This window comes from Salinibacterium sp. GXW1014 (genome assembly GCF_044769865.1).
In the GTDB taxonomy this organism is placed as follows: Bacteria; Actinomycetota; Actinomycetes; order Actinomycetales; family Microbacteriaceae; genus Homoserinimonas.
Map to the genome: position 1 here is coordinate 617262 of NZ_JBIZWA010000001.1, position 55404 is coordinate 672665.

The following is a 55404-nucleotide window of genomic DNA, read 5'->3' on the forward strand; positions in this document are numbered from 1 at the left end:
GACCTCGAGCGCGAAGGTCTTGGTCAGGCCGTTGATGCCGGCCTTCGCGACACCGTACGGCAGGCCAGCGATCCGAGCACCCTGCCTGCCGGCCGTGGAGGAGATGTTCACCACCCGCCCCCAGCCCGCCTCGATCATGCTGGGCAGCACGGCCTTGGTCGTGAGGAACGGACCCCGCAGGTTCACGCCCATCACGAGGTCCCACTCCTCAACCGGGGTCTCCACCGGAGGCGTCCTGAATCCGCCGTGCTTCGGCGACACGGCGGCGTTGTTGACGAGCGCGCTGATCGACCCGAACTTGTCGAGCACTGCCGCGACGCCCGCCGCGACCTGCTCCTCGGATGACACGTCGACGGTCATGCCCGACACCCCGGATGCCTCGGCGAGCCAGTTCGCGTCGTCCGAGGCGAACACGTCGTCGAGGTCCCACACGACCACGCTGTAGCCGTCAGCCGCAAGATGCCTGCTGATGGCGGCACCCATCCCGCGGGCTCCCCCCGTCACGATCGCTGCGCGGCCCATCAGAACCCCTGGTAGTTGCCGCGGCGCTTCTCGGCACGGGCCGCGAGGGCCTCCTGGTGGTCCTGCGTCCTCATGGAGATCCGTTCCCAGGAGAGCGAGGCATCCAGCACCTGCGCGTTCACCGCCTGCACGTATCGGTTGATCGACGCCTTGGTGGCGCGCACGGCGTAGGGCGGCTGGAGGGCCACCTCGCGAGCGAAGTCGAGGGTCTCACTCTCGAGTGATCCCGCTTCGATCACACGGTTCACAAGGCCGAGGTCCGCCGCCTCCTGGCCCGACAGCATCCGCCCCGTCATGAGGAACTCCTTCGCTCGGAGCGGCCCGACGAGGAGCGGCCAGACGACCGCACCACCGTCACCGGCGACGAGTCCGACATTCACGTGCCGGTCGCCGATGGTTGCCGCATCCGACATGAAGACGACGTCGCAGAACAGGGCGATCGTCGCTCCCAAACCCGCAGCGGGTCCGTTGACCATCGCGATGAGGGGCTTCTCCACCGAGAGCATGCCGCCGATGAGGTGACGTCCCCGCGAGTAGACGCGGAGCTTCTCGTCTGCCTTGGAGTGCCGACCTGCCATCGTCTTCGTGTCGCCGCCCGAGCAGAAGCCGCGCCCGGCACCGGTGAGCACCACCACGTTGGTGTCGTCGTCGGCGTCGATCGAGGCGAACAGCTGCTGCAGTTCGTGGTGCATCTCCGGGCTCACGGCGTTGAGCCGCTCGGGACGGTTGAGGGTCACTACGGCGATCCCGTCGCCCTCATACCTGATGTCGAGGGTCGATCCTGATTCCAGCATTTCGTCTCTCTCCTACTCGTGGTTCTACTCGTGGAACGCGTCGTGCGCGAAGATCGTGTGTTGCCAGGCAGGGTCGTCCCGCACGATGACGGCGAGTCGCCTGGCGTGGAACTCCCGAGAGCCGTGCAGGTTCTCGAGCAACTTGCCCCTCTTCATCCAGAAGTGCAGCGGATGCTCCCAGGTGAAGCCGATGCCTCCGTGCACCTGCAGTGCGACGTCGCCGACCAGCCTCGCCGCGTCGCTCGCGGATGCCTTCGCGACGCTCGCGGCCGCCGTGGCCTCAGCGCCGCCCGCTCCCGCGACCGTTGCCGCGAACCAGGCGCAGGGACGGGAGCTCTCGGTCGCGACCCATGCATCGGCGATGAGGTGCTTGACCGCCTGGAACGACCCGATCGAGCGCCCGAACTGCTCGCGTGTCTTCGCATGGTCGACCGTGAGGTCGAGCATCCGCCGGCTCACACCGTTGAGGTAGGCCGCGGCCGCCCAGACGACCTGGGTGCTCGCGTACTCGACGGCGCCCTCATGCAGGCGCGTGTCTGCCGGCCAGTTCGAGACTCGGATGCGCCCCAGTCGGCTCGCAGGATCGGGGGACCCGACATGCTCCACCTGGTAGTCGCCGCGCCGGAGCACGTGGAGTGCGCCGTCATGCTCTATGACGACCACGTCGGCGTCCTGCGCAAACATCGCGCGGTCGCCGCCAGCCATGACCGCGGTGGCGGCCACGAGTTCACCCGAGACGAGGCCCGGCAGGAGCTCGGCGCGCTGCTGCGCAGATCCGAAGCGCTCAATCACCGGGATGGCCACAGCCAGCGTGTCGACGAGCGGCAGGGAGGCGCCCGAGTACCCGATCTCCTCGATCGCGGGAACGATCTCCTCCGGTGCGAGGCCGAGTCCGCCCGCATCCTCCGAGGCGAGGGCCCCGGTCAGGCCGAGACCCGCGACTCCCTTCCAGAGCTCGGCGTCGAGGCTGGGCTCGGCCCACGTCGCCCTGACCCGCTCCAGGTCGCATTCGCCGGCGAAGAAGTCCCTGAGGCCGGCGGCGAGCTCCTTTGCCGTCTCATCCGCCCCATATGAGAACGTCATCGCTTCTCCTTCGGCAGGCCGAGCACGCGCTCGGCGATGATGTTTCGCTGGATCTGGTTGGAGCCCGCAAAGATCCTTGTGGCCCTCGAATGCCAGTAGTCCGCCTCCCAGCGCGAGTAGTCACGGGAGTCGCCCGCGTCGGCGGCGGAGGCGAGGGCGAAGAGCCGCATCCCCGACTCGTAGATCGCCGCCTCCATCTCCGACCAGAAGAGCTTGTTGAGGCTGGCCTCCGGCCCGAACCGGCCGTTGGCGCTCTCGGCGATCGTCCTGCCGACGTGGTGGCGATACTTGCTGACCTGCACGACGTGCATCCCGAGGTCGTCCAGCGCGGCCGAGTCCTGGCCGAGGCCGGAGACCTCCGTCATCCGCTCGAGCGTCTCGATGAGCGGGAGGTACTTGACGTAGGTCCTTCGCCCGACGCCTCGTTCGAGCGCCAGGGCGCTCATCGCGACATTCCACCCGTCGTCGATCTCGCCGACGACATTCGCAGTCGGAACGCGCACGTCGTCGAAGAACACCTCGCAGAACGTTCCGCGCCCGTTGATCTGCTTGATGGGGCGCACCTCGATTCCGGGGCTCCTCATGTCGATGAGCACGGCGGAGATTCCCCTGTGCTTCGGCGCAGCGGTGTTGGTACGCACGAGTGCGAAGCACCAGTCGGCGTGGTTGGCACCCGATGTCCAGATCTTCTGGCCGTTGATGACGAACTCGTCGCCATCGACCTTGGCACTCGTGCGCAGCGCCGCCAGGTCGCTCCCCGCGTCAGGTTCGCTGAACCCCTGGCACCAGACCTCCTCGCAGCGAAGGATCGGCCCCAACCAGCGCTCCTGCTGCTCGGGCGTGCCGTGCTGCATGAGCGTCGGCCCGACCAGCATCAGTCCCTGCACGTTGAGGCGCGGAGGCGCCGAGACCCGCTCGTACTCCTCCTGGAAGACCATGCGGTGCACGGCGCCCATGCCCCGGCCACCGAACTCGACGGGCCAGTGGATGGCGGCGTACCCGCCGTCGTAGAGCCGCCGTTCCCACTCACGCCGACGCTGCACCGCATCCGGGGCGGCAAGCGCCCCCGCCCCCACGAGGTCCGATGGCACGTTCTGCTCCAGCCAGGCCCGCACCTCGTGGCGCCATGCCTGGGCATCGAGCTCGACGCTGTTCACTGCATCCATCAGTTGCCCACCTCTCTCCTCACGAACACGACCGCGTCGACCGCCACGGCACCTCGTCCCCTGTCCCCGACGATGACCGGGTTGAGGTCCAGCCCATCGATGAGGTCGCCGATCTCGGCGCTCATGGTGATGACTCCGCGAATGGTCCGCACGAGGGCGTCCACATCCGCCGGGGGCGCTCCCCTGAATCCGCTGAGCAGCGCGTTGATCCGCAGTCGACCAAGCGTGCGAGCGATCTCCTCGTCATCGAGCACGGGGAGCCTGACGACGACGTCATCGAGCAGTTCCGCCTGCGTGCCGCCAGCCCCGATGACGAGCGTGAGCCCGAAGTCAGCGTCACGCTTGAGGCCGACGAGCACCTCGTGGCCCTGCGCGACCATCTGCTGCACCGTGAAGTCGATGTCGAGTCCCTGCTCGTCTCGGATACGCCGGGCCATCTTCTCGGCCGCGTCACGAACCACCTGCTCCGATTCGAGACCCACCTGCACCCCGCCGACCTCCGACTTGTGGTGGAGGTCGGCGTGGAGTGCCTTGAGCACGACGGGGAAGCCGATCTGTGCCGCGGCGGCACCCGCCCCTTCGGAGTCGTGCGCCACTCGTTCCTGCACCACGTCCACGCCGTAGAGGGCAAGCAGCTGCTTGCTCACCGCCTCGTCGAGCGCTGCGGTTGCGCCACTCCGCGCGATCAACTCCCGCGCCTGGGCGGCACGCGTCGTGTCGTGCGCGAAGTGCGACCCCGCGCGGCCACCGCGGTGACGCGGACTGCGGGCGGCGATGGCGCGCAGCGCATCCAGCGGCTCGTCGAAACACGGCACGCCGCGTCGGCTCAGCTCGGACAGCGGCCTGCCGCTGCCGCCCACCCAGACGACGACGAGCGGTTTCGGCGAAGCGGTGGCCTTCTCCGCGATGAGGTCGACGAGAGCCGCCTCGTTGTTCTCGAGATTGCCGACCATCAGCACCGGCACATCCGTGTCGGGATGCGCCAGGAGCGTGTCGAGCACGGGTGCGAGCACCTCGGGGCGCCCGCCCGCCCCCGTCATGTCGATGGGGTTGCCGAGTGCCGAGTACCCCGGCAACGCCGTCGCGAGCTGCTGCTGCCACTCGGTGCTCCACTCGGCGAGGGTGAGGCCGAATCGCTCGGCATAGTCGGCGGCAAGGATCCCCGCGCCCCCCGAGGTCGTCGCGATGCTGAGGCGAGGGCCCGGGGTGACATGCTCCACGGCCGCGAGTTCGACGTAGTCCGCGAGGTCACGAATCGTGTCGAGCCGGTGCACGCCGTACTGCTCGAAGACCGCGTCATAGACCTTGTCGCTTCCGGCCAGCACCCCCGTGTGCGACGCGATCGCCTTCTGGCCGGTGTCGGAACGGCCGGCCTTCATCATGGCAATCGGCTTGCCAGCATCCTGTGCCCGCTCGAGCGCCTCGATGAAGCCCCGGCCGTCACGCATGCCCTCGATGTATCCGACGATCGAGGTGACCTCTGAGTCGTCGATCGAGGCGTTGAGCATGTCAGTGAGAGTGATGTCCATCTCGTTGCCCGTGCTCAGCATCGTGCCGAGCCCGACTCCCTTGCCCTGGCAGGTGCTGAAGATGAAGGCGCCCATGGCCCCGCTCTGCGAGAGGAGGGCCACGCCGCTGTTGCGGAACTGGAAGCGGTCCTGGTCGAGGCCCGTGTTGATGGTCGCCCCGAGGTTGACCCTCGTCGAGACAAGACCCACGCAGTTCGGTCCCAGCACGCGCGTCTTGCTGCCCGCGACACACGCCTCGAGCTCCGCCTGCATGGCGCGCCCCTCCTCACCCGTCTCCGCGAAGCCGGCAGAGACGATGATGACGGAGGGGATCTCCTGCTCGACGCAGTCGCGCAGCGCGGCATGCACGTGCTTGCCCGAGGTCACGATCATGGCGAGGTCGACCGGCTCCGGCACATCCTTGACCGATGGGTATGAGGCGAAGCCTTGCACCTCATCGCGGGCGGGGTTGACGGCGTAGCCCCGCCCGTGGAACCCGTAGTGCCGCAGGTACCTGAGCGTGCGGCCGGACGCCTTGCCCGGGTCGGTCGACGCCCCGATCACGGCGACAGTCTCGGGCGCCATGAACCCCCGGTAAGCCTCGGCACTCAGCATTGTTCGTTCCCCTCGATCTCGTGAGCCGCTGATCAATAGACTGCGCGGCCGCCGCTGAGGTCGAAGACTGCTCCCGTCGAGAAGGTGCACCGGGCGGATGTCAGGAACCCGATGAGTTCTGCCGCCTCCTCCACCCGGCCCGCGCGGCCGAGCGGGATCCGCGAGATGAGGTACTCGTGGTAGTCCTGGTCGACCTGCTGGTTGATGGGCGTGATGAACACCGTCGGCGCGATCGAGTTGATGAGCACGCCGGTGCGCGCCAATTCCTTGCCGAGGGACTTCGTCATGCCGATCACGGCCGACTTCGCAGACGAGTAGGCGGAGGAGTTCGCGTTGCCCTCCATGCCGGCCATGCTCGCGATGTTGACGACGCGGCCGTAGCCCTTCTCGATGAGGTGCGGGATCACGGCGCGGCAGACGAGGAACGTGCCGTCGACGTTCACCCGGTAGATCTTCTTCCAGTACTCGTACGAGGTCTCCCACAGGGGAGCCTGGGGGCCTGTGACGCCGGCACTGTTGACGAGGATGGTGATCTCCCTCGCGGCCTCCACGATGCTAGCGACCGACCTCGCGACCTCGTCCTCACTCGACACGTCGCAACGGACGGTTCCCACGGTGGCGCCGTCGACTTCTGCGTCGACCACGACACCTGCCGCTGAGTCATAGGAGTTGTCGATGCTGAAGACCCTCGCTCCTCGCTCCAGATAGTGGCGCACTGTGGCGGCTCCGATGCCGCTCGCACCTCCGGTGACGACGGCGACCTGCCCTTCGAACTCTCTGCTGTCCATTGATCAATTTCCTTTCGGGGTCTTGGGGATGCTCGTGTGCTCGCTCAGTTGCGAGGAGTGGAGTTCTCGCGAAGCGTCGTCCACAGCCGCTCCTCGAGGTCGCGGAACTCGACGGACTTGCGCAGCTCGGGGTCACGGGGGCGGCCGAACGGCACCTCGACGGAGTCGACAATGCGCCCCGGTCGCGCCGACATGACGAGGATTCGATCCCCGAGGAGGATCGCCTCCTCGAGGCTGTGGGTCACGAAGACGACGGTGCGGCTGGAGTCGCCAACCACCTCGAGGAGCTCCTCCTGCAGCCGCCGGCGCAGCTGGGCATCGAGGGCCGCGAAGGGCTCGTCCATGAGCAGGATCTCGGGCTCGGCGACCAGGGCCCGCGCGATCGCGACCCGCTGGAGCATGCCGCCCGAAAGCTCGGTGGGATAGGCACCCTGGAAGCGACCGAGGTCGAGCCGCTCGAGCCACGTCATGATGCGATCCCGCCGCTCGGCCTTCGACACGCGGCTGCGGGCGAGCCCGAGTCCCACGTTGTCGAAGACGTTCATCCACGGGTAGACGCTGTAGTCCTGGAAGACCATGGCGGAGAGCGGGTTCTCCGTCGATGCTCTCGTGATCTCGACGGCTCCCTCACTCGGGCGCTGGAGCCCGTTGATCATCCGCAGTAGCGTGGACTTTCCGCATCCTGAGGGGCCGACGATCGTGAGGAACTCGCCCTCGTAGATCTGCGCATCGACCTTCTCCAATGCGGGGACCTCGGTGCGGCCCCTGTAGACCTTGCTGACGTCGCTGATCACGGCCTTGACCGCCCTGGTCGTCTGTTCTGTCACGTTCGTACTCCCCACTTCGCTTGGCTTCGGGATCATCGGATGGCAATCGCGTTGGCCGGCGACCCAACGCCACCGGGGATGTTCAAGGGACTGGAGACGACCAGGCAGTCATGCCGGCCGTCGGCGACGCAGTCGGCCGCGAGGTCGTCGAGCCACCACATCTCTCCCAGCGGCATGCCGAGCCGGGCGAGCACCCTCTGGTGGATAGAGCCCGGCCCGCTGGGAAGCGCTTCGACGCCTGGAGCATCGGATGCCACGGCGATGAAGCCGTTGTCCCAGAGGTACTCGGCCATCTCGGCGGAGCCCTCGATGCCTGGCGCCATCCGCGTGGACTGCACCTCTCGCCTCTGCTCCACGTCAAGACCCCGGTACCACGCCACCCAGCCGGTGCGCAGCAGCAGGATGTCGCCGCGGCGATACTCGACGCCGCTCGCCTCGCGAGCCGCCTCCAGCGCGCCGACCCCGACGGAGGTCTTGGACGAGAAGGCGTCGGCTCCGCCGGCGGCCCAGAGGGCCTCGCTGATGTCGAGGACAACGCCGCGACCGACGATGCCCCGTTCCGCCCAGTGGTGCACGCCGTGGCGGTCACGGCCGAGCCCGTTGTAGAAGCCCAGCTCGGGGTCAGGCACGTGCAGGAAGCCGTCCCACTGCGATGACGACTGCGGGTAGAAGTTGTCGAGCACGTCGTCGAGGTTGCCCCGCGGTGTCGTGAAGACGCGGTGGCGGGGCATCTGCCGCTGGAACAGCGGCGGGTCGGGTTCGGTGAGGCTGAGGTTCAGCGAGAAGACGCGGCCGGTCGAGGCCGCCGCAATAGCCTCAAGCACTGTCGCCGACGTTTGCCGGTTGAGCGTGCCGAAAACGTCGTCGGCGCCGAAGAGGCCGTGCGCACTTCCCTCGGGGAGGTCTCGCCAGAGCGGCTCGCGGCTCGTCATGCCGACGCACCCCCGAATTCATGGGTCTCGAAGGGACTGCGCCAGAGGATCTGCGCGTAGTCGTGAAGCCGCCATGGCATGTTGACGTTCTGCCTGCCGAAGCTGTTGACGTAGTAGTTGCGCTCCTTGGGCGCTTCGCCCGCCCAGATGAGGCGTTCCAGCTCCTCGTCCATGCAGCGGTTGTAGTTCTCGAATGCGTCTTCGCTCACCGAGCTCCAGCGATTTCCCGACTCGACCGTCGTCACGATCTGCCGACAGACGTGGTCGATCCAGAGCTCGAGCGCCGCGACCAGGCTCCCGCCGCGCGGCTGTCCGTTCGGGCCATACATGATGTAGAGGTTCGGGAATCCCGGCACCTCCAGCCCTGCGTATGCTCGCGGGCCATCCTCGGCCCATGCCTCCTCCAGCGTGCGGCCGGACGGCGAGTAGTACTGGGCCGGCAGCGTGTACTGCTCGGCATCGAAGCCCGTCGCGAGGATCAGGGCGTCGCAGTCGACGACCGTGCCGTCCCCACCTTCGATCGCCCGTTCGTGGAGGGCGGCGACCCCGGTTGTCACGAGGTCGACGTTGTCCTGGAGCACCGCGTCGTACCAGCCGTTGTCAACGACGAGGCGGCGCGCGAGCGGGGCGTAGTCGGGCGTGCACGCCGATACCAGCTCGGGATGCGCGCCAAGCTTGGAGGCGATGTACTCCGTGAGGTTCTCGCGCAGGCCGTCATTGCGCCGGCTGACCTTGCCGCCGGCGGCCCGCCAGGCGTGGTCGTACTCCTGCGCGTCCCCGAGGGTGCCGCGCACGAGCCGCGCGTTGTAGCAGGACCACTTCCAGTACAGGGGCACGTTGTCGTGCAGCCACTGCAGCTCCTCCGACACCGGCTCCTTGTAGCGCTCGAGTGGCGAGATCCACTGCGGGGTGCGCTGGAAGACGGTGACATGCTCGGCGTGCCTCGCGAGCCAGGGCAGGATCTGCACGCCCGTCGAGCCGTTGCCGACGATGGCCACGCGCTTGCCTGCCGGGTCGAATGACGAGTCCCACTGTGCACTGTGGATGATGGGGCCCTCGAACAGGTCGGCGCCCGCGAAGTCAGGACGCTTGGGCGTGGAGAAGAGCCCGGAGGCGCTCACGACGAAGTTCGCTTCCTCCCGCCACTCCGTGCCGTCGGTTCCCCGGAGAAGCAGTTCCCACACGCCGCGCTCCGCGTTGAAGCGCCCCTCGACCACCTCGGTGTTGAGGCGCACGTGCTCGGTCACGCCGCTGACCTCGGCGACGTGCTCAAGGTATTCGCGCACCTGCTCCTGCGGCGCGTAGTGCTCAGCCCACGGGTAGCGCTCCATGAAACTGAACTGGTAGACGAAGCTTGTCGTGTCGACGCGGGACTCCGGGAACTGGTTCCGCTCCCAGGTGCCGCCGATCCGCGCCTGCTTGTCGACCACCGAATACGGTATGCCGAGCGCCTGCAGGCGGGCGGCAGTGCCGATGCCGCTGAATCCCGTACCGACGACGAGCACTCGCCAGCCTGAGAGGTCGGGCGATCCCGTCCAAGCCGCACGGGATGAGGGCACGCCGGCCGCCTCCTCGAGGCCCAGTTCGCGCATGCCGAGCCGGAGCTCCGCACTGGTGGGCCTTCTGCCGATGAGGAAGCCGACGGCCTCAGCGATCCGCTGCTGGTCAACACCCAGGGACGTGAGGTCGCCCGGGTGTTGACCAGCGGCCCCTGCACTGAGGAACTCGACAGCGAGCTCACGCACCGCACTCGCGTCGGCATCGCTGAGCATCTGCTCGATGAAGGCACCACCCCTGCGCTCGAGCTCGATGGTCCGCATTTGCGCGAGCACGGGGTTGCCCGTCATCACGTAGAGGACCGCTCGGAGCACGTTCGCGTTGGCATGTTGCACGTTCTCGCGCATCTCGCTGACGTTCACCACTGTTCCTTCCAGCAGGGTCATGTGAATCAGAGCCCGAGCAGCTCGTTGGCGAAGGTCATGAACCGGTCGTCGATGACCTGCGACTCCTCCAGGGGCTCCTCGTACTGGAGGAGGTCGTCCCAGTTGCGCCACGTGCGGTCGAACGTCGCGGCGTAGCCCTCGGGCAGCGCGAGCGGCAGCGCGTAGGTGGGGGTCGTCATCTTTTCGAGGGCGTCCTGCGGCTGGTCCAGGAGCTCAGCGAAGTAGGCCTCGTTGCCGCGCAGCCACTCGCCCTGAAGCTCGTTCTGGTAGAGCTCGGCGAGAGCGGCGACGAAGGCGAAGCCGACTTCGGGGTTGTCACGCAGGATGGACTTTCCGAATGCCACGGAGCCGTTCGGGAAGCCGATCTCCATCTGCCGCGCGGCAAACGTCGCATGGCCGGCCTCCTCGACCACCGCGGTGATGGGCTCCTGGATGAGGCCGCAGAAGAGTGCACCGTTCTCCAGAGCCGCCACCTGGTCGGAGGTGCTCATCTGCACGACCTCGACCTCATCGACCGGGACGCCAGCCTTCTCGAGGTTCTCGGCGATCTGAATCATCGAGACCCCTCGGTTTGACTGCGAGGAGCCGATCTTCTTGCCCTTCAGCATCTCCCAGCTGAATTCCTTGCCGCCCATCTCATCGACGCGGCAGTAGAGGCCATCCACGGCATCCTCAGCTTGGATCTGGGTTGGCGCGACGACCGCGAGGTCGATTCCGCTGTTGATGGAGTTGAACATTCCGACGTCAGGAGCGCTGTAGTTGCCGTCGAGCTGACCCGTCGCCATCAGGGGGTACGAGTCCACGCCCGGCATGTTCTCGATCTTCACGGTGAGGTTGCGACGCTTGAAGGAGTCGTAGCCTGCTTCCGCCATGTAGAGCGGGATCGTGAATGCAGTGGGCGCCGCGGTGGCGATCGTGATCGTCGCAGGTTCTGCGAGCACGGCCTCCTCATTCATCACTCCGTCGGCGATGAGCTGTTCGGCGGTGCCGGTGGCCGCGTCATCGTCGTCACTGTTCGCGCCGGGTTGGCCGGCGCAGCCAGTGAGGGCGAGGGCGCCTATCGCGATGACGGCAAAGGCCTTTCTTGCGTTCATTGCAGTTCCTTTCACTCTTCTTTGAGGGGATACAGGCAAGGGTCATCACCAGCGCGGCGTGAACGCAACGCAGATGGTTGTGAGGTCTTAGTTGCGGCGGCTCGTGGACTTGGGGCTCCACGGCACGGCGAGCTTCGCACCGATCTTGACCGCTTTGGTGAGGAGGTACCCGAGCAGTGCGACGCACACGATCCCGGCATACATGCGCTCCGTGGCGAAGATCTGCCACGACTTCCAGATCATGCTGCCGATACCGTCACCGCTCGTGACGAATTCGACACCAACGATGAGGAGCACGGCGTTGCCCACCGCGATGCGGAGGCCAACGAAGTAGTCGGGCAGCACGGCGGGAAAGATCACGAGTCGCAGCCGCTGCCACCGGGAGAGCTCGAGTGACTCAGCGGTCTCGAGGTAGCCGTGCGCGACGCCAAGCGTGGCCTCGAGCATCGTGATCCAGGCGATGAAGAAGGAGCCGATGGCAACCACGATGATGCGCGGCTGCTCGCCGAGGCCGAGCATGAGTAGCAGGAGCGGGAGGATGGCGAGCTTGGGGATCGTATAGAGACCCGAGAGCAGCGGGTCGAGGGCCGCGCGCAACGGCCGCACGAGACCCATGCTGATGCCGACGACGGTGCCGATGATGTTTCCGGCGATCAGCCCGAGGAGCAGGGTGCGGATCGTCGTCGAGAGGCTGCTGATGAGCATGCCGTTCTGGATGAGCTCCACCCCGGTCGTGGCGATCGCCGAGGGCGCAGGAAAGAACCGAGTGTCGATGACGGCGAACGTTGCGGCGAGCTCCCAGATGATGAGGAGGACGACGGGCGTGCCGATCGCCAGCATCAGGTTCTGCCGGGAGAGGCGTCGGTTGTATCTCTCCGGATCACGGTCGGTTGCGCGCGGTTCGACCACGACGGTGCTTGAGTTCTTCGTTGCGTGACGCGAGGTTCTCATGTGCGCTTGTTCCCCATACTCGTCTCCATTGACGGCCCGACCGATCAGTCGGTCGCTTACGAGCATGGCGGAGAAGGTGATGGGTGTCAAGCATCATTCCGAGGGACTGACTAAGAGGTGTGTTCCGGTCGACGATATGGTCGCGTCTAGAGCCGAACGAACCCACACTGTTCTCGAAAGTCGGTCCTCGTGAACCGCAGGGAAGCGACCAACATCCGTATCGAAATCCCCAAACCGCACACGCAACCAGCACGCCCTCTCTGTGCCTCCTAGCCAAGCGACATGGTCGCGGATGCCGCGGCCGTTAGCCTGACCCCATGACGACGCCGTTCCCGAAGCTCCTCGCACCCCTCGACCTCGGGTTCACGACCCTCAAGAACCGCGTCATCATGGGGTCGATGCACACGGGCCTCGAAGACAAGGCTTCGGATGCGACGAAGCTTGCGGCCTTCTTCGCCGAGCGCGCACGGGGCGGCGTGGGGCTGATTGTGACGGGCGGCTACGCCCCGAGCATCCGTGGCTGGCTGTCGCCGTTCGGGTCGAAGCTCAGCAGTCGGCGGGAACTGCCGCGTCACCGCACGGTCACCAACGCCGTGCACGCGGAGGGCGGCAAGATCGCGCTGCAGATCTTGCACGCGGGCCGCTACGGCTACCACCCGCTCAGCGTCTCGGCGTCGGCGATCAAGTCGCCCATCACGCCCTTCACCCCGCGCGCCCTGAGCGCGAGGGGCGTCGAGCGCACGATCGACTCCTACGCCCGCAGCGCACGGCTGGCGCGGGAGGCCGGTTACGACGGTGTCGAGATCATGGGCGGCGAGGGGTACCTCATCAACCAGTTCCTGGTGGAGCGCACCAACCACAGGACGGATGCCTGGGGCGGCTCCCCCGAGAAGCGTCGCCGTTTCGCTGTCGAGGTCACGCGCCGCATGCGTGCCGCGGTCGGCGACGACTTCATCATCCTGTTCCGCCTCTCGATGGCGGACTACGTGGAGCAGGGCCAGACCTGGGACGAGATCGTGACGCTCGCGCGCGAGATCGAGGCGGCCGGCGCCACCATCATCAACACCGATATCGGCTGGCACGAGGCCCGGGTGCCGACGATCGTCACGAGTGTGCCGCGCGCGGCATTCGTCGACATCACGGAGCGCCTGGCGCGTGAGGTCAGCATCCCCGTCGCGGCGGCGAACCGCATCAACATGCCGGAGGTCGCGGAGGGCATCCTGAACCGGGGCGCGACGGCCCTCGTGTCGCTCGCCCGCCCGATGCTGGCGGACCCCGACTGGGTGCGCAAGGCGGCGGCGGATGCGAGCGATGAGATCAACACCTGCATCGCCTGCAACCAGGCGTGCCTCGACCACACCTTCGAGCGCAAGCAGGCGAGTTGCCTCGTGAACCCGCGCGCGGGCCGCGAGACTGAACTCGTGCTGATGCCCACCAAGCGCGCCAAGCGCGTCGCGGTCGTCGGTGCCGGCCCGGCCGGGCTCTCAGCGGCCGTCGCGGCGGCCCGCCGCGGCCACCACGTCACGCTCTTCGAGGTGAATGACCACATCGGCGGCCAGTTCGATATCGCCCGCCGCATCCCCGGCAAGGAGGAGTTCTCCGAGACGATCCGCTACTTCACGCGCCAGCTCGAGCTGTTGAAGGTCGACGTGCGGCTTGGCACGAGGGCCACGGCATCCGACCTGGCGGGCTTCGACGACGTCGTCATCGCGACGGGCGTGACGCCGCGCATCCCGTCGATCCCGGGCATCGACCACCCGAGCGTCATGACCTACGCGGATGCCGTGCTCGGTCGTCGCGAGATCGGCGGGCGGGTGGCCGTGATCGGCGCGGGCGGCATCGGGGTCGATGTGAGCGAGTTCCTCACGGAGCACACGTTGCGCGACGTGAACCCGAGCGCGGAGGAGCTCGCAGAGTGGAAGCGCGAGTGGGGCGTCACCGACGACGGCACGGTGCCGGGCTTCGTCGTGAAGCCGCAGCCGTCACCGCCCGCTCGCGAGGTGACTCTCCTGCAGCGCAAGCCGGGCAAGATCGGCATGGGCCTCGGCAAGACGACGGGGTGGGTGCACCGCGCGGCGCTGAAGCACAAGCGCGTGCGCCAGCTGAGCGGCGTCAACTACGAGCGCATCGACGACGAGGGCCTGCACATCACCTTCGGCCCGGAGCGCACTGACGCCCAGGTGGTCGCGGTCGACAACGTGATCGTCTGTGCGGGGCAGGAGAGCGTGCGCGACCTCGTCGAGCAGCTGGGAACGGATGCGAAGGCGCACGTCATCGGCGGAGCGGACGTCGCGTCTGAGCTCGACGCCAAGCGCGCGATCGAGCAGGGCACCCGGGTCGCCGCCGCCCTGTAGGCCGCTGCCCTCAAAACTCAGGAAGGCTCGGCCCTCCTGAGTTCTGAAAGCAGTGGAGTGCTGGGGACCTACGCGGTCTGCTGGCCGATCGCGAAGCTGACGCTGCCGTCGCTCGCAACCTGCGCGTCGAGCACCTTGTCGGCGAGGGCGATTGTGGCCCCCTCGTCGAGGAAGACGCGGGCGCCATCCTGCTCAAGCACCTGGTCACTCGCCTCGGGAGCCTCGACGACCGCGACTCCGAGTTCGGCGTTGGCCGCGGTGCCCTCGGAGTTGATGCGGAGGCCGGCGTTCTCGACGTCCGGGTTCTGGTCGATGATGGCCTTGACGACGTTGCTGGCGGTCTCGGTGAGGGTGAGCATGACGCTCCTTCCGGTTCGGGGTTGGCCCTCCACGCTCCCGCAGAGTGAGGCGCAGCTCAAGCCGCGACGATGCTTTGTGCGGGCATTCCCACCTGTCATGCACCGGATGCCCAGCGGCCCGTTACTCTCCTTCGTCGCCTTCGCCCGGCCGCACGGGCGCGTCCTCGCGCCAGTCAATGCGGGTGTTGCCCTCCGCGGTCGTCGTCACATCGATGCGGGGTGCGGCATCCTCTTCCACCGCGTCTGGCGCAGCCGTGAGCTGGTCGTGCCGCTTCTCCTCGAAGGTCATGTCGTCGGCGTCGCTGTCGCGGGGTTCCATGACAGCATCGTGCCCCCGGTCATGCCAGACTTACAGGGGGCGACCCGAGCCCCGCGAGCTCACTGCACAGTGAAGCGACGGAAGGCACAGTGACCACTATCGAGACGGGGCGACTCGACAACGGCGACGAGACCGCCGCTGAACTTGCGCGCCAACGAGACACGAGCGAGATGCTCCTGTCGGTCGCCCGGGCACTGTGCGAACCCACTGACCTGCCGGCCGTGTCACAGATCATTGCCGAGGCCGTGCCCACCGTATGCCAGGTCGACCGCGGCGCCGTCATTCTCTGGGACGAGATGACCGACACCTTCGTCGTCTCCGCCATCGCCGGCTGGTCCGGCACGCTGCGCCGCCGCCTCGGCCTCTGGGCTGGCACCCCGTTCTCGGCTCCGGACCTCCACGAGCTCATGCGGTCCGGTGGCCCCGTGCTCATCGACGGCGCGCATGAGGACTGGACTCACGAGATCGTCAAGGACTTCGACATCCGCGCGCTCGCACTCATGCCCATCACGGTCTCGGGCCGGTCGATGGGTTTCGTCGTGGCGCACTGGGCCGAGAGCGATCCGCCCAGCGAGTTGGACGAGGTCATCTGTCGGCGTCTCACAGGACTGGCGGGCCTCGCGGGGGTTGCACTCGACAACAACCGTCTCGCCAATGAGATCGAGTGGAACGTCGAACACGACCGCGTCACGCGACTCCCAAACCGCCAGGCGCTTGAGCGCACCCTCGCGGGCATGGTGGAACAGGCGGATGTCGCGGGCCGGGGCACTGTCGTGATCGTCTGCGACATCGACCGCTTCAAGCGCATCAACGACCGCCTCGGGCAGCAGGCCGGCGACACGGTGCTGCAGGAGGTGGGCGAACGCCTCAAGCGGGTCGTGCGCCAGGGCGACACGGTCGCGCGCTACGGCGGCGACGAGTTCGCGATCACCTTCGCGCGGGCGACACACCCCGACGAGGTCGCACCCGCGATCGCGCGCATCCAGCGCTCCTTCAAGCATCCGATCGCGGTCGAGGGCCAGGATGTCGTCGTCTCGCTCTCGCTCGGCATCTCCTCACTCGTCGAGATCGGCAGGGAGGGCTCTGTCGCCGAGCGCGCGCAGCGCCTTGCCGCGAGCGCCGAGTCCGACCTCATGGCCAAGAAGGCCGGGCGTCGGTTGGCCCGCGGCGCCACCGCCTCCGACGACGAACTGCAGCTCGACACCGACCTGCACGGCGCGGTCGTGCGCGGCGAGATCTTCGCGGCCTACCAGCCGCAGATCGACGTGCACTCGGGCCGGATCGTGGCCGTCGAGGCGCTCGCCCGGTGGAACCACCCCACACGCGGCCTCGTGCGCCCCGACCAGTTCATCGCGCTCGCGGAGGAGAACGGCACGATCTCCGAGATCGGCACCCAGGTGCTCCGCTCCGCCTGCCGGGACGCGCTCGCATGGGACGCCGCTGGCTACCCGGTCGAGGTCTCGGTCAACGCCTCGGTCGCACAATTGGAGACCGACGGCTACGCGGCATCCGTCGCCCGCGACCTCAAGCTGCTCGACTTTCCCCCGGAGCGACTCACGATCGAGGTCACCGAGTCGAAGGTCGTCACCGACATGAGTGTGGCGCAGTCGGAGCTCCGGGCGATCCATGAGCTGGGCGTGAGCATCTCGGTCGATGACTTCGGCACGGGCTTCTCCTCGCTCACGCAGCTCAGCAACCTGCCTGTGAGCGAGCTCAAGATCGACCGCTCCTTCGTCGGGCGCAAGGACCGCGCGGGCGCCAAGATCATCGCGGCCGTCGTCGGCCTCGGCCACGGCCTTGGCCTTCGCGTCGTTGCGGAGGGCGTCGAGACCGAGGAGCAGTTCAGCGCGCTCAGCGAGCTGCGCTGCGACCGCTCGCAGGGCTACCTGCACTCCAAGCCGGTCGACGCCGATGCCCTCATGACCCTGCTGCAGCGCCAGTCGAACTGAGCAGCCGAAGCACCAGCCGCAGAAATGACGGATGCCCGGCCGCACACGCGACCGGGCATCCGCTTCTTCTTGGGGGTCAGCTCGCGAGCGCCTCCGCGTCGAGTGCGAAGAGGTCGCGGTCGCCGGCCGTCACAGCACCGGCAAGCCCGCTTGCGGCGGGAAGCAGCTGCTCGGCGTAGAAGCGGGCGAGCACGAGCTGCGTCTCCGCCTGCTTCGCGTCGTCGAGGCTCGCTGCGGCGAGTGCAGACTCCGCCATGAGCCAGCCGCCCACGACGAGCGACCACTGGCGAAGGAACGGCACCGAGCCCGACAGCACCGAGGAGAAGTCCCCGCCGGCGCCCGTCTGGAGCATGTATCCGGTCGTCTTCTGCAGCACGTCGAACTGGCGGCCGAGCTGCGTGCGGATCGACGCGAACTCCTCGCCTGCCGCCTCCAGCTTTGCCTCGACCTCGCGCATCTGCGCGATGAACTCCATGAACGACTGGCCGCTGCGCACACCCATCTTGCGGCCAACGAAGTCAGCAGCCTGGATGCCGTTGGTGCCCTCATAGATGGCGGCGATGCGCACATCGCGCATGTACTGTGCGACGCCCGTCTCCTCGATGAAGCCCATGCCGCCGTGGATCTGCACCGTCAGCGAGGTGATCTCGTTGCCGAGGTCGGTGCCGAAGGCCTTGCTGATGGGGGTGAGGAGTGCGGCGAGCTCTTCTGCGCGGGCGCGCTCCGCGGCATCCGGGGAGTACAGCGCCTTGTCCATGTAGACGCCGTTGAGGTAGATGACGCGGCGGAGGGCCGAGAGGTAGGCCTTCTGCGTCATGAGCATGCGGCGCACGTCGGGGAAGTCGATGATCGGCGAGTCCTGCGTGGCGCCGATCGCCTTGCCCTGGATGCGCTCCTTCGCGTAGGCGAGGCCCGCCTGGTAGGCGCGCTCCCCCACCGCGAGGCCCTGCATGCCGACCGAGATGCGGGCGCTGTTCATCATGACGAACATGGCGCGCATGCCCTGGTTCTCCTCGCCGACCAGGTAGCCCTTGGCGTTCTCGTAGGAGAGCACGCAGGTGGGCGAGGCGTGGATGCCCATCTTCTCCTCGAGGGAGACGGTGTGCACGCTGTTGCGCTCCCCGATGTTGCCCTCGGCGTCGACGTTGAACTTGGGCACGATGAAGAGCGAGATGCCCTTCGTGCCGGCGGGAGCGCCGGGGGTGCGCGCGAGCACCAGGTGGATCGTGTTCTCGGTGAGGTCGTGGTCACCCCAGCTGATGAAGATCTTCTGGCCCGAGATCGAGTAGGTGCCGTCGTCGTTGGGCACCGCCTTCGTCGTGAGGGCGCCGACGTCGGAGCCGGCGTGCGGCTCCGTGAGGTTCATGGTGCCGGTCCACTCGCCGCTGACCATCTTGGGCAGGAAGAGCTGCTTCTGCTCGGTCGAGCCGTAGTGCAGGAGCGCGTCGATTGCGCCCTGCGTCAGCAGCGGGCCGAGGCCGAAGCCCATGTTGGCCGCGAGCAGCTGCTCCTGGATGGCGAGGCCGACGAGCCAGGGGAAGCCGCCGCCGCCGAACTCCTCGGGGAACTGCAGCGAGATCCAGCCGGACTCGACGAGCTTGTTGTAGGCCTCCTTGAAGCCGGTCGGCGTCTTGACCGTGCCATCCGCCTGGAGCTTCGAGCCCTCGAGGTCGCCCGCGCGGTTCGTCGGCGCGATGACCTCGGCCATGAACTGGCCACTCTGCTCCAGCAGGTCGACGACCGTCTCGAGGTCGGCGTGCTCGTAGTTCGGGTAAGCGGCGATGTCGTTGTAGCCCACGACGTGCTCAAGGATGAAGGCAGCGTCGGATGTCGGCGGTCGGTAGTCACTCATGGCGCGATGCTAACGCTGGGCACAACAGAACGCCGAAAAGTTCGTGGCATGGGCACTGTTCGGCCCGCAGAACGGCGGCCCGGACTCGTGGAAACCACCACCCGCGCTCTCAGGCTGTGGGTGCCGCCGGCGTCGCATCGATGGGGGCGGCGGGCCGCAGGGCGTGGGCCATCCACCACCAGGCGAAGACCCCGACGGCGACCGTCGCGGCAAGACTCGCGAGCGCGAGGAGTCCGCCGCCGACGAGGAGCCCGGGCAGCTCCCCTTCGCCGCGGCCCGGCATGACCGTGAGCATGTTGCCCGGGATCGAGAGCACGGTGCCCACGACCCATCCCGCGACGATGCCGATGCCGAGCGCCGCCCACGTGATCGCCGTGCCGCGCGGGTTGCCTGTGGACTTCAGGATGCGCACGCTCGCGAAATACCCGGCCAGCCAGAGGGCCACGCCCAGGATTGCCGCGACGAGCGCGATCCACCAGTACGACTGCACGATGTCGGCGACGGTCTGCACGAAGTCGTCGGCCGCGCCGCCCGAGCGGGCGATCGACGCGCCGATGAAGCCCATGACCCCGAAGACGAGGGTGACGACCACGACCGCGAAGATCGTGCCGAAGCCGAGGGACATGAGCGTGTAGCCGACGCCACCGGCGATCATCGCGCCGCGCTTCTGCCCGGCGGTGAGCGGCGGCCTGCGCGGTGGAGCCTGCACGGGGTATGCGGGGCCATAGCCGTAGGGGGTTGGGGCGCTCATGAAGACCTACCGATCCGATCGGTGATGCGGGTTGGCAGTCAGACTAGTGGGCCAGCGCTCAGTCGGCGAGAGACAACGCGGTTCCGTCGAGGATGTCGTGCTCGCTCGTCACGACCCAGTGGAGCGGCGACCCGGCGGCCTTCGTCTCGGCAGCAACCCGCTGCAGCACGGTGGACCAGATGGTGGCGCCCGCCGCGATCACGTCGACGCGGCCGGGATGCAGGTAGGGCAGCATGAGTCGCTCCTCCCGCGGCATGCTCGCCAGCGACCGGCAGGCCTCCAGCACGTCGTCGAGGCGCAGCCGGCTCCCGTTGATCGCGGCAGAGTCGTAGTCGCTCAGTTCCATCGCGTGCGCTGTCACGGTCGTAATGGTCCCCGCGACGCCGATGACCTCCCTCGCGGCACCGAGGTCCACGATGCTCGCCGCATGGTCGAGGGCCTGCTCGACCTCGCGACGCACCGCCGCGAGTTCCTCGGCCGTGGGCGGATCGGAGCGGATGTTGCGTTCCGTGAGCCGCACGCTTCCGACATCCATCGAGTGCGCCGCCTCCGGCACGGTCTCACCGAGCACCAGTTCGGTCGACCCGCCGCCGATGTCGACGACGAGCCGACGGGAGCGCTTGGCTGCGGCATCCGGAATCGCACTCAGGGCCCCGCGGAACGACAGCCGCGCCTCCTCGTCGCCGTCGATGACCTCGGGCTCGACGCCGAGGATCTCGCGCACACCGTCGAGGAACACGTCACGGTTCGCGGCGTCGCGGGTGGCGGATGTCGCGACGAAGCGCATCCGCTCGACCCGGTGCTTGCGGCACAGCTCGGCATACTGCCGGGTCACTGCGAGGGTGCGCGCGAGGGCGTCGTCGTCGAAGCGGCCCGTGCGGTCGACCCCCTGCCCGAGGCGGACGATCTCGAGCGAGCGCACGATGTCGTGCAGGCGCCCGTGCTTGATGTCGGCGATGAGGAGACGCAGCGAGTTGGTGCCGCAGTCGAAGGCGGCAACGCGCGTCACGGGGTGCTCCCGGCGGTGGTGCTCATGGACGCGATCCTACGCGCGCGTGCGTGAGGACCCCGGGGATCTCGCCCCGCTCGGGAAGGTCGACGCCGCGCGCGAAGTCCGCCCAGAGCTGCCGCACACGCTTCGCATGCCGTTCGACCTCGGCCCACGGCGCGCCGTCGAGGATCTTGGAGCGCTTCCACGTCTGCTCGTTGCCAAAGAGGAACGGCAGGTCGATCGTGTGGGCGGCACCGAATTCGTTCATTGGCGCCGCCCAGGTGAAGACATAGTGGTGGGCGCGCCCACCGGCGACGACATGGCGCTTCGCGAAGCGGCGGGATGCCCTGCCATAGATCGCCTGCGTCAGCACCGTGTCGATCGCGTGGATCGCAGGGCCGCCGAGCCCCGGAAGGCGCCGCACCTTCTGCACCTGCGCCGATTGCGGCGCGAAGAGACGCGACTCCTGGGAGGTGTGGCCGATGAGCACCTCGATGTGGGGAGCCGCAGCATCCAGCGCCGCATCGAGCTCGTGCTCGGTTGGCAGCGGTGCATGGCCGGGCTGCGGGCCGAACGGCATGCCGCCGGCGAGGCCGAAGCCGCCCCCGATCGCGGAGACCCGCGCCTGCCGCGCGAGCACGTCACCCACGGTCGATTCGGTCGTCAGGCCCTCGGCTGCCGCACCCATCGCCTCGTGCATCGCCTGCCGTCCGCGGCCGATGCCGAGGGGCGCGCTCTGCAGGATCGCCCGGGAGAAGAGGCGCGGGGCATCCGGTGTCGCCATGATGTGGGCGATCGCGTCGGCGCCCGCCGACTGGCCGAACGCCGTGACCCGCTTCGGGTCGCCCCCGAAGGCGGCGATGTTGCGCTGCACCCAACGGAAGGCCTCGATCTGGTCGAGCAGCCCGAGATTGGCCGGATGCCCGTCGGGCGTCGCGAGGAAGCCGAAGAGGCCGAGTCGGTAGGTCACGCCGACGACGATGACGCGCTGCTCCGTCACGAGCGCGGCCGGATCGTGCATAGGGATGTCGGCGGCGCCGATGACATAGGAGCCGCCGTGGATGAAGACCATGACCGGCAGCGACTCCCCGGGGCGGAGGTCGGCAGGCACCGTGACGCTCACGTTCTGGCAGTCCTCGCTGTCGCCGATGAACGACTGGCCGGTGCCCATGGCGTCGGCGAGCGCAACCGACGGCAACTGCGGGCACGCAGGCGCGGGATCCGTGGCCGAAAAAGGCTCGGTCCAGTCGGCGACGGGCGCAGGCGGGGCGAACCTCGCGGCGCGGGCGTAGGGGATGGCCGTCGCACGGATCACCCCGCCGTCGACACGGCCCACCACGGGCCCGCACGGCGGGTCGAAACGGCCGTCGTGCCTGTGGGTCGCGGGCTCCGGTGATGCGGTGAGCCCAAGCATCCGCTCGCTCTCCTCCCACAGTCGCCGCGCCGCCTCAGCGTCGTAGGCCTGCGGGTTGGTCTTTGCGATGCGCTGCTGTTCGTAGAACTCGCCTGAGATCCAGTCAACCCCGGGCTGCCCCTCGGCGAGCGCGACGAGCCCGCTCGCACCCTCCTCGGGCGTGATGAGGCGCATCAGGTGACGCAGCGGCGTGCCATAGACGAGCCGCATGGGGCTGCTCGTCTCGCTCGCGAAACTCGTCGCCACCACCCCGGGGTGGAACGCGGCCGTCGAGATGCCCTCGCCGTTGAAGCGCAGGTCGAACTCGCGCGTGAAGAGGATGTTCGCGAGCTTCGCATTGCCGTAGGCACGGTTAGCGGATGCGCCACGGTCGTCGTTGAGGTCATCGAGGTCGAGCCGGGCGAACAGCTTGGCGGCGGCACTCGAGGTGTTGATGACGGATGCCCGGCTCGCCAGCAGCGTGGGCATGAGCAGGTGCGTCAGCAGGAACGGTGCCAGGTGGTTGACCTGGAAGGTCAGCTCGAAGCCGTCCTCCGTGCGCTCGCGCGCGCCGAAGATGCCGCCGGCGTTGTTGGCGAGCACGTCGATGCGCGGGAAGTCGCGAGCAAGGGCATCCGCCAGCTCGCGCACCTCGCTGAGGCGGGCGAAGTCGGCAAGGTAGTGCGGGGCATCCAGCTCGGCCGCGATGCGCTCCGTCTTCTCCCGGGAGCGGCCCACGATCACGACCCTGTGCCCGCGTCGCTTCAACTCCCGCGCTGCCGCCGCCCCGATTCCGTCGCTTGCCCCCGTGATGATGATCGTCTTGCTGCCCACTGTGCTCCCGTCGTCCCCTGGCCACGCTACCCCCGGCGCAGCGAGCCGCGGCAGGTGCGGGCAGGTGACTCATCGGGATGCAGCACATGGTGGAGAATCGGGGAATGCAACTGCGGCCCTTCCAGGAGTCCGACACCGAGTCGGTCATCGCGCTCTGGGAACTGTGCGGACTCACCCGTCCGTGGAATGACCCGCACCTCGACATCCAGCGCAAGCTGACAGTGCAGCGGGAGCTCTTCGTGGTCGGAGTCGAGGATGGCGACCTGGTCGCTTCAGCTATGGCGGGGTACGACGGGCACCGCGGATGGGTGAACTATCTGGCGGTGCATCCGGGATCTCGCGGACGCGGCTACGGTCGTGCCCTCATGGAGGAGCTGGAACGGATGCTCGCTGATCGCGGCTGCCCCAAGCTCAACCTCCAGGTGCGCGCTGACAACGAGCAGGCCATCGCCTTCTACCGCGCCCTCGGTTACGTTCCCGATGCTGCCGTCGCCTTGGGCAAGCGCCTCATCGCCGACTGAGGCAAGGCGCGTCCGATCAGGCATTCGGCGAGACCGCGTCGAAGCCCGCGGCGATCTGCTGGAGCGCGCGCACATGGTCGTCGAACGATCGCTTGCCCTCGGCCGTGAGGCGCAGCCAGGTGATGCGCCGCGAGTCACCCCTCGCCGCCGACGCCGTCTTGGTCGAGGAGACGAACCCCGCATCGGCGAGCGTCTTCAGGTGCTTCGAGAGGGTCGCGTCGCTGACACCGAACGTGTCGCGCAGCACCGCGAAGTCGAGTTCATCCACCGAGCGGAGGAGGCCGCAGATGCGCAGCCGCAGCGGCGCGTGGATGACCTCGCTGAAGCCACCCTCAGCGGACATCGCGCACTCGCTGCTGCATGGCGGAGGTGAGGAGGGTGGCGATGATGGCGGCCCACGCGAAGGCGGCGAGCGCCGACAGCGCGATCCACCAGTGCAGGCCGGCCGCAGCGAGCCCGAATGACACGCTCAGGCACACGAGGATCCCGAGCAGACCGCCCACGCCGAGGAACCATCCACGCGCACCGAGTCCGGATGCCTTCACGCCGGTCGCGCGGTAGTAGGTAGCGCACAGGGCAATGCTCGCGACGACAGCACCGACGAACACGAAGTCGCGCCCGCCATCGTTCGGGATGCTCGGCATCGCAGCGTACAGCGCTGCGATCGTTCCGAAGGCTGGGGCGAACCATCGCGGGGCGCGCATCCGCTCGGAGAGCTTGGCGCGGTCGGCGCTCAGTTCGCGGAGCACCTGGTCGGCGTCGGCGCCATTCGCGTGAAGGTTGTTTTCCATATCGGAAAGTCTATGCATCACTTTCCATGACGGCAAGTCATCGCGGGGCACCGCAGCTCAGAGAAGGGAACGAAGGTACCCGGCGTCGCGCTCATACTCCTCCGCCTCGTCCCGCAGGTGCGGCCTGCCGAGTTCCTCGGCCTTCTCCCGCGAGAACTGAGCAAGGTCGTGGAGTCGGATGGTCGCAACGCGCAGCACGTCAGCCCACGTGGCATCCGTGCCGTAGGCATCAAGGATCGCCTGCACGCGTCGGGGTGCCTCATCCATGCCCGGCGCACCCTCGGGGGTCTCGGCTGTGAGGGGCACCGCCCGAGTGGCGAAGTACGCGATATCCCAGAGCCGCGGACCAGGGGAGCACATGTCGAAGTCGATGGCGCCAACGATCACGCCGTCACGGAAGGCCAGGTTGTGGGGCGAGAAGTCGTTGTGGCAGATGACCTCCGCGGGAACCTTGGCCGGGGACTGCCACACCGCCCCATCGACTGCGAAACCGATGCTCGCGTCGTGCAGCTGGCGCAGCATCCGGCCGCCCTGCACGAGCGCCGACTCAGCCCAGACCCACTCGGGCAGCGGATAGACCGGCACAGTGCCGTCGATGAAGCTGAGACGCTCGCGCTCTCCCTCGATGCCGAGCGGGTGCGGCGCCCAGTCGACGCCTGCGATGGCGAGGTAGTCGAGGTAGCGGTGCACCGTGGGGGTCCACGGTCCGGCCTGGCGCAGCACGGTATCGCCCTCGCGGGTGACGTCGTTCATGTTGCCGCCGACCAGCATGCCGTCCATGCGGTCAGGCTAGCGGCTCAGCGCAGGTAGGCATCCACCATCAGCGGCCCACGGATGTCGCGGAGCCGCTCGATCAGGCGGTCGATGCCCTTGCCCGTCACCGACGACATCTGCAGGTCGAAGGGGCCGATCGGCTGCAATTTGCCGGTGCGGATCCGCACGACCTCCCAGCCGGCCGAGCGCATCGCCCGGTCTTTGCGGCGGTCGGCCTGCTCCTTCTTGCCGACGTGCTCAAGGCCGTGCCGCCCGGTGCTGTCGTACTCGATCGCGATGCGCAGTTCCGGCAGCAGGATGTCGGGCCACACCTCCGTGTGCTGGAAGAAGGGTCGGGCTACCTTGACCGCGTTCAGCTCGTTCGTCAGGTCGAGGCGGTCGAAGAGGTCGGCGCGCAGCTGCGCCTCGACCGAGGAGGCCGGTGTGGGTGCACACTGGCTGAGGAAGGCCTCCCCCGTTGGAAGCTCTGGCGTCTTCAGGCAGATCGGCGGCGCGGGCTTCCGCGACTTCGCGCGGCTCGCGACCGGCACGCCGGCCTGCACGGGCCGGGGTTTCGCCATCGCGAGGCACTCGGGGCACCAGACTGAGCGGCGCCGCTCGCGGCCTGGACGTTCGCGTTGCTCGGTCGGGGTCGCGACGAAGTAGTGACCGATCTCGCACTGCCACGTGAGATAGACGTCGGCGGCGGGCGGCACCTGCGTCAGCGTGATGCCGGCGTTGAACTCCGGGTGGTACTGCCGCACGAGCACCGGATAGTGGGCCCATGCCTCGCGGTAGGTGCCGACCGGGTAGGGCACCTCGCTTCCGCGTGAGAACTGCCGGCGCGCCCACCAGTCCTCGATCCTCTCCGGCATGGCGGCAACCGTAGCGGCGGCCACCGACATTCCTTCCCGGCCCTGGGGCTAGCGCTGAAAGGCCGCCCGCAGCGCCCTGGCCTGGGCGCGCCAGAACTCCTTCGCCACCTCGGTGCGCTTGAAGAGCCCGTTGAAGCCGTGGAACGCGCCGTGCACCACGAGCATCTCGGTCGGCACGCCCGCGTCGGCGAGCCGCTGCGCGTAGTCGAGGTCCTCATCGTGGAACAGGTCGAGCGTGCCGACTCCGATCCACGTCGGCGGCAGTCCCGTGAGATCCGCCCGTCGAGCAGGAGCCGCGTACTCGGATGTCTCGGGCGACCCCGGCTCGTGGCCAAGGTAGGTCGTCCATCCGTAGCGGTTGCTGCCCGGCGACCACACGCGCACGTTTCTCGTGTCGAGGTCATCGCGCAGCACCGTGCGGTCGTCAAGCATGGGGTAGAGGAGCAATTGGAACGCCGGCGTCACCTCGGCACGATCGTGGGCGAGCAGCACGAGGCCTGCCGCCAGGCCTCCGCCCGCACTCGCCCCGCCCACGGCGATGCGAGTCGCGTCGATGCCCCGGTCATCGGCATTGGCGAAGAGCCACCTCAGCGCGGCATACGCGTCTTCAAGGGCGGCCGGCGCCGGATGCTCGGGGCCCAGCCGGTACGTGACCGCAGCGACCGTGATGCCGAGGTTGCGCACGAACGCGATATTCGTGCGCTCGTCCTGGATCGGGCTACCGATGATGAAGCCGCCGCCGTGGATCCACAGCAGCGCGGGCATGGGCGCGCCGGACTCGCGCGGACGGTAGAGGCGCACCGAGACATCCGGTGCCCCCACAGGGCCGGGCACTGTCACGTCTTCGACGATTACGTCGTCGGGGATGCGCCCCGACTTCTGTTCGCCGCGATTGGCGAGGCGCGCCAGGCGCGGCCCCCACGTGAAATTCGGTATGAACCGTGCCGCCGCCAGCTCTGGATGGAACGCGCTCATCTACTCCCCCGCATCGTCAGTCTCTTCACGTTATCGGGCGCAACCGACCAGCCTGACGGCGGTAGCGACAATCCGGTGACACACTCTCGGCATGACGACGCGCTACGCCATCGACGCAGGCACTGCACTTCGCATCATCCGAAGCAACTCGGATGCGGATCGCCGACACCATCTGGTCGCCCCCGCGCTACTGCGCTCCGACGTACTGTCGGCGCTGTACCGCGATGTGCGCGCGGGCCGGATCTCCGAGGTCGACGGCAAACGGCAACTCGAACGGCTGACCGAGCTGAAGCTTCGCCTCCTCGGCGACCGGATGTCGCGGGCGGCATCCTGGCGGATCGCAATGCGACTCGGCTGGGACGACACAGCCACTGCCGAATACCTCGCCGACGAGTCGCTCGCATGTTCCGATGGCGAAACCGTTCATGAATGTGATGTGCCCTAGGCAGGATTCGAACCTGCGACCTACCGCTTAGGAGGCGGGCGCTCTATCCCCTGAGCTACTAGGGCGTGCTGGGGGTGAAGCATCCACTCTAGCGAATGCGCGTCTGCCCGAACGATGCTGAGGGCTACGCAGCAACCGGCGCCAAGAACTCCTCCCACTGCGGCTGCGCGGACTCGACCCCGCGCACCATCCACGAGGTGCCGTGTGGCGCCTGGGGTCGGGAGCGAAGCATCCACCCCATCTCGCGCGGCGTGCGGTCGCCTTTCTTGTTGTTGCATTTGAGGCAGCAGGCGACGAGGTTCTCCCACGTGTCGCGCCCTCCGCGTGAACGGGGCAGCACATGGTCGATCGTGGTCGCGTGATGTCCGCAGTACCCGCACTCGTGATTGTCTCGCCGGAGCACGCCGCGACGGCTCACTGGAATCGCACGGCTGCTCGGGATGCGCACATAGCGGTTGAGCAGGATGACCGACGGCCGCTCAAAGATGTCCGACTGCGAGAAGACGGGATGCTCGGCGTCGTGCGCGAGCACGGTCGCCTTCTGGTTGATGACGAGCACGACCGCCCGCTTGAAGCTGACGATGGCGAGGGGTTCATATCCGGCGTTCAATACGAGCGTGCGCATGTGACGTCCTTTGCGATTGCGCCCTGCACGGCTTGCAGGGACCTAACCGTGCGACTTCGGCACCTCGGGACTGAGCGCTCGTGTTAACGAGAAAAGGCACCGCCCATGAGGGCAGTGCCTTGGATCGCGGCGCAGAGAAGAGGGCGCCTCGCCGACCGCTCGGGCGTATGTGCTCGTGCAGCACCAACGGCGACCGACTGCGGCCGGCCTCCTTGGCGCGCGCAGGGTGACGCGCATCCGCGGTTCGGATGGAGTCACCCTCAGACATACGCTCTCCCGAAATCTGGTTCGAAATTGCAAGGGTTCCAGAGTAACGCGCGGATGCCGCAAAAGCGCGGCGGCGCGGGTTACGCGAACGTGAACGGACTACTTGATGCCGACGTAGACGTGCTGCGCGACCTCATTCGGCAGCTCGATGCCCTCGTCGCTGCCCTCGACCTCGACGAGCACGTAGGCACCCGCGGAGGAGAACTTGGCACGGACGCCCGGCACGACACCGGCGACCCGCAGCTGTTCGAGGAGTTCGGCTTCGTACTGCACGGGCTCGCCGAGCCGCTTGATCTCGCCGCTGACGGAACCGACCGCGCCGAGCGTGTAGTTCACGATGTTGACGACACCCGTGCCGAAGGGAGTCGTCGGGTTCTCGCCCAGTTCATCGAGGCCCGGGATCGGGTTGCCGTACGGCGAATGCGTGGGGTGGCCGAGCAGCTCGACGATGCGGCGCTCCACCTGCTCGCTCATGACGTGCTCCCAGCGGCAGGCTTCTTCATGCACGAGGGCCCAGTCGAGGCCGATGATGTCGGAGAGGAGCCGCTCTGCGAGGCGGTGCTTGCGCATCACGGCAACGGCCTTCGCGCGGCCCGCCTGCGTGAGCTTGAGGTGGCGGTCGCCCTCGACCGTGAGAAGGCCGTCGCGCTCCATGCGGGCGACGGTCTGGGAGACCGTCGGGCCTGAGTGTCCGAGCCGCTCGCTGATGCGGGCACGCAGCGGAATGATGGCCTCTTCTTCGAGCTCGTAGATGGTGCGCAGGTACATCTCAGTGGTGTCAATGAGATCAGCCAATGTCGCCCTCCAGATGCCGCAAGCGTGTCAGGCCAGCCTAACGTGTGGCCCACGACATCCCCGTGCCGAGCCTTAGAATCGTCGCATGGCCGACGTGACGATCCCCTCTGACCTCCTGCCCGCCGACGGACGCTTCGGATGCGGCCCCTCGAAGGTGCGCCCCCAGCAGATCGAGTACCTGGCGACGGAGGGCGCATCGATCCTCGGCACCTCCCACCGGCAGGCGCCCGTCAAGAACCTCGTCGGCCGCGTGCAGGAGGGGCTCGCGCAGCTCTTCCGCATCCCGGAGGGCTACGAGGTTGTGCTGGGCAACGGCGGCTCGACCGCGTTCTGGGATGCCGCGGCATTCGGCCTCATCGAGAAGCGCAGCCAGAACCTCACCTTCGGCGAGTTCGGCGGCAAGTTCGCGAAGGCCGCCGCAGCCCCGTGGCTTGAGGCGCCCGACGTCATCAAGGCCGAGCCCGGCTCGCGCGCCGACGCGGTCGCTCGCGAGGGCATCGACCTCTACGGCTGGACCCACAACGAGACCTCGACGGGTGTCATGGCTCCCGTCACCCGCGTGCACGGCGACGAGGGCGCCCTCACCGTGATCGACGCGACGAGCGCCGCGGGCGGCGTCGACTTCGACGCCTCGCAGGCCGACGTCTACTACTTCGCACCCCAGAAGAACTTCGCCTCCGACGGTGGCCTCTGGTTCGCGCTCTTCTCCCCCGCCGCACTCGAGCGGGTCGAGCGCATCGCGGCGAGCGATCGCTACATCCCCGACTTCCTCAGCCTCAAGCAGGCGGTCGACAACTCGCGCCTCAAGCAGACCCTCAACACGCCGGCCCTCTCGACGCTCCTCATGCTCGACAGCCAGGTGCAGTGGATCAACGACAACGGCGGCCTTGCCTGGGCGGATGCCCGCACCAAGGAGTCCTCGTCAGCGCTCTACGACTGGGCGGCCAGCGTCGACTACGCGACCCCGTTCGTCGCCAACCCGGAGCACCGCTCGCAGGTCGTCGCCACGATCGACTTCAATGACGACATCGACGCCGCCGTCATCGCGAAGGCGCTTCGGGCCAACGGCATCGTCGACACGGAGCCCTACCGCAAGCTGGGACGCAACCAGCTGCGCGTCGCCACCTTCACGGCGATCGAGCCCGACGACATCCGTCAGCTCATCAAGAGCATCGAATACGTCGTCGGCGCACTCTAGACCCATGCGCCTCTGGCTGAAGCCATCCGAGCGCCGGCCCAATCCTGAGCCGGTGGAGACCGACGACCGCAAACCGTTGGTCGTCGGCCTCATCGCCTGGGTGCTCGGCCTCATTGCGGTCGTCGCGGCGCCAGCGCTGTTTGGCGTGGAGTTGCCGAGCATGTGGCTCTGGTCGTGCATCGCCGGCATCGTGCTCGGCAGCCTGGGGCTCGCCTACGCGCAGCGGCGCGGGCCCCGCTAAGGACTACTCGTCGTCGTCGGAGTCGTCCGAGTCGTCGTCTTCGTCATCATCGGAGTCTTCGTCGTCGTCTGACTCGTCGTCATCGTCATCCGAGTCGTCGTCGTCATCGTCATCGTCATCGTCGTCGTCGTCCGAGTCATCGTCGTCGGACGTGTCGTCGGCGATCTCATCGATATCAACGCCGTCGAGGTCGCCACCGTGGAGGAGCGCCTCGTCGTCGTCATCCGGGTCGTCGTCGTAGTAGTCGTCGGTGTCGTCGTCGTCCGACTCCGAGTCGGCCGATTCCGCATCCGCGGCGGCAGCCTTCTCCGCCTCCTGGGCGGCCTGGTACTCGGCGAGCCGGTCGGCCCAGGGCACCCAGTCGGGCGACAGGAGCGCGGCATCACCCGGCGTGAGTTCGGTCTCGAGCACGGTCGGCTCGGCCCCGTCCACGTGCGCGATGCTCACGGTCCAGCGCCACCCCGGGTAGCCAGCCTTCTTCGAGTCGAAGTACACCGTCACGGTGCCCTGGCCCTCGTCGATCGAGCCAGCAGGTTCGCCGATTGTCGACTCTGGCGTGATCTCGAGGAGTGCCGAGCGGGCGAGGTCGAAGTCCGCGGGACCCGCAGGATTGCCGGTCGACTCAGGCATCCAGCTCGTCCGCGACCTTGCGCAGCATGGCCGCGATCTTGGCTCCGTGAGACTTGTCGGGGTAGCGACCGCGCTTGAGGTTCGCGCCGATGCCATCGAGCAGCTTCACCAGGTCTTCAACGATGATCGCCATGTCATCGGCGGGCTTGCGCGTCATGCGGGTCAGGCTCACGGGCGACTCAAGCACGCGCACCGACAGCGCCTGCGCGCCGCGCTTGCCGTCGGCGATGCCAAACTCGAGCCGGGTGCCGGCGCGCACGGTGGTGCCGGCAGGGAGTGCCGACGCGTGCAGGAAGACCTCCTGGCCGTCGTCTGAGCTGATGAAGCCGAAGCCCTTGTCGTCATCGTAAAACTTCACCTTGCCGGTTGGCATGGCCCTACCTCTCGATCGTGTTGCCAGGCGCGGAGAGACGCCTGCGACATAAGACTATCCGGCTTCCCCTGCCCTTATCCTTGTGCTGTGAGCAATCCAGTAGCGGAACCCGCAAGCCGCATCCAGCGCATCCTCGCCTTCATGGTGGCGGGGCTCGTGATCATCTCCCTCGTCTGCTTCGCCGTCGCGATGATCGGCTACGCCACGGGCGCCGTATCGGGTGAGGTCGACGGCTTCTGGCAGACGGTCGTGATGCTTCCGTACTTCGCCCTCCCGGCGGCATTCGTGCTCACAATCGTGCTCCTCGTGCTCACAGCGGTGCGCCGCTCACGCGCGAACCGCGCTGACTGAGCCACTCCACCACCGAAGGTTCCCGCAGCGAGGCGAGGACGGAACGCAGGCAATATGGGCAACACACTGACGCTGGCCAGACACCTGCGCAGCATGCCCGAACAAGACCTCGTCGACGCCCTCGCCGCGCGCGACCTCGGGCTGTCCTTGACGGCGATCGCGGGCATCCGTGACTACTTCGACCTTGCCGACGTGCTGCTCGAGCATGGCGCCGTGCAGACGGCACTCACGCGGCTCGATCGCCACACGCTGACGGCGCTCGCCGTGCTCGCGCGCGAGAAGCGTCCCCTCACCCCGCAGCAGGCCGCCGAGGCACTCGCGCCCCACTCGACACGTCCAGTGCACGACAGTGCCATTGGCGAGCGTCTGGGGGCAGCGGCAGCCCTCCTGCTGGTGCATCCGCAGGGTGAGACCTTCGCCTGCTATGACGCTGTCTGTGACCAGCTTCGCGGATGGCCCACCTTCGGCCTCCCAAGCCTGGAAGAGCTGGCCGGCACCGACGCCGGTGGCGCCCTTGAGCGGGTGCCCGACGTCGACCGCCGCTTCATCGACAAGCTCGCCGCCGAGCGTGCCTTCGCTGCGACGGGGGCCGTCACCGAGCTGTTGCTCGAACTCGAGCGGCAGCCTGCGCGCGAACTCGCGAAGGGCGGGATCGCGCTCCCGGACGCCAAGCGCCTCGCCGCCGCCATGAGGGTCGACCTCGAGACGGTCACCGACTACCTTGCGCTTGCCGAACGTGGCGCATTCGTGCGCCGCGACTCGACTGGCTGGATGACGACCGAGACGGGCAACGACTGGCTGGGCCACCCGACGAGCATGCGGTGGCGCCTGCTGACCAACGTCTGGTTTGCCCGCCTCCCCGGCGACATCCGCGCCCTCCTCGCGGAGCGTGCACACTCCATCTGGGGCGACGGGCTGCGCTCGTACATCGACTGGCTGTACCCGGCCGGCGGGGAATGGATGGATGAGCGCGTCACCTCCTACACGCGCGGCGCCGAGCTGCTCGGCATCACGGCGGCGCAGGCGCCGAGCGGCCCCGGAGCGCTGCTCCTCGCGGGACGACCCGAGGAGGCCGAGGAGCTCCTCCGGCCGCTCCTGCCACGCGAGGTGTCGACCGTGTATCTGCAGCACGACCTCTCCGTCGTGGCTCCCGGCCCGCTCGAGCCGGCCATCGACGAGCGGATGCGCGTGGTCGCCGACGTGGAGAACCGGGGCCTCGCCACGACCTTCCGCATCTCCGCGGCCACCGTGAACCGAGCGCTCACGGCGGGCGAGACGGCGGAGAGCCTGCGCGAGTTCCTGGGCGAGATCTCGAGCACGGGCATCCCTCAGCCGCTCGACTACCTGATCACGGAGGGCGCCGCACGCTACGGCCTGCTGCGCGTCGGCACCCTCGACGGCGAGGCGCTCGACCCCGACGACCGCAGCTACGGCGCGCGCAGTTACGTGCGCTCTGATGATGCGCACCTCCTGCAGACCGTCGCGGTCGACCAGTCACTCGCGTCGATCGCACTCATGCGCGTCGGCGAGCACCGCCTCGTCAGCCGCTTCGACCGCGACATCGTCTTCTGGTCGCTCAGCGACGCCCGCTACCCCGTCGCCGCCGAGGACGAGCACGGCGCGGTCCTGGCGCTGCGCCGCCACCGCATCGCCCGCGAACAGCGCCACCATCTCTCCGACCCGCTTGTCGAGATGGTGACTCGCCTTGCATCCGACGCCGCGGAGGAGCGCGCGGCCGATGGTGACGACACGAGCCAGGCCTGGCTGGCGCGGCAGGTGGAGTCGGCGGCGCGCGCCAAGGAGACCCTCGTCGTCAGCGTGCGGATGCCGGGCGGTGACGTCGTCGACTACGAACTCGAACCCACGAGCGTGTCGGGAGGGCGGATGCGCGCCCGCGACAAGAAGAGCGACATCGAACGCACCCTGCCACTGTCGAGCGTGACGGCTGTGCGCACGGCCGACTGAGCATCCGCCGCCGCCCCAGCCTCGCGCGCGTAGACTGGAACGTTATGACTGACGGCCCCCTCATCGTGCAGAGCGACCGCACCGTGCTGCTGGAGGTGGCGCATCCGCTCGCTGCCGACGCACGCCACGACCTCTCGATCTTCGCGGAACTCGAGCGCGCACCCGAGCACGTGCACACCTACCGCATCACGCGCCTCGGCCTCTGGAACGCGCGGGCGGCAGGCCACACGGCCGACGACATGCTCGCGACGCTTGAGCAGTACAGCAAGTTCCCGACGCCGCAGAGCGTCGCCGTCGACATCCGCGAGACGGTCGAGCGCTACGGGCGGCTGCGAATCGAACGCGACGAGGAGGGCACGCTGCTGCTCACCGCGACCGACACGGCCGTGCTCGCCGAGATCGGGCGCGCCAAGAAGGTCGCCGAGCTGCTCTTCGAGCGGCGGGACGACACGACGGTCGTCATCCAGCAGTGGGCGCGCGGCCAGATCAAGCAGGAGCTGCTCAAGCTCGGCTGGCCCGCAGAAGATCTGGCTGGATACACGCCCGGCACTCCGCACGACATCGATCTGGCCGAAACCGGCTGGAGTCTTCGCCCGTACCAGCAGGATGCCGTGCGCAACTTCTCCGACTACGGGTCGGGCGTCGTCGTGCTGCCCTGTGGCGCGGGCAAGACGCTCGTGGGCGCGGGGGCGATGGCATCCGTCAAGGCGAACACGCTCATCCTCGTGACCAACACGGTTTCGGCCCGCCAGTGGCGTGCCGAGCTCCTCAAGCGCACCTCTCTCACAGAGGACGAGATCGGCGAGTACTCGGGCCAGAGCAAGGAGGTCAAGCCGGTCACGATCGCGACCTACCAGATCCTCACCGCGAAGCGGAAGGGGCAGTACGCCCATCTCGAACTGCTCGACGCGCTCGACTGGGGCCTCGTCATTTACGACGAGGTGCACCTGCTGCCCGCGCCCGTTTTCAAGCTCACGGCCGAGCTACAGGCGCGCCGTCGCCTCGGCCTCACGGCGACGCTCGTGCGGGAGGACGGCCGCGAGGGCGACGTCTTCAGCCTCATCGGGCCCAAGCGCTTCGACGCACCCTGGAAGGAGATCGAGGCGCAGGGCTACATTTCGCCGGCATCCTGCTACGAGGTGCGCATCGACCTGCCACAGGATGCGCGGCTGCAGTACGCGGCATCCGCCGACGATGAGCGCTACCGCCTTGCCTCGACCGCGCCAGCGAAGCTCGACGTCGTGAAGCAGCTCGTCGCACGGCATGACGGGGAACGCATCCTCGTGATCGGGCAGTACCTCGACCAGATCGAGGAACTCGCGGACGCCCTCGACGCGCCCCAGCTGACCGGGTCAACACCCGTGGCCGAGCGGGAGCGGCTGTTCCAGGACTTCCGTGACGGCACGCTCACGGTGCTCGTCGTGTCGAAGGTCGCGAACTTCTCGGTCGACCTGCCCGAGGCGACCGTCGCCATCCAGGTCTCCGGGTCGTTCGGCTCACGCCAGGAGGAGGCGCAGCGCCTCGGCCGCCTGCTGCGCCCCAAGGAGTCGGGCCTGCCCGCGAACTTCTACACGCTCGTCGCGCGCGACACCGTCGACCAGGACTACGCGCAGAACCGCCAGCGCTTCCTCGCCGAGCAGGGCTACAGCTACGAGATCCTCGACGCGCACAGCCTCGAGATCGCCGCCGCCTGACCCTCCCAACTCAGGAGGAAGCTCTCCTAATTCAGGAGCTGCCCTTTCCCAATTCAGGAGTTTGCTTTCCTAGTTCAGGAGCTCCTGAATTGTGAAAGCAAACTCCTGAGTTGGGATAGGGCGGTCACGCGCGGGTGTAGCGCAGCAGGACCGTGCCGTCGTCGGCCGCGAGGGCATGGGCGAGCCGCAGCGGGAGCCCCGCGGCATCCGGCCCCCGGGCGATGCGCTCTGCGGGTCCCCCTTCAAGGAGCGGGCTGATCGTGAGGCACAGTTCGTCGATCGCGCCGTCGGCCGCGAGAGCCCCCAGCAGATGCGGCCCGCCCTCACAGTGCTGCTGCGTGAGGCCGCGATCGGCGAGGTGCTGCTTGAGCTGCCGGGTGTCGACGGATGCCACGCCACAGTCGACCACGTCGGCGACCGCTGCGAGCGCGGCCCTGCCTTCCGCGGGCGCGTTCTCACACGTGATGATGATGGGCCGGTGCACGGCCTCGGTGAAGAGCGCGCTGGCCGGATCGAGGTCGAGGCTGCCCGACACGATCGCGAACTGCGGATGCTCGGCGAGCCCTTCCTCGACGCGCCACGCCCGCCCCTCTGAGCTGATCAGCGGCCCCGCATAGCCCTCGGCGCGCACGGTGCCCGCCGCGACCACGATGACATCGCTGAGCCAGCGCAGCACCTCGAACACGCGGCGGTCGGCCGCGGTGCCGAGCCCGCCGGAGCGACCGCGCCGCGTGCCCGCCCCGTCGGCACTCGACACCATGTTGACCCGCAGCCACGGTGCCGAGCGATCGCGCACGGCATAGACCGCGGCGAGACCGTCGTCATCGAGCGAGGTGTAGGGCTGCAGCATCCGGATGGCGTCACTCATTGAACTCACCCATGTTGTGCTTGAGGTAGGCCGGTTCGCGGATGCCGAGGATCGCCTCGGCCATGCGCACGGCGGCGACGGTCGGGGCGACCTCGTGCACACGCACGATGCGGGCGCCCTGCAGCACGCTCGCGACGGCCGCAGCGAGGGAACCCTCCAGCCGCTCTGGCTTGGGCGCGTCGAGTGTCTCACCGATGAAGTCCTTGTTGGAGAGGGCGGCGAGCACGGGAAGGCCGAGCGCCGCGATCTCATCGAAACGGCGCACGATCTCAAGTGTGTGGAGGGTGTTCTTGTTGAGGTCGGGGCCGGGGTCGATGATGATGCGCTCCGCCGTGAGTCCACCGGCGACGGCTCGCTCGACGCGATCGCGCAGGAACTCGACCACCTCGACGACCACGTCGTCGTAGTGCGGGCGAGGGTACTGCGTGCGGGGGGTCGCGAGACTGTGGGTGACGATGAGGCTTGCTGCGCTGTCGCCGACGACGCCGACCATGTCGGGGTCACTGAGCCCCGTCGTGTCGTTGATGATGTCGGCACCCGCCGCAATGCTTCGGCGGGCAACCTCGGCGTGGAAGGTGTCGACCGAGATCACGACATCGGATGCCGCGCGCACGGCCTCGATGACGGGCACGACCCGCTCGGCCTCCTCCTGGGCTGGCAGCGGGTCGCCCGGAGCGAAGGGCACTCCCCCGATATCGACGATGTCGGCGCCCGCGGCGACCGCCGCGAGTGCGGCCCTCACCGCCGCTTCGAGCCCGAAGGTGCGCCCCTGGTCATAGAACGAGTCCGGGGTGCGGTTGACGATGCCCATGACGGCGACTTCGCGGGAGAAGTCGAAGCTCCGCGTGCCGATTCGGCGCACGGGGGAGTCGAGGGGCGGGAGGGAGAGCATCCCCCCATGCTCGCACTCGAGCGCGTGCTCCGCATGCATCCAGCCGGCACTCAGGAAACTCGCAGAGACTGGGCGCATGAGCGACGGACCCAAGATTCTCATCGTTGACGACGAGCCGAACATCCGCGACCTTCTCACCACGAGTCTCCGCTTCGCGGGCTTCGCGGTGCGGGCGGTCGGCAATGGCGCACAGGCCATCTCGGCCGTGCTCGAGGAGGAGCCAGACCTCATCATCCTCGACGTCATGCTCCCCGACATGAATGGCTTCGGGGTCACCAAGCGCCTGCGCTCCAGCGGGTACACCTCCCCCATCCTCTTCCTCACGGCCAAGGACGACACCGAGGACAAGATCACGGGCCTCACGGTCGGCGGCGACGACTACGTCACCAAGCCGTTCAGCCTCGATGAGATCGTCGCCCGCATCAAGGCGATCCTGCGCCGCACAATGCAGGACGAGGAAGACGCGATCATCCGCGCGGGCGAGCTCACGATGGACCAGGACACCCACGAGGTCACGGTCGGCCAAGACCAGGTGGAGCTCTCCCCCACCGAGTTCAAGCTCCTGCGGTACCTCATGCTCAACCCCAACCGCGTGCTGTCGAAGGCCCAGATTCTCGATCACGTGTGGGAGTACGACTTCAATGGCGACGCCGGCATCGTCGAGTCCTACGTCTCCTACTTGCGTCGCAAGCTCGACCAGTACACCGAGGAGCCGATGATCCAGACGAAGCGGGGCTTCGGCTACATGCTCAAGGTCGACAAGTCCTGAACGGGAGGGGCGGATGCTTCGCCCAGCACGAGCGCGTAGCCTGAACCCGTGAGCCGAGAGCAGCCGATGGAGTGGTGGGATTCCGTCTCCCTCCGCACCAAGATCACCGGGGTGACGGTCTTTATCGTCACGGCTGGATTGCTCGTGGCCGGCGTCGGCACCATGACCGTGCTGCGCACCTACCTGCTCGACCGGGTCGATGCCAACATCGTCGCGGCCGCCGCCGACATCGAGGCGTGGAGGATCAACCTCGACGAGGATGCGATCTCGAGCGGCAACCTCGTGCCGACCTCCTTCTACATGGCGCTCGTCGATCGCAATGGCAATCTTGTCGGCGACAACCTGGCCGATGACGAGGCCCACCTGCGCCCGAACCTCGAGGAACTCACTCTCAGCAACGTCGTGCAGCTCGATGGGGCCGTGACGCTGCAGAACGCGACCCATACGAGCCAGACCCGCGTGGTGGCCTTCCCTGCAGAGGATGGGCGAAACGGCAATCTCGCGACGCTCGTGATCGGCCAGCGCCTCGACGACGTCAACGCGACGATTGCCCGCTACACGGCCATCTTCCTCGGCTTCGCGCTCTCGGTTGTGGTGCTGAGCGCGGCGCTCACCCGGGTGCTCGTGACATCCACGTTCCGTCCCCTGCGCGAGGTGGAGGCGACGGCCGCCGCGATCGCCGGCGGGGACTTCAGCCAGCGACTCCCGGGCGCGACGCCCAACACCGAGGTCGGCCGCCTCAACCGATCACTCAACGTCATGCTGGGGCGCATCGACCGGGCCTTCGCCGACCGCGCCCGCACGATCGACCAGATGCGCCGCTTCGTCGGCGACGCGAGCCACGAACTGCGCACCCCGCTCGTCTCGGTGCGCGGCTACGCCGAGCTCTACCGCATGGGCGCCCTCCAGAAGCCAGACGATGTCGCCCAGGCCATGGAGCGCATCGAGAAGGAGGCGATTCGGATGGGCGAGCTGGTCGAGGACCTGCTCGAACTGGCCCGCGCCGATGAGAAGAAGCCGCTCCGCCTCGCGCCCGTCGACCTGCTGCCGCTCGCCTACGACGCCTCGCTCGACGCGATGGCGCAGGCCCCCGACCGCAAGGTGACCGTCAAGGTCGAGGAGCCGGACCTGCCCGCGAGCGAGGACATCGAGGCACCACCCGAGTCCACGCCGAAACCCGCGACGACCGCGACGGGGCCCATCGCGTTCGCGGGCGCGCAGCTGGCCCGCCTGCGGTCGCTCCGCCAGCGTGGGGTGCGGAACGGTGACGCCGGAACACCCGAGATGTTGCCACTGGCCGAGCGTGAGCACATCAAGCTCGTCGTGCCCGCCGTCGTGCTGGGCGAGGAGAACAAGCTCCGCCAGGTCATCACGAACCTGATCGGCAACGCGCTGCGCTTCACGCCCGCCGGCAGTCCCATCGAACTCGTGGTCTGCGTCGATGCCTCACGACGGATCGCGCAGCTCGACATCGTCGATCACGGCGAGGGCGTGCCGCCGCAGATCCGCGAGAAGATCTTCCAGCGCTTCTGGCGCGCCGACACCTCCCGCACGCGGGAGACGGGCGGCAGCGGGCTTGGCCTCGCGATCGTCGCCGCGATCGTCGATGCCCACAAGGGCCACGTCGAGGTGCTCGAGACCCCTGGTGGCGGCGCGACCTTCCGGCTGACGCTTCCGCTCCTCCCCGACACCTTCGTCTCGACGTCGCCCACAAGCAGCAACTGAGTCCCGCCGGCCGCAGCAAGGTCTCCCTATCGTTGCCGGCATCCGGATGCCACCACCGGCACCCACGACGAAGGGAACACCATGACGCAGTACCAGGTTGACAGCGACGCCGTCCTCAGCGCCGAGAGCGCCGTGCGCGCATCCGCCTCCCGCATCCAGGGCGAGGTCGCCGGCATGCTGGGCCAGCTCCTCAGCCTGCAGTCCTCGTGGACAGGTCAGGCCTCGACGGCATTCCAGGGCGTCGTCGCTGACTGGCGCACGACCCAGCAGCACGTGGAGCAGAGTCTCGCGGGCATCACGCAGGCGCTCGGTCGCGCGGGGCAGCAGTACGCGGAGGCGGAGCGCGCCAACGCGAGCATGTTCATGCGCTGACGCCACTCTTGAAATGCCAAAGGGCGGCTCCCCAGTGGAGAGCCGCCCTTCGCAGTGGTGCTGGGTCGGACTAGAAGTCCATGCCGCCCATGCCGCCCGACGGGTCACCCATCGGCGCGGGGTTCTTCTCGGGCTTGTCGGCGACGACGGCCTCCGTGGTGAGGAAGAGCCCGGCGATCGACGCAGCGTTCTGCAGCGCGGAGCGGGTCACCTTCACGGGGTCGTTGATGCCGGCCTGCAGCATGTCGACGTACTCGCCGGTCGCGGCGTTGAGGCCGTGACCCGCCTGGAGGTTGCGCACCTTCTCGGCGACGACGCCGGGCTCGAGGCCCGCGTTCATGGCGATCTGCTTGAGCGGGGCGTCGATCGCGACCTTGACGATGTTCGCGCCGGTCGCCTCGTCACCGACGAGACCGGTCAGCGCGTCACCCGCGAAGGCGACCTCGCCGGCCTGGATGAGGGCGACGCCACCACCGGCGACGATGCCCTCCTCGACGGCAGCCTTCGCGTTGCGAACGGCGTCTTCGATGCGGTGCTTGCGCTCCTTGAGCTCAACCTCGGTCGCGGCACCCGCCTTGATGACGGCGACGCCACCGGCGAGCTTCGCGAGGCGCTCCTGGAGCTTCTCGCGGTCGTAGTCGCTGTCGGTGTTGTCAATCTCGGAGCGGATCTGCTTGACGCGGCCCTCGATCTGCGACGCGTCGCCCGCGCCCTCGACGATGGTCGTCTCGTCCTTGGTGATGACGACCTTGCGCGCGCGGCCCAGCATGTCGAGGGTCGTGTTCTCGAGCTTGAGGCCGACCTCCTCGCTGATGACCTGACCACCCGTGAGGATGGCGATGTCCTGCAGCTGCGCCTTGCGGCGGTCACCGAAGCCGGGAGCCTTGACGGCAACCGACTTGAAGATGCCGCGGATCTTGTTCACGACGAGCGTGGCCAGGGCCTCGCCGTCGACGTCCTCGGCGATGATGAGGAGCTGCTTGCCGGCCTGGATGACCTTGTCAACGACGGGCAGCAGGTCCTTGATGTTCGAGATCTTGGAGTTGACGATGAGCACGTAGGGGTCTTCGAAGACCGTCTCCTGGCGCTCGGGGTCGGTGACGAAGTACGCCGACAGGTAACCCTTGTCGAAGCGCATGCCCTCCGTGAGCTCGAGCTCGGTGCCGAAGGTGTTCGACTCCTCGACGGTGACGACGCCCTCCTTGCCGACCTTGTCGATCGCCTCGGCGATGAGCGCACCGATCTCGGGGTCACCGGCGGAGATCGACGCGGTCGCGGCGATCTCTTCCTTGGTCTCGATGGGCTTCGCCTGCTCGACGAGCGCGGTCGTCACAGCAGCGACGGCCTTCTCGATGCCACGCTTGAGGCTGATGGGGTCTGCACCCGCGGCAACGTTGCGGAGGCCCTCACGCACGAGAGCCTGGGCGAGCACCGTTGCGGTGGTGGTTCCGTCACCCGCGACGTCGTCGGTCTTCTTGGCGACCTCCTTGACGAGCTCGGCACCGATCTTCTCGTACGGGTCGTCGAGCTCGATCTCCTTGGCGATCGAGACACCGTCGTTCGTGATCGTGGGGGCGCCCCACTTCTTCTCGAGGACGACGTTGCGGCCACGCGGGCCAAGCGTCACCTTGACGGCGTCGGCCAGCGTGTTGAGACCACGCTCAAGGCCACGACGGGCCTCTTCGTTGAAAGCAATCATCTTTGCCATATGTGTTCTTCGTCCCTCCCGGACGTCGGAAATGCATCAGCTTTTTGGCACTCTCACAAAGAGAGTGCTAGATGATTCTGGCACTCTGCCCAAGCGAGTGCAAGCCGGGAGAGAGGCGGGTGCGAAACGCTGGGCCCGCGCTCAGGCGGGCGGGTCGACCGCGACCGAACCCTCGAGCGGCACGAGCTCGACCCACGTGTTGCCTGCCCCAAGCCTGATAGTGATGCCGTTGTCATCGACGAGGGTGATCGGGGCATCGATCGAGCCCTTGCGCCAGGTCGCGCTGACGGTGCCGCCGCCCGTCGAGACCCAGGCCTCGCCACTGCCGAGGAGCTCGGTCTTGGGCACGCCATGGCCGTGCGAGATGGGAACGCGCAGGGTCACGACGTTGACCGCCGAGAGCTGGGCGCCGTTGGAGTCGAGGTCGGGCGCACCGTCCTGCGACCGAAGGAAGGTGCCGGATGCCGCATCCCACGTCCACGAGGGCACGAACTGGTTCGAGAACGCGAGCCGAAGGGCGCCCGTCGGCGTGCCCTCCTTTGCGGCGGTCGCCGAGGCGGCATCGAGGGCGTAGGCGAACTGCTGGCGGGGTGCCGCGACATCCGAGTGGGCAGCAAGGAACTCGCTCGCCCGCACGATCACATTGTGGGGCGCCCTCCGGTCACTCGAGCGAAACATGTAGGCGGCCGTGTCGGGCTGTCCATGGATTGCGTTGTAGAGCGAGGTCTGCTGCATCATCGACACGAACTGCGGCTGGCCGCCCGCATAGAAGATGATGCCGCCAAGGGAGCCCGCGATCTCAGGGTCCATGGGCCGGATCGAGCGGATGGGACCGAGTTGCTCGGGGACGTCGCTGTGCCACACGGCGACGTAGCGCGTGATGCCCCCCTCGACGAGCTCCTCGAAGACGATGTCGGTGCGCTCGAGGCCGAGCTGCGGGCGAGCATCCCAGTGGTTGTCGATCTTCGCCGACAGTGCCGCGTGTGAGAGCGAGCCCTCGGGCACGGTCGTGCCCCGCAGGGGGGCGACATCGGTGGGTTCTGGCGCCACGTAGTCAGAGGCGTAGTCGGGCGACGGGGATGCCTGGGGTGACGAGGGCGCTTCGCCCGAGCATCCGGCCAGCAACAGCGCCGCCACGAGGGCTCCGAGGGTGCCGAGATGACGTCGAGAGCTGCGCGGGGTGGAAATCACGTCCCAAACACTAACGCCACCCCCAACGGGAGCGGCGTCAGCGCGAGGCGAGCCCCGCAATCAATCAGTGCTGCGTCACGCGGGCCGCACGGACTCCGCCTGCGGGCCCTTCGACCCGGTGCCGACCTCGAAGGTCACCTGCTGACCCTCTTCGAGCACCTTGTAACCGCTCATGTCGATGGCGGAGTAGTGGACGAAGACGTCTTGCCCTCCACCCTCGACGGTGATGAATCCGTAGCCCTTTTCAGCGTTGAACCACTTCACGGATCCGTTCGCCATGTGTTACTCCCTGCTGTGTACCGTTCAACGGCGCTCGCGGTGCGGCGCCGAGTCACCGAGCGCGGACGGGTATCCCGCGTCATCAGGTTCACGAAGCGCGTAGTCGAGAGCCTCACAGAGCCGGATGGGCGACCAGTTCCAGATAGTAACGATCCGCGGCCCAAAAGGGGAGAGCCAGATGAGAATCTGTCGGCGGAAGACGCGAGATTAAACGGGCGCGTAACGTGCGGGGCCCAGCCGAACGACGATCAGGGGGTCGTCGCCTCGTAGTCGGCACCGATCAGCACGACGATCGGCGCCGCGGGATAGTCGTTGGAGAGACGCAGCTCCCCGACGCCCAGATGCTGGATGAGCATGCGCGCTGCGGCCTCGTTGATGGGGTCGTTGTAGAACACCTGCGTGCGCTCGACATCGTCAGCTGCCGCATTTGCTCGGCTGCCGACATCCGTTGACGCCCCTTCCCAGCCCTGGGCGACGAGAGCATCGCCCACCTGGCTCGCGAGGCCCTGGGCCGCCGTGCCGTTCAGCACCGTGATCGGCACGCTCGGGTCGAGCATGGGCTCGACCGTCGGCTGCTCCGGCTCGGGGTCCACGGGGTCGCCTGGTGCGGCCGTGTCGCTGCCAGGCACCCGCAGGTCGAGGTCTGGATTGAGGAGTGAGAGGGCGAAGAGTCCGCCGGCGACGAGCACAACGGTGGCGAGTGCCGCCCATGCGACGGCGATCCAGCGACGAGCCGCCTCGGCCGGCGCGCGGTGGGCGCCGACCCGGGGCAGGTCGTCGGGGATGTCGTCGAAGCGATCTCGGATGCGGGTGGCCATCGTGTTCCTCAGGTGGATCGTCGCCGCGACTGGGAGGTCAGGCGCGACGGCGGGCGTCTCGCAGGCGCCGCAGGCGTCGCACGAGCATCGGGTCGTGGGCGAAGGCCGCCGGGGATTCGATGACGGCGTTCAGCAACTGATAGTAGCGGGCCGGGCCGAGGCCAAGCTCAACGCGGATGGCCTCCTCCTTCGCGCCGGGGTGGCTCCACGGGCGGCGCTCGAACTCGAGGATGCGCGCATCGCGCTCAGGGAGCTCGGGGAGATCCGAGCGCTTGTCGGTTGCGGTGGTGGGCATCCATCCAAGGTTATGGCGACAGTCAGTGGCAGCCGGAGAGGCGGGCGGAGGGTCGCGACATCCGATGCTTAGTTAGGATAGCCTTACCAAAAGCCCGATCATCGCAAGGAGCCCCGTGCCGCGCCGCCGAATCCCTGCCGCCCTCACCGCGGTCGCGGCGGCCCTCGCCCTCCTGACGGGCTGCATGGGTGGCCAGTCGTACTCCTCGAGTGAGGTCACCGATGCGGACGCGCAGCGGGTGCCCCTTGCGCAGCTCGACCTGCTCGACGACCCACGCGACTGGACCGGCGAGTCGACCGCGAAGCTGGCCTCGGCATCCGTCGACGTGCTGATCGAGCGGCCCGAACAGGAGCTTCCCGCGACGGTCACCTCGCACGACCTCACAGGTGACACGGCCGTCACCGTCACCGAGACGACCCGGGTGCTGGGCCTCGACATGTCTGGCTCGATCGCGGCGACCATCGTCGGGCTCGGCTTCGCCGAGACCCTCGTGGGCCGCGACATCTCGTCGACCTTCGAGCAGGTTGTCGACCTTCCCGTGGTGACTTCGAGCGGCCACAGCATCAACTCTGAGTCGATCATCAGCCTTCGCCCGACGCTCGTCGTCACCGACGGCAGCATCGGCCCGATCGACGTCGTGCTGCAACTGCGCGACGCGGGCATCCCCGTCGTCTTCGTCGATGACGTCGCCGGCTTCGAGGGCGTCGGCACGCTCGCCCGCCAGGTGGGCGCGGCATTCGGTGCCGCCGAGGCTGGCGAGGAACTCGCGGGGCTCCTCGAGGCGCAGATCGAGGCCAAGGCCGCCGAGATCGCCGAGATCGCCCCGAACGGCGACGACCGCCTGCGGATGCTCTTCCTCTACCTGCGCGGGGGCTCCGGCATCTACTACCTCTTCGGCAGCGAGTCGGGCGTCGACGACCTCATCACGGGCATCGGCGGCATCGACGTCGCGACCGAGATCGGTTGGACTGGGCTTCAGCCCATGACCGATGAGGCCGTCATCGCCGCGAGGCCCGACCTCATCCTGGTCATGACCTCGGGCCTCGACAGCACCGGCGGCATCGACGGACTCCTCGACGAGAAGCCAGCCCTCGCCCAGACGCCGGCCGGCCAGAACCGCCGCTTCGTCGACATGGCCTCGGGCCAGGTGCTCGGCTTCGGCCCGCGCACGGCCGGCGTGCTCGATGCGCTCGCCCGCGCCGTCTACGCGCCCGCGCCCGGCTCGCAGGCCTCGAGCGTTTCGCCGTAGGGCCCGCTGAAGGCGAGCGGATGCTCGTCGACGGCCAGCACGAAGCGCCCGCGGAGCTCGTCCTCCGCCCAGCCCGCGTCGCGCAGCTGCCTTTCCACGCGGGGCAGCACGCTCGCGCCCTCGAGCGACACCCAGCGGGCACCGCTCGCGCGGATGCGTTCCGCGAGCCGTTCCCGCTGCGGCGCCGGAATGTAGATGAGCACGCCCATCGTGACGATGACGGGCGTCGCGCCCTCAGGCGCGAGCGCGAGGAGCTCGTCGACGGCCGACTCGGCGTCACCCTGCAGCAAATGCGGCGGGTCGTCCCGTGCGATCGCGATCGCACCCCGCACCCTCGACTCGCGGTCGTGCTGGCCCGGCCAGGTGAGGGCGCCCAGCCACGCGGCATCCGCTGGGCTCGTCACGTCGAGCGGGCGGAGGTCGACGCCAGCGCGCATCACGACGGTTGGCAGCCTTCGCGGCGGCTCGATGCCCGCTCCCAACGTGCACGTGAGGGTGACGGCGCTGGGCCCGTCGTCGGGGTGGAGGCGGTGGCCCGAGTAGTCGTAGCTGTAGCGATCGGGGTAGAGGCAGAGGCCGGCGGATGCCCCGAGCTCCAGGAGAGCGACGGGCCCGTCGATCGTGGCGAGCGCTGCCGTGAGTGCCGCGCACCGGCCGGGTTCGTTGGTCTGCATGGGCCGGGCGGCGAGTTCCGCGGCGAGCGCGCTGGCGTTGCCGCGCAGGAAGTCGGTGATGCCGGTGCCGTGGTCTCGCGCGCCGAGCAGGCTCGCGACGGCGAAGACGAGGGGAGGCTGCCGGTGCTGCTCCGGGAGCGTCTCGAGCAGGGCGACCGTGGCGGGGTCATCCGCGACGGCGCCCGCCCACGCTTCGTACATGGGAGAGACGGATGCCACCTGCCGCCCGAAATCGCGGAACCAGGCTGCCGTGTCGCGACTCATGCACCCGGCGCGCGACGACGGAGGAGGGCAAGCGCTCCCGCGACCACAACAAGCACGAGCGCGCCGCCGACCGCCCACGGCAGCCATGATGCGCCGGACGACTCTCTCGACTCTTCCGAGCCGGGCTCGTCCGCGGCGGGAGCCGGCTCACGCTCACAGCCCTGCGCGGGGGTGAGCTCGATCGTGAGCGGGTCGAGCTCAGAGCCTGGTTCGTAGGTGCCGAACGCTGCCGAGCCTTGCTCGGTGAGCGCGGCAGGGGCATCCGCGATCGTCATTCGTCCGCCTGCCGTGTTGAAGGTGGCAGCCGCGAAATCGAGGTCTGCGAAGTGCACCCCGGCCCGGTCGACCGCTTCGCCCGCCTGGGTGTCGCCGCTGACGTCGAGGAAGAGCCGGCCGGTGTCGCCCTCGAGTTCGATGCGCGGGTTGCGGACCGTCGTGTTCAGCACGCCACCGTGGCCCGTGAAGGTGATGGCGCCGGGAAACGACAACTCGCCCTCCCCCGTCGCGCCGTCGTAGGTTCCGGCGCCGGCCGGGAAGCCGAAGAGCGGGGTCTCGTAGGTTGCCCCTTCCGCGACCGTCCACTCGCCCTTCGCGATCGTGCCGCTGATGTAGGAGCGGAACGCCTCCTTGAAGCCCCACCCGATGCTGGCCTCTGTGACGGCACAGGCGTCGCCCCGCGCCTCCGTGGCCACCTCGTCGCCCGGTCGATCAGTCAGAGGGGCGAGCGCCAGGGCGAGCGTGAGTAGCAGCGCGGGCGTCGACGGCCATGCCCGCAGGCGCGCGAGGGCTGTGTTCACGAAGGCTCCTGGAGAACGGGGATGCAACCAGACGACTTAGGTAGACCTAAGTTCATTCGAACCCTAGTAGCTCGCGCGGCGAAGCCAAAGCGCGCAGATGTGATGTGCCGTAACGCGGAACAATCGCAAAGCCCACGCGTTTAGTCTTGTTGAACCCACGTCGGAAGGCACCCCATGAACTACCAGGTCAACAAGAGCGAACAGGAATGGCTCGAGGAGCTCGGCCCCGAACGCTACGCGGTGCTGCGCAAGGCTGGCACGGAGCGCGCATGGTCGGGCGAGCTGCTCGACGAGGAGCGCGCGGGCGTCTACACGTGCGCCGCGTGCAACGCCGAACTCTTCAAGAGCGGCACCAAGTTCGATTCCGGATGCGGCTGGCCCAGCTTCTACGAGTCGGTGCGCCCTGAAGCGGTTGAGCTTCGTGAGGACACGAGTCTCGGCATGGTCCGCACCGAGGTGCTCTGCGCTGCCTGCGGCTCGCACCTCGGCCACGTGTTCCCCGATGGATTCGGCACCCCCACGGGCGACCGCTACTGCATGAACTCCCTCTCCCTCAACTTCGCGGAGAAGGACACTGCGGGGGGCGCAGGAGCGTAATCTTCGCAGCGCCGCGCGCTCGGGCTAGGATGGCTCGGGCGCTCCGCGCATCCGCCTCCTTAGCTCAGTTGGCCAGAGCATCGCTCTTGTAAAGCGAGGGTCGTCGGTTCGAATCCGACAGGGGGCTCCACCAACGGGTATCCGTGCACCCGGAATCACCTCTCGACTGCCCGCGACCGCGGTCCTATACTGACTCGCGGAGTGCCGGGAAGCCTGGTCGGCCCGCGATTGCGCGGAGCGCCCCGACGACCGCCGTGGACGCTGGATGCCACGGAAGGACGAGCGGTGGACGCTGCGACGAACCCGATCATCGAGGTCTCGGGCCTCACGAAGCGATTCGGGCGCACGACAGCACTCGACGGCCTCGAGCTGCGTGTCGGCGAGGGCGAGGTGCACGGCTTCCTGGGGCCGAACGGTGCCGGCAAGTCCACGACCATCCGCATCCTTCTCGGCCTCATGCGCGCTTCAGGCGGGAGCGTCAGGATCCTCGGCCGCGACCCCTGGGCGGAGCCGGTCGCGACGCATCGCGACATCGCCTATGTGCCGGGCGATGTCAGTCTCTGGCCGAGCCTCCCGGGCGGCGAGGCGCCCTCCGCGGTGCCCGTCGAGGACTTCGACGTGGCATCCGCCATCGTGCTCACGGTCATCGCCGTCGGGCTCGCCGCGGCCGCCATGGTGAGCATCGGACGGCGCGACCTCGCGCCTTGATGCCCCGACTCAGCCAGCCGGAGCCGGGCTGGGGCTCGGCGAGGGGCTCGCCTTGAGTTCGTCTGAGAAGGCGTTGCCGCTCGCGGTGCTCACAAAGCGCGCGAAGTCACTGGCGCTCGAGAGGTCCTCGCCGGGGTAGGCGGTGCCATCGACGATCACGGTGGGCGTGCGGGAGATCGCATCAAGGTCGGCGTTGGGCAGCGGCCCCTCGAAGGCGCGCGCGGTTGCCGCGTTGACCCACTTCTTGAACTGCACATCGTTGATGCACTGCTCGACCTTGCCAGGGGACGTCACGCCGGCCTGCTTCGCGAGGTCGACGAGTTCCTCGTTCTTGAGGCCCGTCGTGTTCTCGGCGGGCTGCTCGGCGAAGAGGATGCTGTGGAAGTCGAAGTAGCGGTCGGGCGAATAGTTCGCGACGCAGGCCGCCGCATTCGCCGCGCGGGTCGAGTACTGCGTGCCGAGCGAGAAGCGGTCGAGGAACGCGACCGGGTGCACCTCGAGCGTCGCTGCGCCCGATTCGACCCAGGTCGCGATCTGCTCTTCGTTGGCCTCCTCGAAGACGCGGCAGGCCGGGCAGAAGTAGTCGACGTACATGACGATGTCGACGACATCCGGGTCTTCGGAGGGCTGGAGGGCGACGGGCTCCGCACCCGGCCTGAGCCCGGGCGTCGTCTCCGCCACGAAGTCGGCGCCGATGCGGATGCCGTCGCTCAGCATGTTGCGCGGGCCGGAGCTCGTCTTGGGGATGGCAGCCATGATGCCGAAGACCGTGGCGCCGGCGACAGCGAGGATTCCGACGACGATGCCCACCTGCAGGAGGAGGCGGTTGCGGCGCTCCTTCTTCTTCTGCTCCAGGCGCGCCTGCTGTGCCTTTTCGCGGGCGGCGAGGCGCTTCTCATTCTTCGTCGGCTTGGATCCCGGCGTGCCGTTCGTCATGAAACCTCACTCAGTTCTCTCGAGAGCTCGCCCCGTGGCGGCCGCTCTCGCCCCCTGGCCCGACCGGGCAACTTCCGCTTCTGCGGCACGCCTCGATGCTAAACATCGTGTCTGGGAGTTGGCCAGACGGTTGCTCAGGGGGGCTCCGGTGACATAATGACACGATCGGGCCGCTCGCGGTCCGATGCACAACATCCATTCACTACGGATCGTCCGGCACGTACCTGCCGGTGAAGGAGAAATACTGTCATGGCATCTGTCACCTTTGACAAGGCAACCAGGCTCTACCCGGGTTCGACCCGGCCCGCAGTCGACAAGATCGACCTCGAGGTCGCCGATGGCGAGTTCCTCGTACTCGTCGGCCCCTCCGGTTGCGGCAAGTCCACCACGCTCCGGATGCTCGCCGGCCTCGAAGAGGTCAACGACGGGCGCATCCTCATTGGTGACAGGGACGTCACCGACGTGCCGCCGAAGGACCGTGACATCGCCATGGTCTTCCAGAACTACGCCCTGTACCCGCACATGACGGTCGCCGAGAACATGGGCTTCGCGCTCAAGATCGCGGGCGTGCCCAAGGAGGAGCGCGCCAACCGCGTGCTCGAGGCTGCCAAGCTGCTCGACCTCGAGCCCTACCTCGGCCGCAAGCCCAAGGCCCTCTCGGGTGGCCAGCGGCAGCGTGTCGCGATGGGCCGCGCGATCGTGCGGAGCCCCCAGGTGTTCCTCATGGACGAGCCCCTCTCGAACCTCGATGCGAAGCTGCGCGTGCAGACCCGCACGCAGATCGCATCCCTCACCCGCCGCCTCGGCGTCACGACCGTCTACGTGACCCACGACCAGACCGAGGCACTCACGATGGGTGACCGCATCGCGGTGCTGAAGGATGGCGTGCTGCAGCAGGTCGGCACCCCGCGCGAGCTGTACGCGGAGCCGAACAACGTCTTCGTTGCAGGCTTCATCGGCTCCCCCGCCATGAACCTTTTCTCGGCCGATGTCGTCGAAGGCGGCGTGAAGTTCGGTACGGCCACCACGCCGGTGGCCCGCGACACCCTGAGCGCCACATCGGCGCCAAAGGTCACGATCGGCGTGCGCCCCGAAGACGTCAAGGTCTCCACGACCGGCGAGGGCCTGCCCGTCGAGGTCGACCTCGTCGAGGAACTCGGCGCCGACGGCTACCTCTACGGCCACACCGAGGTCGACGGCAACCGCGTCGACCTCGTGGCCCGTGTCGACGGCCGCTCGCACCCCAACGCCGGTGACCGCGTGTACGTGCTTCCGACGGAGGAGCACCTGCACATCTTCGACACCGACTCGGGCCAGCGCATCAGCAAGCCCATCACGGACTGAGACTGACTCCGAAGGAGCACCGGCCCGTGTCAGGCTCCCTCCGCATCACCTCGTCGATCGCCGACTCGGCGCTGCTCGATCTCCCGTGGTCCATACCGCTGGAGGAGTGGCCCGAGTCGGTGATCGCCGCGCTCCCCAAGGGCATCTCACGCCACCTGGTGCGCTTCGTGCACCTCAGTGGCGCGGTGATCGCCATCAAGGAGACATCCGCCGAACTGGCGCGTCGCGAATACGACCTGCTGCGCGCCCTGCAGCGTCTCGACATCCCGTGTGTCGAACCGCTCGCCGTCATCACCGACCGCAGCGATGACGACGGCAACCCGCTGCAGGCCGTGCTCGTCACGCGCCACCTCAAGTTCTCGCTGCCCTACCGGGCGCTCTACTCCCAGACGCTGCGCCCCGACACGGCGACACGGCTCGTCGACGCGCTCGCGGTGTTGCTCGCCCGCCTGCACATTGTCGGGTTCTTCTGGGGTGACGTGTCGCTGTCGAACACGCTGTTCCGTCGTGACGCCGGCGCCTTCGCCGCCTACCTCGTTGACGCCGAGACAGGCGGCCTCTACAACGGGATCTCGGATGGGCAACGAGAGAACGACCTGGAGATCGCCCGCATTAACATCGCGGGTGAGCTGCTTGACCTCGCGGCGGGCAACCGCCTCGACGAGAACCTCGACCCCGTCGAGGTGAGCAACCGCATCGTCGCCTCCTACCGCAGCCTGTGGGAGGAGTTGACGGGCGCGGAGTCGTTCACGGCATCCGAACGCTGGCGCATCGTCGAGCGGGTCGAGCGCCTCAACGAGTTGGGCTTCGACATCGAGGAACTCGCGATCCGCACCGACGAGTCGGGGGCCGAGGTGCGCATCCAGCCCAAGGTCGTCGACGCCGGTCACCACCAGCGGCGCCTCCTGCGCCTCACCGGCCTCGACGCGCAGGAGAACCAGGCGCGCCGCCTGCTCAACGACCTCGACTCCTATGCGGCGAGCTTCACCGCCAAGGATGCGGATGAGGAGATGGTTGCCCACCAGTGGCTCACTTCGGTGTTCGAGCCCGTCGTGCGGGCCATCCCGCGCGACCTCAAGGGCAAGCTCGAGCCTGCTGAGGTGTTCCACCAGTTGTTGGACCACAGGTGGTACCTGTCGCAGAACGCTGGCCGCGACATCCCGCTCGCCGAAGCCGTGTCGTCGTACATCGACAACGTGCTTCGTCACCGCCGCGATGAGGCGACTGTGATCGATCCGCTCACGGGCACGTTCACGCTGCCCATTCAGACCGTCGGCAACGGCAAGGTGCCCGGCCCCGATGACGAGGTCGACTGGCGCACGCTCGTCTGAGGCACCGCCTGGATCAGGCGATCCCGAGTGAGCGAGCGATCACCAGCAGCTGTACCTCACTCGTGCCCTCGCCGATCTCGAGGATCTTGGAGTCGCGGTAGTGGCGAGCGACCGGGTACTCGTTCATGAAGCCGTTGCCGCCGAAGATCTGCGTCGCATCCCGTGCGTTGTCCATCGCCGCATCGCTCGAGGTGAGCTTCGCGATCGCCGCCTCCTGCTTGAAGGGCAGTCCGGCGTCGCGCAGGCGTGCCGCGTGGTGCCAGGCGAGCCGGGCGCCGTGCACCCGCTGCTGCATGCGGGCGATCGTGAACTGGATGCCCTGGCGAGACGCCAGCGTCTCCCCGAACACGACGCGACTGCGCGAGTAGTCCACAGCCGCCTCGAGGCAGCCTTCCGCCGCCCCCGTCGCGAGCGCCGCGATCGCGATGCGGCCCTCGTCGAGGATGTGGAGGAAGTTTGCAAAGCCGCGTCCGCGTTCGCCGAGGAGGTTGGCCTCCGGCACACGCGCGTCGCTGAAGGTGAGCGGATGCGTGTCTGACGCGTGCCATCCGACCTTGTCGTAGGCGGGCTCCACCGTGAAGCCCGGCGTGCCGCTCGGCACGATGATGGTCGAGATCTCACGGCGCCCCTCGCTCCCGCCGGTGACCGCCGTGACCGTGACGAAGCGCGTGATATCGGTGCCCGAGTTGGTGATGAACTGCTTGGTGCCGTTGATGACCCACTCGCCGCCGTCGAGCCGCGCGGTCGTGCGGGTGGCACCGGCATCCGATCCAGCCTCCGGCTCGGTCAAGCCGAAGGCGGCGAGGGCGCGCCCCGCGAGCAGGTCTGGCAGCAGCTGCGCCTTCTGTTCCTCCGTGCCGAAACGGTGGACCGGCATCGCGCCGAGGCTCACGCCCGCTTCGAGCGTGATCGCGATGGACTGGTCGACACGGGCCAGCCCCTCGATCGCGAGGCAGAGCGCGAAGTAGTCGCCGCCCTGGCCCCCGTGGTCCTCGGGGAAGGGCAGGCCGAAGAGCCCGAGCTCGCCCATCTGCGCGACGACGTCGAGCGGGAGCGTCTTGCTGCGATCGGCCTCGTAGGCGCGCGGCGCGACGACCTCCTCCGCGAACTCGCGGACCATGCGCGCGAGATCCCGCTCGTCCTCATTCAGGTTGTGATGGTCCATCATTCCTCCACTACGAACAGTCGGTCACCCTGTTTGACCTGCTGGCCCTTGCTCGCGCCGACCTCGGTCACGACACCGCTGATGGGCGCCGTGAGCGAGAGCTCCATCTTCATCGCCTCGATGATGCCGAGCGCTGCGCCCGCTTCGACGGTGTCGCCGACGGTGACGTTGGCGCTGAGCACGACCCCGGGCATGGGTGAGAGCACAACGCCGTCGCTCGCCTGGGCATCCGCCACGACGCCGCGCCGGCGCACGAGAGGCAGTCGATGACTCTGCCCCAGGTATGCGACGTCCGCCCCATCGGCCGAGACGATGACGGTCGCGGCATGCACGACCCCGTCGACCTCCAGGCGCAGCCGTTCGGGGGTCTCGTCAACGAGCGACACCGAATGCTGCGACTCCCCCACGGCCATGCGGCCGTCAGCGCGGTCGAGCGAGACACGGGTGGCGACGGCGTCCACCGCGATGCTCGTGCTCCACGATGCTGCGGGCTGCCCCATGCGCCACCCGTCTGCGACGCCGAACGGATGCCCCGTGCTCGGCGTCGCCCCGGCGAGCGCCCACGTCGCGAAGATGGCGGGGATCGTGGCATCCGGAGCCTCGATCGCCGCGGGATTCGCATCGAGGAACGAGGTCGTGATGCTCGCGTCACGGAAGTCGGCGGAGTCCGCGAGCGCCCGCAGGAATCCGAGATTCGTCGTGACCCCGACGATGGCGGATGCGCCGAGCGCCTCCACGAGGGCCTGTCGCGCGAGTTCGCGGCTCCGCCCGTGCACGATGACCTTCGCGAGCATGGGGTCGTAGGCGGTGCCGACCTGCTGGCCCTCCTCGAGGGCGGTGTCGATGCGGGCATCCGCCGGCCAGACGAGGCGGCTGACGGTGCCGGTCTGCGGCAGGTAGCTGTTGAAGGGGTCCTCCGCGTAGACGCGCGCCTCGATCGCGTGGCCGCGCATGCGCACGTCCTGCTGCGTGAACGGGAGCGGCTCGCCCGCGGCCACCGCGAGCTGCAACTGCACGAGGTCGAGGCCCGTGATGAGTTCGGTCACGGGATGTTCGACCTGGATGCGGGTGTTCATCTCGAGGAAGAAGCACTCCTCCCCCGACACGAGGAACTCCACCGTGCCCGCATTCGTGTAGCCGACCGCCTTCGCGAGTGCGACGGATGCGCTCGTGAGCTGCTCGCGCACCGCCTCGGAGATCGTCGGCGCGGGAGCCTCCTCAAGCACCTTCTGGTGGCGCCGCTGCGTCGAGCAGTCGCGCTCGAAGAGGTGCACGACGTTGCCGTGCGCATCCGCGAGCACCTGCACCTCGACGTGCCGCCCGTCCGGCAGGTACCGCTCGACGAGGAGGGTCGCGTCGCCGAAAGACTTCTGCGCCTCACGCTCGGCGGCGTCGAAGGAGGCATCGAACTCGGCCGGGGTGCGGACGATGCGCATCCCCTTGCCGCCGCCGCCCGCGGCCGCCTTGATGAGCACGGGAAACTCGAGGCCCTCGGCCTGGGCGCCGCCGCGCGTCACGGCAACGGACGGCACGACCGGCACGCCGGCCTGGATCGCGAGCTCGCGAGCGGCATCCTTGCGCCCCATCGCCTCGATCACGTCGGCGCTGGGGCCCACGAAGATGAGTCCCGCCTCGGTGACGGCGCGGGCGAAGGGCGCGTGTTCCGAGAGGAATCCGTAACCGGGGTGGATCGCCTCGGCGCCCGTGGCCCTCGCCGCCGCGAGGATCGCCGGGATGTTCATGTAGGACTCGGATGCCGGCGTGGGGCCGAGCCGCACCGCGACATCCGCCGCCCGGGTGTGGGGTGCGCCGCGGTCGGCATCCGAATACACGGCAACCGTGCGCAGCCCCCTGGCCCGGGCTGCACGGATCACCCGCAGGGCGATCTCGCCGCGATT

Annotated in this window: 54 protein-coding genes, 2 tRNA genes and 1 pseudogene (2 of these 57 running past the window's edge); 18 read left to right on the forward strand and 39 right to left on the reverse strand. The window is 68.2% G+C overall.

Annotated elements, in window-relative coordinates:
* From ACIQK7_RS03040 to ACIQK7_RS03090, 11 genes are all read right to left on the reverse strand, one after another.
* Positions 1–522, reverse strand: the 5' portion of a protein-coding gene (locus ACIQK7_RS03040; RefSeq protein WP_403021143.1) for an SDR family NAD(P)-dependent oxidoreductase. 231 nt of this gene lie to the left of the window's left edge; 522 of the gene's 753 nt are visible here — the first part of the coding sequence; its start codon is at positions 520–522; its stop codon lies beyond the left edge, outside the window.
* Positions 522–1316, reverse strand: a complete 795-nt coding sequence (locus ACIQK7_RS03045; RefSeq protein WP_403021145.1) for an enoyl-CoA hydratase/isomerase family protein — start codon at positions 1314–1316, stop codon at positions 522–524. The genes ACIQK7_RS03040 and ACIQK7_RS03045 overlap by 1 nt, the downstream gene beginning before the upstream one ends.
* Positions 1317–1340: 24 nt before the next feature.
* Positions 1341–2399 carry an acyl-CoA dehydrogenase family protein gene (locus ACIQK7_RS03050; RefSeq protein ID WP_403021147.1) on the reverse strand — a complete coding sequence of 353 codons (1059 nt, stop codon included), beginning with the start codon at positions 2397–2399 and terminating at the stop codon, positions 1341–1343.
* The gene (locus tag ACIQK7_RS03055; RefSeq protein ID WP_403021150.1) at positions 2396–3565 is read right to left on the reverse strand and encodes an acyl-CoA dehydrogenase family protein; all 1170 of its coding nucleotides are present in this window, start codon (positions 3563–3565) and stop codon (positions 2396–2398) included. The genes ACIQK7_RS03050 and ACIQK7_RS03055 overlap by 4 nt, the downstream gene beginning before the upstream one ends.
* Complete coding sequence (locus tag ACIQK7_RS03060) at positions 3565–5658, reverse strand: acetate--CoA ligase family protein (RefSeq protein WP_403021153.1); 2094 nt, start codon at positions 5656–5658, stop codon at positions 3565–3567. The genes ACIQK7_RS03055 and ACIQK7_RS03060 overlap by 1 nt, the downstream gene beginning before the upstream one ends.
* Positions 5659–5720: 62 nt before the next feature.
* Positions 5721–6476 (reverse strand): SDR family NAD(P)-dependent oxidoreductase, encoded by a 756-nt coding sequence (locus ACIQK7_RS03065; protein ID WP_403021155.1) that lies wholly within the window; start codon positions 6474–6476, stop codon positions 5721–5723.
* 44 nt (positions 6477–6520) lie between these two features.
* Positions 6521–7303 (reverse strand): ABC transporter ATP-binding protein, encoded by a 783-nt coding sequence (locus ACIQK7_RS03070; RefSeq protein WP_403021158.1) that lies wholly within the window; start codon positions 7301–7303, stop codon positions 6521–6523.
* A 32-nt stretch (positions 7304–7335) separates the two neighbouring features.
* Positions 7336–8235, reverse strand: coding sequence for a cyclase family protein (locus ACIQK7_RS03075; protein ID WP_403021160.1), 900 nt, complete (start codon positions 8233–8235; stop codon positions 7336–7338).
* Positions 8232–10154 carry a flavin-containing monooxygenase gene (locus ACIQK7_RS03080; protein WP_403021162.1) on the reverse strand — a complete coding sequence of 641 codons (1923 nt, stop codon included), beginning with the start codon at positions 10152–10154 and terminating at the stop codon, positions 8232–8234. The genes ACIQK7_RS03075 and ACIQK7_RS03080 overlap by 4 nt, the downstream gene beginning before the upstream one ends.
* Before the next feature lie 29 nt (positions 10155–10183).
* Positions 10184–11272 (reverse strand): ABC transporter substrate-binding protein, encoded by a 1089-nt coding sequence (locus ACIQK7_RS03085; protein ID WP_403021164.1) that lies wholly within the window; start codon positions 11270–11272, stop codon positions 10184–10186.
* A gap of 87 nt (positions 11273–11359) precedes the next feature.
* The gene (locus ACIQK7_RS03090; protein ID WP_403021167.1) at positions 11360–12223 is read right to left on the reverse strand and encodes an ABC transporter permease; all 864 of its coding nucleotides are present in this window, start codon (positions 12221–12223) and stop codon (positions 11360–11362) included.
* 317 nt (positions 12224–12540) lie between these two features.
* Between ACIQK7_RS03090 and ACIQK7_RS03095 the strand changes: the two genes are divergently transcribed.
* Entirely contained in the window at positions 12541–14577 is a 2037-nt protein-coding gene (locus ACIQK7_RS03095) for an FAD-dependent oxidoreductase (protein ID WP_403021170.1), read from the forward strand.
* 68 nt (positions 14578–14645) lie between these two features.
* On the opposite strand, the gene ACIQK7_RS03100 is transcribed toward ACIQK7_RS03095, so the two are convergent.
* Complete coding sequence (locus tag ACIQK7_RS03100; RefSeq protein WP_403021172.1) at positions 14646–14936, reverse strand: iron-sulfur cluster assembly accessory protein; 291 nt, start codon at positions 14934–14936, stop codon at positions 14646–14648.
* Between the two features lie 121 nt (positions 14937–15057).
* Complete coding sequence (locus tag ACIQK7_RS03105; RefSeq protein ID WP_403021175.1) at positions 15058–15255, reverse strand: multidrug transporter; 198 nt, start codon at positions 15253–15255, stop codon at positions 15058–15060.
* Between the two features lie 89 nt (positions 15256–15344).
* Between ACIQK7_RS03105 and ACIQK7_RS03110 the strand changes: the two genes are divergently transcribed.
* Positions 15345–17204, forward strand: a complete 1860-nt coding sequence (locus ACIQK7_RS03110) for a putative bifunctional diguanylate cyclase/phosphodiesterase (RefSeq protein ID WP_403021177.1) — start codon at positions 15345–15347, stop codon at positions 17202–17204.
* Positions 17205–17280: 76 nt separating this feature from the next.
* Here the strand turns inward: ACIQK7_RS03110 and ACIQK7_RS03115 are convergent, their stop codons facing one another.
* The 4 genes from ACIQK7_RS03115 to ACIQK7_RS03130 form a co-directional block, all read right to left on the reverse strand.
* Positions 17281–19056: an acyl-CoA dehydrogenase gene (locus ACIQK7_RS03115; RefSeq protein WP_403021180.1), complete on the reverse strand. Its 1776-nt coding sequence runs from the start codon at positions 19054–19056 to the stop codon at positions 17281–17283.
* Between the two features lie 109 nt (positions 19057–19165).
* Entirely contained in the window at positions 19166–19807 is a 642-nt protein-coding gene (locus ACIQK7_RS03120) for a hypothetical protein (RefSeq protein ID WP_403021182.1), read from the reverse strand.
* A 58-nt stretch (positions 19808–19865) separates the two neighbouring features.
* Entirely contained in the window at positions 19866–20816 is a 951-nt protein-coding gene (locus tag ACIQK7_RS03125) for an exopolyphosphatase (RefSeq protein ID WP_403021184.1), read from the reverse strand.
* A gap of 22 nt (positions 20817–20838) precedes the next feature.
* Complete coding sequence (locus ACIQK7_RS03130; protein ID WP_403021186.1) at positions 20839–23025, reverse strand: SDR family NAD(P)-dependent oxidoreductase; 2187 nt, start codon at positions 23023–23025, stop codon at positions 20839–20841.
* 104 nt (positions 23026–23129) lie between these two features.
* Here ACIQK7_RS03130 and ACIQK7_RS03135 point away from each other — a divergent pair, with 104 nt between their 5' ends.
* Positions 23130–23546, forward strand: coding sequence for a GNAT family acetyltransferase (locus tag ACIQK7_RS03135; RefSeq protein WP_403021188.1), 417 nt, complete (start codon positions 23130–23132; stop codon positions 23544–23546).
* Between the two features lie 16 nt (positions 23547–23562).
* Here the strand turns inward: ACIQK7_RS03135 and ACIQK7_RS03140 are convergent, their stop codons facing one another.
* The 5 genes from ACIQK7_RS03140 to ACIQK7_RS03160 are packed head-to-tail and all read right to left on the reverse strand — an operon-like array spanning position 23563 to position 26940.
* On the reverse strand, positions 23563–23889 hold the full coding sequence (locus ACIQK7_RS03140) for a transcriptional regulator (protein WP_403021190.1): 327 nt from the start codon (positions 23887–23889) through the stop codon (positions 23563–23565).
* Positions 23879–24337 (reverse strand): hypothetical protein, encoded by a 459-nt coding sequence (locus ACIQK7_RS03145; protein ID WP_403021193.1) that lies wholly within the window; start codon positions 24335–24337, stop codon positions 23879–23881. Before ACIQK7_RS03145 ends, ACIQK7_RS03140 begins: the two co-directional genes overlap by 11 nt.
* Before the next feature lie 57 nt (positions 24338–24394).
* Positions 24395–25117 carry a phosphotransferase gene (locus tag ACIQK7_RS03150; RefSeq protein WP_403021196.1) on the reverse strand — a complete coding sequence of 241 codons (723 nt, stop codon included), beginning with the start codon at positions 25115–25117 and terminating at the stop codon, positions 24395–24397.
* A 17-nt stretch (positions 25118–25134) separates the two neighbouring features.
* Complete coding sequence (locus ACIQK7_RS03155; RefSeq protein ID WP_403023948.1) at positions 25135–25965, reverse strand: zinc-ribbon domain-containing protein; 831 nt, start codon at positions 25963–25965, stop codon at positions 25135–25137.
* Between the two features lie 48 nt (positions 25966–26013).
* The gene (locus tag ACIQK7_RS03160; protein ID WP_403021198.1) at positions 26014–26940 is read right to left on the reverse strand and encodes an alpha/beta hydrolase; all 927 of its coding nucleotides are present in this window, start codon (positions 26938–26940) and stop codon (positions 26014–26016) included.
* 91 nt (positions 26941–27031) lie between these two features.
* On the opposite strand from ACIQK7_RS03160, the gene ACIQK7_RS03165 reads away from it, so the two are divergent.
* Positions 27032–27385, forward strand: coding sequence for a hypothetical protein (locus tag ACIQK7_RS03165; RefSeq protein ID WP_403021200.1), 354 nt, complete (start codon positions 27032–27034; stop codon positions 27383–27385).
* On the opposite strand, the gene ACIQK7_RS03170 is transcribed toward ACIQK7_RS03165, so the two are convergent.
* The 3 genes from ACIQK7_RS03170 to ACIQK7_RS03180 all read right to left on the reverse strand — a co-directional run bounded on the left by ACIQK7_RS03170 (position 27378) and on the right by ACIQK7_RS03180 (position 29072).
* Positions 27378–27450 (reverse strand) — tRNA-Arg (locus ACIQK7_RS03170). The two genes, ACIQK7_RS03165 and ACIQK7_RS03170, sit on opposite strands and share 8 nt — an antisense overlap.
* 59 nt (positions 27451–27509) lie before the next feature.
* Entirely contained in the window at positions 27510–28010 is a 501-nt protein-coding gene (locus ACIQK7_RS03175; RefSeq protein WP_403021202.1) for an HNH endonuclease, read from the reverse strand.
* A 366-nt stretch (positions 28011–28376) separates the two neighbouring features.
* Positions 28377–29072, reverse strand: coding sequence for a metal-dependent transcriptional regulator (locus ACIQK7_RS03180; protein ID WP_147722688.1), 696 nt, complete (start codon positions 29070–29072; stop codon positions 28377–28379).
* 85 nt (positions 29073–29157) lie between these two features.
* On the opposite strand from ACIQK7_RS03180, the gene serC reads away from it, so the two are divergent.
* Together serC and ACIQK7_RS03190 are read left to right on the forward strand one after the other, a co-directional pair.
* On the forward strand, positions 29158–30270 hold the full coding sequence (serC, locus tag ACIQK7_RS03185) for a phosphoserine transaminase (RefSeq protein WP_403021205.1): 1113 nt from the start codon (positions 29158–29160) through the stop codon (positions 30268–30270).
* A 4-nt stretch (positions 30271–30274) separates the two neighbouring features.
* Positions 30275–30511, forward strand: coding sequence for a DUF2530 domain-containing protein (locus tag ACIQK7_RS03190; protein WP_403021207.1), 237 nt, complete (start codon positions 30275–30277; stop codon positions 30509–30511).
* A gap of 3 nt (positions 30512–30514) precedes the next feature.
* On the opposite strand, the gene ACIQK7_RS03195 is transcribed toward ACIQK7_RS03190, so the two are convergent.
* Together ACIQK7_RS03195 and ACIQK7_RS03200 are read right to left on the reverse strand one after the other, a co-directional pair.
* Complete coding sequence (locus tag ACIQK7_RS03195; RefSeq protein ID WP_403021208.1) at positions 30515–31141, reverse strand: DUF3027 domain-containing protein; 627 nt, start codon at positions 31139–31141, stop codon at positions 30515–30517.
* Entirely contained in the window at positions 31134–31514 is a 381-nt protein-coding gene (locus ACIQK7_RS03200; RefSeq protein ID WP_403021211.1) for a cold-shock protein, read from the reverse strand. Before ACIQK7_RS03200 ends, ACIQK7_RS03195 begins: the two co-directional genes overlap by 8 nt.
* A gap of 87 nt (positions 31515–31601) precedes the next feature.
* Here ACIQK7_RS03200 and ACIQK7_RS03205 point away from each other — a divergent pair, with 87 nt between their 5' ends.
* The 3 genes from ACIQK7_RS03205 to ACIQK7_RS03215 all read left to right on the forward strand — a co-directional run bounded on the left by ACIQK7_RS03205 (position 31602) and on the right by ACIQK7_RS03215 (position 35524).
* A complete protein-coding gene (locus ACIQK7_RS03205) occupies positions 31602–31865 on the forward strand; it encodes a hypothetical protein (RefSeq protein WP_403021214.1) in 264 nt (87 codons plus the stop codon).
* A 93-nt stretch (positions 31866–31958) separates the two neighbouring features.
* Positions 31959–33830: a helicase-associated domain-containing protein gene (locus ACIQK7_RS03210; protein ID WP_403021215.1), complete on the forward strand. Its 1872-nt coding sequence runs from the start codon at positions 31959–31961 to the stop codon at positions 33828–33830.
* A 44-nt stretch (positions 33831–33874) separates the two neighbouring features.
* Positions 33875–35524: a DNA repair helicase XPB gene (locus ACIQK7_RS03215; RefSeq protein ID WP_403021217.1), complete on the forward strand. Its 1650-nt coding sequence runs from the start codon at positions 33875–33877 to the stop codon at positions 35522–35524.
* Between the two features lie 124 nt (positions 35525–35648).
* Here the strand turns inward: ACIQK7_RS03215 and ACIQK7_RS03220 are convergent, their stop codons facing one another.
* Positions 35649–36392 (reverse strand): pyrimidine reductase family protein, encoded by a 744-nt coding sequence (locus tag ACIQK7_RS03220; RefSeq protein WP_403021219.1) that lies wholly within the window; start codon positions 36390–36392, stop codon positions 35649–35651.
* Entirely contained in the window at positions 36385–37284 is a 900-nt protein-coding gene (gene folP, locus ACIQK7_RS03225; protein WP_403021221.1) for a dihydropteroate synthase, read from the reverse strand. The genes ACIQK7_RS03220 and folP overlap by 8 nt, the downstream gene beginning before the upstream one ends.
* A 76-nt stretch (positions 37285–37360) precedes the next feature.
* On the opposite strand from folP, the gene ACIQK7_RS03230 reads away from it, so the two are divergent.
* From ACIQK7_RS03230 to ACIQK7_RS03240, 3 genes are all read left to right on the forward strand, one after another.
* Positions 37361–38053 carry a response regulator transcription factor gene (locus ACIQK7_RS03230; protein WP_147722697.1) on the forward strand — a complete coding sequence of 231 codons (693 nt, stop codon included), beginning with the start codon at positions 37361–37363 and terminating at the stop codon, positions 38051–38053.
* Positions 38054–38119: 66 nt separating this feature from the next.
* A complete protein-coding gene (locus ACIQK7_RS03235; RefSeq protein WP_403023951.1) occupies positions 38120–39778 on the forward strand; it encodes a sensor histidine kinase in 1659 nt (552 codons plus the stop codon).
* A gap of 81 nt (positions 39779–39859) precedes the next feature.
* A complete protein-coding gene (locus ACIQK7_RS03240) occupies positions 39860–40150 on the forward strand; it encodes a WXG100 family type VII secretion target (protein WP_147722698.1) in 291 nt (96 codons plus the stop codon).
* A 70-nt stretch (positions 40151–40220) separates the two neighbouring features.
* Here ACIQK7_RS03240 and groL read toward each other — a convergent pair whose 3' ends face one another.
* The 5 genes from groL to ACIQK7_RS03265 form a co-directional block, all read right to left on the reverse strand.
* Positions 40221–41858, reverse strand: a complete 1638-nt coding sequence (groL, locus tag ACIQK7_RS03245; RefSeq protein ID WP_403021224.1) for a chaperonin GroEL — start codon at positions 41856–41858, stop codon at positions 40221–40223.
* A 141-nt stretch (positions 41859–41999) separates the two neighbouring features.
* The gene (locus ACIQK7_RS03250; protein ID WP_403021226.1) at positions 42000–43049 is read right to left on the reverse strand and encodes a DUF3048 domain-containing protein; all 1050 of its coding nucleotides are present in this window, start codon (positions 43047–43049) and stop codon (positions 42000–42002) included.
* 75 nt (positions 43050–43124) lie between these two features.
* A complete protein-coding gene (locus ACIQK7_RS03255; RefSeq protein WP_147722701.1) occupies positions 43125–43328 on the reverse strand; it encodes a cold-shock protein in 204 nt (67 codons plus the stop codon).
* Positions 43329–43576: 248 nt separating this feature from the next.
* Entirely contained in the window at positions 43577–44146 is a 570-nt protein-coding gene (locus ACIQK7_RS03260; RefSeq protein WP_403021228.1) for a LytR C-terminal domain-containing protein, read from the reverse strand.
* 37 nt (positions 44147–44183) lie between these two features.
* Entirely contained in the window at positions 44184–44441 is a 258-nt protein-coding gene (locus ACIQK7_RS03265) for a DUF3263 domain-containing protein (protein ID WP_325209495.1), read from the reverse strand.
* A 115-nt stretch (positions 44442–44556) separates the two neighbouring features.
* On the opposite strand from ACIQK7_RS03265, the gene ACIQK7_RS03270 reads away from it, so the two are divergent.
* The gene (locus ACIQK7_RS03270) at positions 44557–45690 is read left to right on the forward strand and encodes a hemin ABC transporter substrate-binding protein (RefSeq protein ID WP_403021232.1); all 1134 of its coding nucleotides are present in this window, start codon (positions 44557–44559) and stop codon (positions 45688–45690) included.
* Here ACIQK7_RS03270 and ACIQK7_RS03275 read toward each other — a convergent pair.
* Both ACIQK7_RS03275 and ACIQK7_RS03280 read right to left on the reverse strand, forming a co-directional pair.
* Positions 45645–46628 carry a DUF2332 family protein gene (locus ACIQK7_RS03275; RefSeq protein WP_403021235.1) on the reverse strand — a complete coding sequence of 328 codons (984 nt, stop codon included), beginning with the start codon at positions 46626–46628 and terminating at the stop codon, positions 45645–45647. The two genes, ACIQK7_RS03270 and ACIQK7_RS03275, sit on opposite strands and share 46 nt — an antisense overlap.
* Positions 46625–47425: an HtaA domain-containing protein gene (locus ACIQK7_RS03280; RefSeq protein ID WP_403021237.1), complete on the reverse strand. Its 801-nt coding sequence runs from the start codon at positions 47423–47425 to the stop codon at positions 46625–46627. The genes ACIQK7_RS03275 and ACIQK7_RS03280 overlap by 4 nt, the downstream gene beginning before the upstream one ends.
* Positions 47426–47599: 174 nt before the next feature.
* Between ACIQK7_RS03280 and msrB the strand changes: the two genes are divergently transcribed.
* The 3 genes and pseudogenes from msrB to ACIQK7_RS03295 form a co-directional block, all read left to right on the forward strand.
* On the forward strand, positions 47600–48022 hold the full coding sequence (gene msrB / locus ACIQK7_RS03285) for a peptide-methionine (R)-S-oxide reductase MsrB (protein WP_403021240.1): 423 nt from the start codon (positions 47600–47602) through the stop codon (positions 48020–48022).
* Positions 48023–48075: 53 nt separating this feature from the next.
* A tRNA-Thr gene (locus tag ACIQK7_RS03290) sits at positions 48076–48152 on the forward strand.
* 176 nt (positions 48153–48328) lie between these two features.
* Positions 48329–48610, forward strand: a pseudogene (locus tag ACIQK7_RS03295) (ATP-binding cassette domain-containing protein); the annotation flags it as partial.
* A 129-nt stretch (positions 48611–48739) separates the two neighbouring features.
* Here the strand turns inward: ACIQK7_RS03295 and ACIQK7_RS03300 are convergent.
* Complete coding sequence (locus ACIQK7_RS03300) at positions 48740–49666, reverse strand: DsbA family protein (RefSeq protein WP_403021242.1); 927 nt, start codon at positions 49664–49666, stop codon at positions 48740–48742.
* Between the two features lie 249 nt (positions 49667–49915).
* On the opposite strand from ACIQK7_RS03300, the gene ACIQK7_RS03305 reads away from it, so the two are divergent.
* Together ACIQK7_RS03305 and ACIQK7_RS03310 are read left to right on the forward strand one after the other, a co-directional pair.
* Positions 49916–51010: an ABC transporter ATP-binding protein gene (locus ACIQK7_RS03305; RefSeq protein WP_403021244.1), complete on the forward strand. Its 1095-nt coding sequence runs from the start codon at positions 49916–49918 to the stop codon at positions 51008–51010.
* Positions 51011–51036: 26 nt separating this feature from the next.
* Complete coding sequence (locus ACIQK7_RS03310) at positions 51037–52341, forward strand: DUF4032 domain-containing protein (protein WP_403021246.1); 1305 nt, start codon at positions 51037–51039, stop codon at positions 52339–52341.
* A gap of 13 nt (positions 52342–52354) precedes the next feature.
* Here the strand turns inward: ACIQK7_RS03310 and ACIQK7_RS03315 are convergent, their stop codons facing one another.
* On the reverse strand, positions 52355–53506 hold the full coding sequence (locus ACIQK7_RS03315; RefSeq protein WP_403023954.1) for an acyl-CoA dehydrogenase family protein: 1152 nt from the start codon (positions 53504–53506) through the stop codon (positions 52355–52357).
* Positions 53506–55404, reverse strand: partial view of an acetyl/propionyl/methylcrotonyl-CoA carboxylase subunit alpha gene (locus ACIQK7_RS03320; RefSeq protein ID WP_403021248.1) — the 3' portion only. It continues 27 nt past the right edge of the window; only the last 1899 of its 1926 coding nucleotides appear in the window; the start codon falls outside the window, past its right edge; its stop codon occupies positions 53506–53508. The genes ACIQK7_RS03315 and ACIQK7_RS03320 overlap by 1 nt, the downstream gene beginning before the upstream one ends.

Coding starts and splice junctions, on each gene's coding strand:
- ACIQK7_RS03210 (WP_403021215.1), top strand. CDS start 31,959: ATGCCCGAACAAGACCTCGTCGACGCCCTCGCCGCGCGCGACCTCGGG.
- ACIQK7_RS03305 (WP_403021244.1), top strand. CDS start 49,916: ATGGCATCTGTCACCTTTGACAAGGCAACCAGGCTCTACCCGGGTTCG.
- ACIQK7_RS03100 (WP_403021172.1), bottom strand. CDS start 14,936: ATGCTCACCCTCACCGAGACCGCCAGCAACGTCGTCAAGGCCATCATC.
- ACIQK7_RS03145 (WP_403021193.1), bottom strand. CDS start 24,337: ATGGAAAACAACCTTCACGCGAATGGCGCCGACGCCGACCAGGTGCTC.
- ACIQK7_RS03095 (WP_403021170.1), top strand. CDS start 12,541: ATGACGACGCCGTTCCCGAAGCTCCTCGCACCCCTCGACCTCGGGTTC.
- ACIQK7_RS03065 (WP_403021155.1), bottom strand. CDS start 6,476: ATGGACAGCAGAGAGTTCGAAGGGCAGGTCGCCGTCGTCACCGGAGGT.
- ACIQK7_RS03045 (WP_403021145.1), bottom strand. CDS start 1,316: ATGCTGGAATCAGGATCGACCCTCGACATCAGGTATGAGGGCGACGGG.
- ACIQK7_RS03160 (WP_403021198.1), bottom strand. CDS start 26,940: ATGAGCGCGTTCCATCCAGAGCTGGCGGCGGCACGGTTCATACCGAAT.
- ACIQK7_RS03315 (WP_403023954.1), bottom strand. CDS start 53,506: ATGGACCATCACAACCTGAATGAGGACGAGCGGGATCTCGCGCGCATG.
- ACIQK7_RS03220 (WP_403021219.1), bottom strand. CDS start 36,392: ATGAGTGACGCCATCCGGATGCTGCAGCCCTACACCTCGCTCGATGAC.
- ACIQK7_RS03090 (WP_403021167.1), bottom strand. CDS start 12,223: ATGAGAACCTCGCGTCACGCAACGAAGAACTCAAGCACCGTCGTGGTC.
- ACIQK7_RS03275 (WP_403021235.1), bottom strand. CDS start 46,628: ATGAGTCGCGACACGGCAGCCTGGTTCCGCGATTTCGGGCGGCAGGTG.
- ACIQK7_RS03105 (WP_403021175.1), bottom strand. CDS start 15,255: ATGGAACCCCGCGACAGCGACGCCGACGACATGACCTTCGAGGAGAAG.
- ACIQK7_RS03115 (WP_403021180.1), bottom strand. CDS start 19,056: ATGAGTGACTACCGACCGCCGACATCCGACGCTGCCTTCATCCTTGAG.
- serC (WP_403021205.1), top strand. CDS start 29,158: ATGGCCGACGTGACGATCCCCTCTGACCTCCTGCCCGCCGACGGACGC.
- groL (WP_403021224.1), bottom strand. CDS start 41,858: ATGGCAAAGATGATTGCTTTCAACGAAGAGGCCCGTCGTGGCCTTGAG.
- ACIQK7_RS03075 (WP_403021160.1), bottom strand. CDS start 8,235: ATGACGAGCCGCGAGCCGCTCTGGCGAGACCTCCCCGAGGGAAGTGCG.
- ACIQK7_RS03135 (WP_403021188.1), top strand. CDS start 23,130: ATGCAACTGCGGCCCTTCCAGGAGTCCGACACCGAGTCGGTCATCGCG.
- ACIQK7_RS03175 (WP_403021202.1), bottom strand. CDS start 28,010: ATGCGCACGCTCGTATTGAACGCCGGATATGAACCCCTCGCCATCGTC.
- ACIQK7_RS03195 (WP_403021208.1), bottom strand. CDS start 31,141: ATGCCTGAGTCGACCGGCAATCCTGCGGGTCCCGCGGACTTCGACCTC.
- ACIQK7_RS03060 (WP_403021153.1), bottom strand. CDS start 5,658: ATGGCGCCCGAGACTGTCGCCGTGATCGGGGCGTCGACCGACCCGGGC.
- msrB (WP_403021240.1), top strand. CDS start 47,600: ATGAACTACCAGGTCAACAAGAGCGAACAGGAATGGCTCGAGGAGCTC.
- folP (WP_403021221.1), bottom strand. CDS start 37,284: ATGCTCTCCCTCCCGCCCCTCGACTCCCCCGTGCGCCGAATCGGCACG.
- ACIQK7_RS03200 (WP_403021211.1), bottom strand. CDS start 31,514: ATGCCAACCGGCAAGGTGAAGTTTTACGATGACGACAAGGGCTTCGGC.
- ACIQK7_RS03235 (WP_403023951.1), top strand. CDS start 38,120: ATGGAGTGGTGGGATTCCGTCTCCCTCCGCACCAAGATCACCGGGGTG.
- ACIQK7_RS03240 (WP_147722698.1), top strand. CDS start 39,860: ATGACGCAGTACCAGGTTGACAGCGACGCCGTCCTCAGCGCCGAGAGC.
- ACIQK7_RS03215 (WP_403021217.1), top strand. CDS start 33,875: ATGACTGACGGCCCCCTCATCGTGCAGAGCGACCGCACCGTGCTGCTG.
- ACIQK7_RS03155 (WP_403023948.1), bottom strand. CDS start 25,965: ATGCCGGAGAGGATCGAGGACTGGTGGGCGCGCCGGCAGTTCTCACGC.
- ACIQK7_RS03120 (WP_403021182.1), bottom strand. CDS start 19,807: ATGAGCGCCCCAACCCCCTACGGCTATGGCCCCGCATACCCCGTGCAG.
- ACIQK7_RS03255 (WP_147722701.1), bottom strand. CDS start 43,328: ATGGCGAACGGATCCGTGAAGTGGTTCAACGCTGAAAAGGGCTACGGA.
- ACIQK7_RS03265 (WP_325209495.1), bottom strand. CDS start 44,441: ATGCCCACCACCGCAACCGACAAGCGCTCGGATCTCCCCGAGCTCCCT.
- ACIQK7_RS03055 (WP_403021150.1), bottom strand. CDS start 3,565: ATGGATGCAGTGAACAGCGTCGAGCTCGATGCCCAGGCATGGCGCCAC.
- ACIQK7_RS03300 (WP_403021242.1), bottom strand. CDS start 49,666: ATGACGAACGGCACGCCGGGATCCAAGCCGACGAAGAATGAGAAGCGC.
- ACIQK7_RS03190 (WP_403021207.1), top strand. CDS start 30,275: ATGCGCCTCTGGCTGAAGCCATCCGAGCGCCGGCCCAATCCTGAGCCG.
- ACIQK7_RS03165 (WP_403021200.1), top strand. CDS start 27,032: ATGACGACGCGCTACGCCATCGACGCAGGCACTGCACTTCGCATCATC.
- ACIQK7_RS03260 (WP_403021228.1), bottom strand. CDS start 44,146: ATGGCCACCCGCATCCGAGATCGCTTCGACGACATCCCCGACGACCTG.
- ACIQK7_RS03085 (WP_403021164.1), bottom strand. CDS start 11,272: ATGAACGCAAGAAAGGCCTTTGCCGTCATCGCGATAGGCGCCCTCGCC.
- ACIQK7_RS03050 (WP_403021147.1), bottom strand. CDS start 2,399: ATGACGTTCTCATATGGGGCGGATGAGACGGCAAAGGAGCTCGCCGCC.
- ACIQK7_RS03230 (WP_147722697.1), top strand. CDS start 37,361: ATGAGCGACGGACCCAAGATTCTCATCGTTGACGACGAGCCGAACATC.
- ACIQK7_RS03140 (WP_403021190.1), bottom strand. CDS start 23,889: ATGTCCGCTGAGGGTGGCTTCAGCGAGGTCATCCACGCGCCGCTGCGG.
- ACIQK7_RS03150 (WP_403021196.1), bottom strand. CDS start 25,117: ATGGACGGCATGCTGGTCGGCGGCAACATGAACGACGTCACCCGCGAG.